This window comes from Proteus vulgaris (genome assembly GCF_033708015.1).
Lineage (GTDB): Bacteria > Pseudomonadota > Gammaproteobacteria > Enterobacterales > Enterobacteriaceae > Proteus.
In genome coordinates, this window is sequence record NZ_CP137921.1 from 57,672 (window position 1) to 113,735 (window position 56,064).

The window sequence follows — 56,064 nt, forward strand, 5'->3', positions numbered from 1 at the left end:
TGGTTGTCGAGCCTTTGGTACAAGGGGACCGAAATGAGTAAGCGATATGCGGTAGTGCCGCATCCGAAACTGAAACGAGAGTACAAAGGTCGGCTGGTCAGAACTACTCGGGTACTAAAAAACGGCTGGGGGTTGATCCCTCTAGGGGCTGTGGCAACGGTCACGCATCAGTCTCCCAAGGGATCAGAACTGACCTTTGAACCATGCGACTGCTGCGGCCTGAAAGCCATTATCAGTCATGTAAGCATGGACTCCATTGAATTTATCGAACCGATTACTGAGGAAGAAGATGGACGAGAACAAGCTCAACATTGAAACGGTCGATGGGCACAACGAGCTGGTAGTCAGCTTTTTGTCCAGAATGGTAAGCCTGAGTGACGAGGAAAAGCAGACAGTATTGTCCTGCCTTCCGGACACCGGCAAACAAACAATCACCCAGCTCTATGAGGCGCTGCGTTCTCAAGGGCACCAGGATCTTGCAGAGAAAGTCGAACCATACCTCCAGCAGGGGGTGTTTGGGCCGATCTTCGATAACGCCAAGTCCAAGGTGTTCGTTCGGGACGAAGCGCCTTTTTTCCTCATGGATGAAAATCCTTTGAACTGGGATGACGCTAAAGCATTCAATCGCCTACGTATGAGTACGACCTGTGTTCTTGGCCGTGGCGGCTGGACTATCGGTGAGCGCTTTGATGACCGCTTTGATACCGAGGTGGGCGGAACACAGCTTATCGTCACTCAGTCACTCAACGAAAAAGGTGAGATTGAAGGAGGACTTCCTACCTCGATGTCGCTGAATGACTTTGCTGAGTTCCCTAAACAGCCAAGGCCTCCTCAAATAGTCGATTACCAGGAAGACAAGCGATACACGCTTGAGGAAGCGGAAGCTATCCCTGAGCTCGCACCAGTGGTTCAGCGTCTGAAAGAGCGCATCGAAGAGTATGAGGAGAGAAGAGCCCATGATTGACCTGACATGCCGCCTTTGTGCTGGTTCCGGTGTTTATGACTTTTCCCCTTCCAAAGAAACCTGCGGTATGTGCCAAGGGCATGGGAAATTTGTTGACGCCAAAGCAATGCTGGTGGCTGCCATCGAGCTGGCAAAGAAGCAACGCGAGCCTGTCATTGAAGTGGTAATGGGGTTGGTGCTCCAGGGTGTGGATGTTAGAGGGAAGGAGCCTGGAGAGCGGTTCAAGGCTGCTCAGGCCTTTAACGCCCCAGGGCACAACCTATTACGATACGGGTGGGATGCTTGGGAGCTCTATGCCCTCCATGAGGGTGTAAGTCCAGAACTTGCATCGCTTGGCCGAAGTGTGATGCGCGAGTGGCATAGCCATTCATGGGGCCGGTTCAGTGGAGAGGTAGGCTTTAACGCCGCCGAGATCATGATCAAACAGGCCAAAGACAACCCAGAAAAAGCAGAAGAGCGCTGGGCGTTCCTGCTTAGTGAAGAATGGATGGTGGAGTAATTGTCGTGACAGAACAAACCAATAAGAAATTGATGCTGGATGAGTCTCCAGATATGCCCCTGCAATTCAAGTGGAGAAAGTTTGGTGGTGCGATTTTTACTGCCACGCAAACAATGGAGCACGTCAAGGAAGGACGTAAGCTCGGGCCGACTCCAGCAGGGATGCTACCTCAAGAAGTGTGGCTGAACCGCCTGATCGCTATGGAAGAAACCCTGCCACGAGGGAAGTTTTTTGACAGATTCCGCCGCCGCGACAAAAACGAGCAGTATGACTTGGCCGCCGATCATCTCCGTCTTGTCGGACAGAAAAAGCGATAGGGGGATAGATGAAAGCCCAGGCATACCCACCATCAGTCATTCGTAAAGGCGCTGTGTTGTACGCAGCCCTTTATTACATCTCTGATGATGATAAAGCAAAGGTCGAGGTTACAGAGTGGATAGTTCGCTCTATTCAGAAACGACGCAACTCAACCAGCGATCAACGCTATGTCAATCTTGCCCAAAAGTTAGATGGGATTACGTGGGGGAAAAGGTCACGGAAGAATGGGGACTTTGGTTGGTTGCCATCTATACCGAGCTGGTGCTTGAAGCAGTTCCGGGAAGGTGGCGAATTGCCTTTTGGCGTTTATACGACGCGACTGGCCGCTCTCAAGTTTGCGAAAGTCAGCTTGCAGGAAGAGGTCCAATATTGCGAGGCCGAGCTGAAAAAGGCTCAGACAGAAGAGGATACTCAGGAACTCCAAGAGGAGCTGGCGGAGAACCAGAGACTTCTGAAAGCTGCTGGAGCAATGGTGAAGCGCGAGCAAAACAAGAAGAAAAGAGGTTGACCAATGTTACCGATCGTCTCCCCCTCCGTAGTAACCAAACAACTTGCGTTCAATCGAGTAGGCGATAAACGCAAGGTTAGGGTTTCGTCCAACTTTTTGGATGTTATGGGGTTCAAGCCAGGTATGGGCATCGCCGTTGAGCCAGGGGAGGGGATGGGCGGTTTTTCGGTGATCCCAGCGACCGATGAACTACAGACACACCAGGTTTATCAGCGCCGGTATCAACCAAAGAGTCGCTCCAACAACCCGCTGGAAACCGTTATTGAGTTTTCTGGACAAGGGCTCATAGATAAGTGCTTCCCTCGCTATACAGAGCGTTTCCACGTCGAAATGCGAAAAGGTCGAGTAGTCTTCACTCCCGTCGCAAACAGAGCCTTTGCCATTGCTGATCGGTTCAGAAAAACCAGCCCTTTCCGTGCCTTTGTGGCATTGACTGGCGGGGTAGACATTCATGTTATGGAATCGCTTGGCTGGAAGGCTGAGATTGTTTTGGAACATCGTCCAGTTGAAGCCAGAGACAGAGCATCCGGGCGGAACCTGAGTGAAGTACATGCGCTCAATACGCTGGTGAACAGCTCCCCGCGTATCCTGCTGAATGAAGACATTCATCACCTGGAGCTGGATCGCCTTGGAGCCTTGCTGGCGGAGTGCCCACCAATTGGTTTGGCCCATTACTCGTTGGGGTGTGATGACCACTCAAACGCCAAAAGTCCAAGGGACAAAGAGCGTTCTCTTGAAGATCTCTCCACCATGCTCGACATGGTTTACCCGGCACTAAAACAGATCGAGGTCGTGAACCCTGCCGTCGTGCTGGTGGAAAACGTCCCGAACTTCAAAGCATCCGGAGCCGGGGCGATGATGGGAACGACACTGCGGCGGATGGGGTACTTCCTCACTGAGATGGTCTTGAACGGTCTGGATTTCGGCGCGTACCAGGGGCGAGAACGCTATTACATGGTGGCGTCGGTCTTCCCTGGGTTCGTTCCACCGAAACCTGAGCAGAGAGCTGGTGGACGATTGTGGCCGGTGATCGAGAAGCACCTCGGGGATTGTGCAGACGTCACAGCGTTGAAGTCAATTCAGGCCAGAGAGTCAACTTCTCGCAGGATGCCTGCGTTCTTGACGAGAGAAAGCACCAGTTGCCCGACCATCCTCAAGTCTCAGGATCGTGGGGTAAAGGATGCAGTGTACATCCAAGACGGTGGCCGCATTTACAAGCCATCGGTCGATCTGGTTCAGGAGTTGATGTCGATACCTGATAGCTTTGATATTTCGTGGATGGCAAAAGAACAAGCGACAGAAACACTTGGGCAGAGTGTGGATTACAGATTGCATTCAGCGGTCATGGCCGCAGTTCGGGATCACCTGAATGTGAATTGCGGTCGCCATACCGTGGTGCAGCACGGTATCAGAAGTAAGGAAGGTAAATAATGGCAGTCATTTACTACGGCGAGGGAACCCATGACGCCGGTTTCGTCGGGTTCCGTGTCGCACGAACAGTTGGGGTGGCGGATGATTACCGGCAGGAATACTTCTCCTTGAGAGAGTATTCCTACGCAACAGCTCACCGGCTGGCCTACAGCTTGGACCGAAAGTGGGAAGCTGAGGCAGAAGAGGTGAAGCGTCAGAATAAGACTTGTAAGCGGCGACGCAACTCCGGGCCAAATATCATTGCTGAGGGGCTGAGGGCTTATATCAGTATCGAGAACCGGAGCCGGATGGGGGTGAAGAGAACCTACTTCGCACCTTGTTTTCTCGTCACAAAGCCAGGCTACGGCAATGGGGATATTGTTTTCAGGATTTCCACTCATGGCTACGCAGAAGCCTACGAAAAGGCGGTGGAAAAATATTGTGAGATCCATGATTTGACGGATGAGCAGTATGTTGAGTTGCTTGACCGTATGCCGAGTACAGAGGTGTTCACTGGATACCTGCTGAATGCTCTTTTAATACGCGGTCATCGCGCCACAAAAGCTGAAATACTGAGTAAGCTGGGGGCTGCGAAGAATGAAGATGACATCACCAATAGCAAAGGGAAAAGCGGCCACAACAGAGTGCGTTGCCCAGAGTATCGGTGGGCGCAATAACAGCGCCAGATGTTCAAACCATGTTTTATAGCAACACCTCTTTGGGGGCGGAATTATGTTTTTTGATAACAAAGTAGAATCTCACTCGCTCGTAATGGGAGCCAGCGGGAAGGGCAAATCGGTCTTGTCCGAACAAGTGCGGAAAAACGCGAGGCTGCGCGGTGATCTGCTGGTGGATACTGAGATGTACCGTGAAGGTCGAGGGTTGAAACCATACGAGCATGAGTACGCTCGTCGCTTAGTTCTGGGGCTAAGTGGACCGTTGCCGCGTGAACTGCGTGGGAAGCCGGTGACGGTTATCTCTGATGTGTCCAGACCAAAAAAGGTAAAGCGTCAGCCAAAGCAATTTGTTAAGACCGTAAATGGCGTCACCCTTGAACGCCAATTGGTGGCAGATGCAAGAGACCAGTTGGAAATGCAAACAGGCGTCTGGCTCAAACAACCTCAGCTCATCGAGCTGATGGAAGAGTCGGGCATAGACGAAACTCTAGCCGATTTTGGTGAGGCTGAAACACAGATCCGAGAAATGCTGGCGGATGCGTTGGCGATGAAACTGGTAGGGCGCTCATGGCCCAAGTGTGGAGCCCTCTATAACGCGGCAGAAAAGTCCGACGTTAACTTTTCCTCCGAGCTTGATGCTGCGGCAAAAGAAGCTGGATACATGGTTCGCTGAATGGGATTTGGTGTGGACAAGATAGATCGGCAAAGTTGGCTCGTTAAATTCAGGCGAGCGAAGTGTCAGGACACTTTAGACACGATGCGGGATGCGGCCATTCGCAACTATGAAGGGAATATTCGTGTTATCGCGGATATTGTATTGGCCCATGAGGCGAGAGAGACAGAAATTGAAAAAGGGATGTTTTGTCTAATAGTTAGATAGTCTGATGAGCTATCAGGTGGTGATTATGAAAAAGAGAATACTTCATCTGCCCGTAAAAAAGATTTACTTCGATCAGATCAAATCTGGAGAAAAACCAGATGAATATCGCCTCGTCACAGACTACTGGATAAAAAGACTAGAGGGGCGCGAGTATGATGAAGTCCATGTTAAGTGTGGCTACCCAAAGGCTGGAGATATGTCCAGGATAGAGATTCGTCCTTGGCGTGGCTTCTCAAGGAACGTCATAACGCACCCGCACTTTGGAGATTATCCGGTTGAAGTATTCGCCATCCATGTGAATTGATTTTGGTATTCTGATTTAAAACTATTGTAGCTCAGGTATCAAAAGAACTTGGGTAATTAAAGATAAGGGGCCGACGGCCCCTTAATTGTTTTAGTTTGTGAATATTGAACAATCGAGGTGGGATAGCGCTTGTTCGTAGCTACCTTTGTTGTTCGTCTTACGCAGTGCCACCAGCTCAACAATCAATTGGCTTAAAGCCAGTGATTGAGGCTCCCAGACGCGCTTGCATTTGTCAGCCATGTTGGCATTTACGTCTGTAATGACGTAGAGGAAATCAGGGACGTCTTTCAAGGTCCCCAGGCCTTTTGCCATATCAACAGCCTCAGGGTTTTGATAGCTTCGAGTGGCGCTCAGGTCATCGTGGGAAATATAGCTGGCAGATGTCTCAGCGAAACCTAACACCATGCCTTTTCCTGCGCTTTTTGCAATGGCCGAGCCGATAGCTAGAGTTGGCATGATGGCCTGACCTATTTGGCGGGTAGATGCAGTTGCCAAGCCTGAGGCGATGTTCTTCCCGGCATCTTCGGCAGTGGCAGAGCTGGTTGTGAGCATCGCAGTTAAAATGATTTTTCCAAACATACTTAATTCCTCTATCAATCCATAAAGTCCGACTTTTTGAAGGGCATAGTGCCTTTGCAATCGGGATACGCTGTGCAGCCCCAGAACTTAGAGGCTCGTTTCTTGCCAGGGGCTTTTCCTTTCCTGAGACGCATCGGGCTACCGCAATCTGGGCAGTCTGGACAATCCTCCGCCGCGATACGTTTCTCGGGTTTCCCTCGGTTGTCTGGGAACGTCTTCTTGCAAGCCTCGTTCTGGCAGCCCCAGAAAAAACCGTTCTTCCCTTTGATCCGGTGCATCTCTCCACCGCAGTTGAAGCATTCGTGTGAAGGAGGCTTCGCGCCCTCGAAGGCTTTAGCCATCGCGCCACCTTCTTTGGTCAGAACCGGTGCGGCCACTTTGAGCTGCTCAACCATTTGGCAGATCCAGGTGGAAATCTGCTTCATGAAGACAGACATGTTCCCGGAGCCGGAGGCAACTTTCTCAAGCTCCTGCTCCCAAGCCGCAGTCATGCCGGGTGATTTGATGGCTGGTGGAAGCACTGCTATAAGCGCATGAGCCTTATCAGTTGCAAGCAGTACCTTTTTCTGACGCTTGAAGTAGCCTTTATCAACAGCGCCCTGGATGATGCTTGCGCGTGTTGCTGGAGTGCCTAAACCGGCTGTGTCTTTGAGGATTTGTTTGAACTTCTCCTCAGTCACGAACCGGGCAATGTTCTCCATCGCGGCAAGCAATGTGGCTTCGGTGAAGTGCGGTGCTGGCCGCGTCATTTTGTTTGCCAGCTCGGCCCCATTCAGCAAGGCAGGTTCGCCCTGGCTAACCCTGGGGAGCTTCTCTTGTTCAACCGGCGCGTCGGTGTCTTCCCCCTCGTCCTTGGGACTGCTTTCACTATCAGAAGCAAACAAAACCTTCCAGCCTTGTTTGGTAGGTGTCTTACCAGCGGACGCAAAGAGGTGACGCCCACACTGCACCTCGATGGAGGTTTTGGTGAACTCGAACTCGCTGTAGAACTGCGCGATGTAGAAACGACGGATGGCGTCGTAAAGATTGAACTCGATCTCAGACATGGCACTGATGTCTGTTCTGGCCGGTGTTGGAATGATCGCGTGGTGCGCGGTCACTTTGGCGTCATTGAATACCCTGGCCTTGCGATGAGGATCTGCGCCAGCCACCAGCCCAGAGACGTTCTGATCGGACAAAATGAGCGCCTGGAGAATGTCCGGAATGTCTTCCTTTTGGCTCTCGGGTAGATAACGACTGTCAGTACGAGGGTAGGTGGTCGCTTTGTGCGTCTCGTACAGAGCTTGAGCTGCATCCAGTACCTGCTGAGCTGTGTATCCCCATCGTTTGCTCGCGTATTGTTGCAGCGACGTTAGATCGAAGGGGAGGGGGGCTGACTCTTTACCTGGTTTGGTTTCTGCTTTGCTGATAACAGCATTGGCACCATTGACCTGGGAGGCTACCTGCTCGGCATAGGCCTTATTGACGCACCGGCCTTGCTCGTCACTGCACTCTTCTGGTGGTATCCATTGGGCGGCAAACTGTCCATTCTGTACGGACACGTTCACACCCAGAGTCCAGTATGGTGAGGGGGTGAAACCGGCGATCTCTCGGTCCCGTTGACAAACAAGAGCGACGGTTGGGGTGATAACCCTGCCAACGTGAAGAGTGTGGTTGAAGCCGACATCTCGGGCCAGCACTGTGTAGAGGCGGCTCACGTTCATGCCTACCAACCAGTCAGCGCGTTGCCGTGCCAATGCGGCGTAGTAGAGTGAGACCGTATCCTTGCCATCCTTTACGTTGTTCAGCGCTTTCTTGATGCTTGACTCATCGAGAGCCGTCAAACAAACTCGGCGAATAGGGCCAGAGTAGCGGAATCGATCCAGAAGCGAACGGGCGATAGCCTCACCTTCTCGGTCGTAGTCCGTTGAGATGTAGATGGTGCTCGCCTTTTTGACCAGTCCCTCAACAATTTTGTACTGTTTGAACGCACTCTTGCGAACGTTGTACCGCCATGACTCTGGTGCAATAGGGAGGGTCTCCAGTGACCATGACTTGTAGCGTTCGTCATAATCGTCTGGCATATACAATTCCAGCAGGTGGCCGAACGCCCACGTAATAACGCGGTTTCCTCCATCATGGAGAAATCCATCACCTCGTTGGGAGGCCTTCATTACGCCAGCCAAATCTTTTGCCTGAGAAGGCTTCTCGCAGATATAAAGGTCCATTAAGCAGCTCCTCTCATCTTTGATTCCAGATTCGCCAGCTCAGTCCAGCTTTGAGCCAGACCTTTGACTTCGGGGTAGTCTCTGGAGAGGTTTTCGAGGACTCCAGAAATGACATAGGCCGCTTCGCTGGAATTACCCCTCGAACCGGCCTCCTGGAGCATGATTAATAAAGCGTCGAAGAGCTCAGCCTTACGGCCTAGCTCTGTCTGGTTTCTTATTTCAGAGCTTTGCATGGGTTCACCACTGAATAGGGACGCACGGACTCGCGCACAATGCGGCGATCTGCGTCAGTTACAGCCTGACTGGTGCAAAAGTGCGTCCAGGCATTCAGATAATCTTTATAGGTGTGGGTAGGTGGTATGCAGCCGGTTACAACGTCCTTGGGGATGTTTGTGGTTCCCTCGGCTTCCACAAAGCGCCAATCGTGCTCGTCCATACCTTTGCCACCATCGCAATAGCGTTCCCAGCGTGACAACTCGTACAGCGAGTAGCCTTTGCCTTTATTCATGGACTTGAAGGTATTGATGGCTTCGTTGACATCCCCGTGCTGTTTGATCCCTGCTGGAGTTTTATCTGAACCAGCGGAGTCATCTTTGACCTTGTTCATCGTTGCGCTGACATTACCGTCGCCCAGCACATGGATATAACCAGGTTGACGTAATGCAGCACCACCGCGCCCCATGTTGTCCCATGCCATCGACAGTTCCCGGCTAACTCGGGCAGGTTTGTCATTTTCGGCAGGGGCAGTCTGGGGCTGAGGCTTTTGCTCGGGGGCGTTAGAGGCACACCCGGCCAGAATTGCCACTCCCAGAATTGCTATCAGTTGTCTCATCGTGTCGTTCCTCATAAAAAATTGTCGATGAGCCCATTCTAAAAGGGGGGGGATGGAAAGCTGGTTTCTCAAACTGCCCAAATTGGACAGATAGGCGTGTGTGCGATCTAAAGGTGTTTTGAGAGCATGTAGCGACGAGAAATACGATAGGAATATGGTCAACCTACATGCTGAAAGCCCTTAACAAGTTATTTGGTGGGCGAAGTGGAGTGATCGAGACCGCGCCGAGCGTCAGAGTGTTGCCGCTTAAAGACGTGGAAGATGAAGAAATCCCTCGATACCCACCTTTTGCCAAGGGCCTGCCAGTGGCCCCACTAGACAAGATACTGGCAACCCAAGCTGAACTGATTGAGAAAGTGCGGAACTCTCTCGGTTTCACTGTGGACGACTTCAACCGGCTTGTTTTGCCGGTGATCCAGCGGTATGCCGCGTTTGTTCACCTGTTGCCAGCTTCCGAATCACACCACCACCGTGGCGCTGGTGGTCTGTTCCGACATGGGCTTGAAGTGGCCTTCTGGGCAGCTCAGGCATCTGAGTCAGTTATCTTTTCCATCGAGGGGACGCCTCGTGAACGCCGTGACAATGAGCCGCGTTGGAGACTGGCGAGCTGTTTCTCCGGGCTGCTGCATGATGTGGGTAAACCGCTCTCGGATGTGTCCATTACGGACAAAGACGGGTCAATCACATGGAACCCGTATTCGGAGTCACTTCATGACTGGGCACACCGTCACGAAATCGACCGTTACTTTATCCGGTGGCGCGACAAGCGACACAAAAGACATGAGCAATTCTCGCTGCTGGCGGTGGATCGAATTATTCCGGCTGAGACTCGGGAGTTTCTGTCCAAGTCTGGCCCGTCCATCATGGAAGCGATGCTGGAAGCTATCTCAGGAACCAGCGTCAATCAGCCTGTGACCAAGCTGATGCTTCGCGCTGACCAAGAGAGCGTCTCACGGGACCTTCGCCAGAGTCGTCTCGATGTGGACGAGTTCTCCTATGGTGTGCCTGTCGAGCGGTACGTGTTCGATGCCATCCGCCGCCTGGTTAAAACCGGAAAATGGAAGGTCAATGAGCCAGGCGCGAAAGTCTGGCACCTCAACCAAGGTGTATTCATTGCCTGGAAACAGCTTGGGGACCTTTATGACTTGATCAGCCACGACAAGATCCCCGGTATTCCACGAGACCCTGACACACTGGCCGACATTCTCATCGAACGTGGTTTTGCTGTACCAAACACGGTGCAGGAGAAGGGTGAACGTGCGTACTACCGCTACTGGGAAGTTTTGCCTGAGATGCTCCAGGAGGCGGCGGGATCGGTGAAGATCTTGATGCTCCGACTCGAATCAAACGACCTGGTGTTTACGACTGAGCCTCCTGCGGCTGTTGCTGCGGAAGTTGTTGGTGATGTTGAGGACGCTGAGATTGAGTTCGTTGATCCTGAGGAAGTCGATGACGACCAAGAGGAAGATGTGTCAGCTCTGAACGATGACATGTTGGCCGCAGAGCAGGAAGCAGAGAAAGCTCTAGCTGGTCTTGGCTTTGGTGATGCGATGGAGATGCTGAAAAGCACCTCAGATGCTGTCGAGGAGAAACCAGAGCAAAAAGATGCTGGATCAACGGAATCATCTAAGCCTGACGCTGGCAAGAAGGGTAAGCCGCAGAGCAAACCGGGCAAAGCAAAACCGAAGAGTGATACAGAGAAACAACCCCACAAACCAGAGGCAAAAGAGGATTTGTCCCCTCAGGACATTGCCAAAAACGCACCACCTTTGGCAAACGACAATCCGTTACAAGCACTCAAGGATGTTGGGGGTGGACTGGGGGACATCGACTTTCCGTTTGACGCATTCAGCGCATCGGCAGAGACAGCCAGCACTGACGCAACAAACTCAGAAATCCCAGATGTGGCAATGCCCGGAAAGCAAGAGAAGCAGCCAAAACAGGACTTCGTTCCACAAGAACAAAACTCCCTGCAGGGCGATGACTTTCCAATGTTCGGTAGTTCTGATGAACCGCCATCATGGGCGATTGAGCCGCTCCCTATGCTGACTGACGCACCAGAACAAACAACACCAGCGCCAGCAATGCCACCTACGGACAAACCTAATCTGCATGAGAAAGACGCAAAGACCTTACTCGTTGAGATGTTAGCCGGGTACGGAGAAGCATCGGCGTTGCTTGAACAAGCGATCATGCCTGTTTTGGAAGGTAAAACGACGCTGGGCGAAGTCCTATGCCTGATGAAGGGTCAAGCCGTCATTTTGTACCCGGATGGCGCTCGGTCGCTGGGTGCGCCGTCAGAGGTTCTCTCGAAGCTGTCCCACGCCAACGCGATTGTTCCAGACCCGATTATGCCAGGTCGCAAAGTTCGTGATTTCAGCGGAGTGAAGGCAATTGTACTGGCGGAGCAGCTTTCAGATGCAGTCGTAGCGGCCATTAAGGATGCCGAGGCGTCAATGGGGGGATACCAGGATGCCTTTGAGCTCGTCTCTCCCCCTGGCTTGGATGCAAGCAAGAATAAGTCTGCACCGAAACAACAAAGCCGAAAAAAGGCGCAGCAGCAGAAGCCTGAGGTTAACGCCGGTAAACCCTCGCCTGAACAAAAGGCGAAAGGTAAGGACTCCCAGCCACAGCAGAAGGAGAAGAAGGTCGATGTTACTTCTCCGGTTGAAGAGCCGCAGCGCCAGCCGGTCCAAGAAAAACAGAACGTGGCTCGCCTTCCTAAGCGGGAGGTTCAACCAGTGGCTCCTGAGCCCAAAGTTGAGCGTGAGAAGGAATTGGGACACGTCGAGGTGCGAGAAAGGGAAGAGCCAGAGGTTAGGGAGTTTGAGCCGCCTAAGGCGAAAACAAACCCGAAAGACATCAACGCGGAAGATTTCTTGCCGTCTGGTGTTACGCCTCAGAAAGCACTCCAGATGCTCAAGGACATGATCCAAAAACGCTCGGGCAGATGGCTCGTGACACCTGTCCTGGAAGAGGATGGCTGCTTAGTAACCAGTGACAAAGCCTTCGACATGATTGCCGGTGAAAACATCGGCATCAGCAAACACATCCTCTGCGGGATGCTGAGCCGGGCACAGAGACGGCCTTTGCTCAAGAAACGTCAGGGAAAACTGTATTTAGAGGTAAATGAAACATGACAATGAGTTATGACCCGCTCGCCTACGAGATGCCGTGGCGGCCCAACTATGAAAAAAATGCTGTAGCAGGCTGGCTTGCCGCCTCCGGCGCGGCTTTGGCCGTAGAGCAAGTCAGCACGATGCCTCCGGAGCCCTTCTATTGGATGACGGGGATCTGTGGCGTGATGGCGATGGCTCGTTTGCCAAAGGCTATCAAACTTCACCTGCTCCAAAAGCATTTGAAGGGGCGTGATCTGGAGTTTATTTCTATTGCGGAGCTCCAAAAGTACATCAAGGACACGCCGGACGATATGTGGCTTGGTAGTGGGTTCCTGTGGGAAAACCGCCATGCCCAGCGCGTGTTTGAGATCCTGAAACGCGACTGGACTTCCATCGTAGGGAGAGAGTCCACGGTCAAAAAGGTTGTCCGGAAGATACAGGGTAAGAAAAAGGAGCTGCCAATCGGCCAGCCCTGGATTCACGGGGTAGAACCCAAAGAAGAGAAGCTGATGCAGCCACTCAAGCACACTGAGGGGCATTCGCTGATCGTTGGGACCACCGGCTCGGGCAAGACCCGTATGTTCGACATCCTGATTTCACAGGCCATTCTGCGTGGGGAAGCCGTGATCATCATAGACCCGAAAGGGGATAAGGAGATGCGGGACAATGCACGACGTGCCTGTGAAGCTATGGGGCAGCCGGAAAGATTCGTCTCATTTCATCCAGCATTCCCGGAAGAGTCGGTGCGTATCGACCCTCTGCGTAACTTCACCCGCGTGACTGAAATTGCAAGTCGTTTGGCAGCGTTGATCCCGTCCGAAGCAGGGGCCGACCCGTTCAAATCATTTGGATGGCAGGCACTGAACAACATCGCTCAGGGCTTGGTCATCACTCATGATCGTCCCAACCTGACAAAGCTCCGCCGATTCCTTGAAGGTGGCGCTGCTGGCTTGGTCATCAAGGCCGTTCAGGCTTACTCAGAGCGAGTTATGCCCGACTGGGAGGCAGAAGCAGCGGCTTATTTGGAGAAAGTCAAAAACGGTTCGCGTGAGAAGATCGCTTTCGCGTTGATGAAGTTCTACTACGACATCATCCAACCTGAGCACCCAAACTCTGATCTGGAAGGCTTGCTGTCGATGTTCCAGCACGACCAAACCCACTTCTCCAAGATGGTGGCGAACCTCCTGCCGATCATGAATATGCTGACGTCCGGGGAGCTAGGCCCTCTGCTGTCTCCAGACTCATCTGATCTGAGCGACGAACGCCAGATCACTGATTCCGCAAAAATCATCAACAACGCTCAAGTTGCTTATCTGGGGCTCGACTCCCTGACCGACAACATGGTTGGTAGTGCTATGGGGTCCATCTTCCTGTCAGACCTGACAGCGGTTGCCGGTGACAGATACAACTACGGCGTCAACAACAGACCCGTAAATATCTTTGTTGATGAGGCTGCTGAGGTGATCAACGACCCGTTCATCCAGCTCCTGAACAAAGGTCGCGGTGCGAAACTTCGTCTTTTCGTTGCAACTCAGACTTTTGCTGACTTCGCAGCTCGACTGGGTAGCAAAGACAAAGCGCTCCAAGTGTTGGGGAACATCAACAACACGTTTGCTCTGCGTATCGTCGATGGTGAAACACAGGAGTATATCGCAGATAACTTGCCGAAGACCCGGCTCAAGTACGTCATGCGGACTCAAGGCCAGAACTCGGATGGCAAGGAGCCCATTATGCACGGAGGCAACCAAGGCGAGCGTTTGATGGAGGAGGAAGCTGATCTGTTCCCAGCCCAGTTATTGGGAATGCTTCCGAACCTGGAATACATAGCCAAAATTTCAGGCGGAACAATCGTAAAAGGCCGTCTGCCCATATTGACCCAGTAAGAGCAGAGCTATGTGTGACAAGAAGTATAGAAATTACGAGGTAGCCATCATGGTCGATGTGAACCCTTTCGACAGGGTTATGAATGAATTGAAAAGTCGTGGCCGCAAGAACGCTCACATCCTGAGCATCCTCCAATTCGACTGGCCTGCATCGGAGGCCATCATCGAGAAGCTGAGCTGCTACATCACAGACGGGATTAAGGCTAATCAGGAGCCTGTGATTTACCCGATCATTGAAGAAGCTCTGCATCGCTACAGCCAGCTCGTGTTTCATGAGCAGAGAGAGAAATATGAAGACCCGGCCAGAATTGGGGCATTTCTGGAAACCCTGATCACCGAAACCTGCCGGGCGTTGGAAGTGCAAATTGTCGATAGTGGCGGTGATTCATGGTCTGTCGATTCAGGAGAGTCGTTCTCACTGTGGCTTTCTTCCCATCCAGGAGAACTATCCATTAACCCGCAGCCCCATGAGGATGAGACCTCTTTGCGTGGCTTGCTGTATGAGCTCATCACCTGTGAGAGCGTGAAAACTGTTTTAAGGAGAACCGACTATGAAGAAGCCGTGGTTGCTGGTCGCATGGCTGCTGGTTATTGAGTTGCTGGCAATATTGCTGCTGATCCCTGGCGACTGGACAGACAGAGCCATCAAAAGGGAATCCGAGCTGGTGGAACAGAGTCTTGGTGTCGAAGCAAGAGACTGGATACAGAACAAAGCATCTACCTGGTTCAGGTCGAGCGTTATTGATTCAGGATTCTATGAGGGGATGTACCAAACGCTGATCCCATCAGAAGAGGAGCGCCAGAAGTCCAAGGGGATGCAGGACATGGGCAAGGGCTGGTTTGTGTGGGTCAAAGGCCGCATGGAAGCCTTTGTCAACGTCATTTACCAGTTCTACACAAGGTTGGCACTGTTAGCCGCGTGGGCTCCCTATATGCTGATCCTGTTCGTACCTGCGGTATATGACGGGATGATGACATGGCGAATTAAGCGGACCAACTTCGATTATGCGAGTCCGGTTCTCCATCGTTACAGCGTTCGCGGAACGATGTACCTGATGGCCGGATTGTTCATCGCGTTCTTCATCCCCATAGCGCTCGATCCGGTTGTCATCCCGATGACAATGATGACGTGCTGTGTCCTGGTTGGCCTGACGTTCGGCAACCTCCAGAAACGGGTATAGGGAGGGAGGATGAGCTACTCCGTTATAAATCAAGATGGGGTGCATCTGTGCGACATCCCATTGAACGTCTACCAGGTGATACGTCGCCAATCCTTGTCTGCGTTGTGGCTTTACTGGGCGCAGAGCTTGAATTTGGTGAAGGTGCTCATTGCTTGCGTCGGAAAGATGATCTTTGTGATGCCGGTAATGTGGTTCTGGGTGCTGGTGGTGTGCCGCTTGGTTGAACCAGAACGTATCTCAGACGTGTCAGGACTTATCTCTCCGGACGTGATCGGGTGGGCCGCTGGTGCGGCCATCACCCTCATTATCTTTTCCGTATTTACACGCCCAGCGTTGTACGGATACCACAACTTTTTCAAGCAGCATATTTGCTCAAGAGTAAAGCAAGTAACGCCGGAACTCAGAACAGTCACTGGGCCACTGTTCTTTTACCGAAACGAAATTGGAACGATATAGAGAGGAACCATGAAAGTAACTAATAGACTCCAACTGCTGGCACTGGGGCTGTGTATAGCCGGTACTGCCATCGCGGCTCCTGATGTGCTCAATGACGACGCAAAGCTCAAGAACCTTGAGAAGGTGTGTCCCGACTGTCAGATGGTGGCAAAAGATGTACTCAATCTGCGGGTTGAAAACTGCCAGCTCAAAGACACTTCCAGTGCAATGATGATTGGCACCATGCAAAATGACCCTATGTTTTCGTTTATGCTGGCTGTACACACAGCGGCAGGCTCGGAGGCATACAAAACGGTAGTTGGTGCCGCTGGCAACCATGTTGACTGTGAAAACCCGTTGAACTGGATCAAGCTGACCCAGCAAGCGATTAAAGGTGGCAAAGTCTAATGCGTAAGAGAGATTTCTTTTTTGGAGAGGTGTATGAGGGGAGTGGAGGAGCCACTCTACGACTGAGTGATATGGAACCATTGGCAAGAAAAGTGTCGGCAGAGTTCTTCACTGCACAACTGAACCGTATACTGAAAGAGCATGACGGTCAGTTGACGCTCAGCGATGGAACGTCGTACCCCAGCTTTTGGAGCTTCATCGACAAGGTTGATCCAGAGCAGGTTGGTTTCGTGGAGATCTACGCTCGGCAGGATGTTAACGATAATGTTGAAGCGACACTGGCGTGTGACATCGTTTTGGTAAATGGTGTGATCACCGTTAAACCTCACTGGTGTGCTTACAAAGACATCAGGGCTGACGAAGTGATTTCCACCTTACTGGTGCCTTTGCATTTGAAGGCTCTCCAGGGTAAGGCTTACATTCGCTGGGATGATGGTGAAACCGAACCTCTGTTACAAAACGACGACTATCAGGCTGAACTTGAAAATGTGTTTAGTGTTTCCAAGTACCCATCAGCCATGAGCTGGGGCGATACAGCAGACCAGAAGGTTAAGCAGTACAAGATGGACCTTGAGTGCGCCACAGATGTTGGTCGTCGAGGTGTCTCATCAGAGCAAGCATGGGATGCTTATCGAGAACTCCGTTACAATAGAACAGTGTGAAACAAGCGGCCATCGGCCGCTTTGAACTTTCACATGTGAAAGTTTTTCGCCTCCCGCTCTTATCATCTCCTCGAATAAACCTCCATAAAGTGCCCAAAATGGGCCGTAACAGCACTGTTCCTAGATTGATCAATTAAGAGACGATTACTCCGTGATGACGACAAGTTATTTGGAGGGTCTATGTCCGCACAAGCTCACGTCAGAGAAAGCGAAAGCTCATCTGGTTCATTCATCTCCTGGCAGTTCCTTGTCTGGCAGGTGATGTTCGTTATAGGTGTTGTTGCAGGGATGAACCTGGAACACGCATTCAATTTTCTAGGTTAATGGGAGGAAGTGTGAACCTTAATAAACAATTTTTCTGGTTTTTGATGAACGCGGTGCTGATGTGCATCTTCATCGTTCCAGTGGCCGTCGCGTTTTGGCTGTCTGCTTTTGCGGCAGGTTTTGACTGGAGTCAGTGGGTTAAGTTGGCTGCTGATACGGCCAACAGAGCTGCAAGTGACCCGGCCAAGGCTCTGGGCACGGTTCAGACCTACTGGGGCATTCTCAGCTTCTTCCTGCTGGCGGCGTACAGTCTGATGTTCAAGTTTAAAGCCAATGCTAACAAGGAAGTGAAAACTCTGGAGGTGGCCCGACCAGCCAATGAAGTTAGCGTTGCGGCTTCGGAAAAACATTCGGAAGCGGTTCCTCAAAATCAATAACCGATCCAGTAAACGCAAAAAAGGCGGCTTAGGCCGCCTTTTTTTATTTGTCGCTGGAAGTGCCCGAAAAGGGCGCGAAGCCGTGGCAGAAAATCAGTGACCCTGAATGAGAATACAGGCCACTAGGAAAAGAAGAGGGTTGCTATGAAGCCTGTAAAGATACCGCGCCGGGTCGATGAGCCCCCGCATCTGCTGTTGTGGAGCGCAGATGAGTTGGCCCCGATGCTTTTGGGGCTAACGATAGGGGTCATCATCGGTAAGGCTCTGATCTGCTTTCTGGGGGGGTTACTTGTAACCAACCTTTATCGCCGATTCAGGGATAACCATCCGGATGGATACCTGCTCCACATGATCTACTGGGCCGGGTTCATCATGACCAAGGCCAAATCTCTCAAGAACCCGTTTGTCCGGAGGTATTTGCCTTGAACCTGAAAAAGTATCTCAAGACCTGGGAAGGGACCCAAACAGAAAATAAGTGGGGGCGAATCTTCCAGGGTGGTCTTATTGCTATCGTTTTCCTGCTGGTGGTCCAAGTATTCAGCAAGGAAACCATCGTCACTATCCAGCCTTTCACGCTCACGGAAGAAGCCTGGGTGACGAAAAGTAACGCCTCTCAGTCCTATAAAGAGGCTTGGGGTTTCGCTTTTGCTCAGCTCCTTGGCAATGTGACGCCAGGAACCGTTGACTTTGTGAAAGAACGGATCACCCCGCTTCTCTCCCCGAGCATCTATCAGGACGTGATTGATGCCATCGAAATTCAAGCTCAACAGATCAAGAACGACCGCGTAACCATGCGGTTTGAGCCGCGTTTTGTTGAGTACGAGCCCAAGAGCGACAAGGTGTTTGTCTACGGATATTCCTACGTCAAAGGGGCTTCTTCTAACGAAGAGCGTAGCGAACGCTCCTACGAGTTCGCCATCAAGATTTCAAACTACGCGCCCGTGCTGGACTACATCGACACCTATGTAGGAAAGCCACGCACCAAAACTGTTTTGGAGCAACTCCAGCGCAAAGAAGAAAACCGGAGAAAGCATGAAGAACAACGCTAAACTTTCGCTCCTGGCGCTGTCCTTGGCGCTTGGAACTTCAATGGCCTATGCCTCGGATGACATTCCTGTTGTCCCGGCCAGTGTTATGAAAAAGGATGTTCCTGCCCCTGTGACGTCAGGACAAAGCTCCCATGAGGTTGTGGGCAGCATGAATGAAAACCCCTTACTGACGATGAAGCCGGGGGTTAACCAGATCATCCCGATAGCCGTTGGTCATCCGAACCGAATCGTCACGCCTTTCAGCAATCCTGAGATCGTTTCAACATCTCTGACCGGGGCGACGGATAACGGCCAGTGTGGTGAGGTCTGCATCAAAGAGAATGTGGTCTATGTCGCCACGGATAAGCAGTATCCGGTGACTATGTTCATTACTGAAAAAGGCTCGGAAGCCCAAGCTCTCAGCCTGACGATGGTTCCCCGTCGTATTCCGCCCAGAGAAGTCTTTCTCAAGCTCGATGGTGGTGTAGGTATCACTGGTGCTTTTGCCAATACCAAGGCTGAGACCTGGGAACAGAGCCAGCCTTATGTCGAAACCATCCGGTCGGTATTCCGCAAGATTGCTCTTGGTGAAGTCCCTCAAGGTTACACGTTGAACCGCATCCCTGCTGGTGCTGCGGTGCCGAGCTGCGCTCATCCTGGGGTAAAGGTGGATTTCAGCAAGGGGCAATACATGATGGGCCACCACCTTAACGTGTTCATCGGTGTCGCCCTGAACGTCTCTGATCAGCCTATTGAGTTCAAAGAGGCGTTGTGTGGGAGCTGGGATGTGGCTGCGGTGACTACGTGGCCGCTTAACGTGCTTGAGCCCGGCCAGAAGACGGAGATCTATGTGGCGAAGAAGCAGAAGCGTGGTCTCGCACCAACGTCTAAGCGTCCATCGCTGCTGGGAGGTGCCCAATGATTAAGCGATTTTGGACACAGTTAGACCCCAACAAGAAGCGTTGGGTGTCTATCGCTGGCGGCGTCTTCGTTCTTTTTGCGGTCGTGACAATGTTCTCTGGTGAACCCAAGAAAGAAGAGAAGCGCGGTCGCCAAGAAACCATCAAGCACGTTCTCACAGACAAAAACACCCGTGAGATCGGGATAGATTCGTTGTCTGCCGATGTGAAGATGGTGTCTCGTGAAAACTCCGACCTGAAAAAGGAGCTGGAACGAGTCAAGAAAGAGCTGGAGGAAACCAAAACCACTGCCGGGAAATCCAGTGATGTTGGCCGTGAGATGACCCGCCTTCGTCAAGATTTGGACCGCCTGACCCAGAAGAACATGGAATTGGCTAAGAAAGTCGAAACCGGCGCTGCTGGTGGAAAAACATCCTCTTCATCAGAGGATGCCAGAGCCGATGTTAATGGTGCATCTGGTGGTGATGGTCAGTTCATGGAGAAAAAGCTCGACTACAAAGATCCTGCATCCTTTTTTCGGGACGCACCGCTTCCTGACTCGAAGGGTGGGGCTCCTGCAACTGGCAAGGGAGACGGTCGTGATGCAACTAAACCAGGCATCCAAATAGTGAGCTACTCGCAGAAAGCGCCAGAAGTTGAAGAGAAGGACAACAAGGATGATGAGTCTATCTACCTACCTTCTGGCTCCATCCTGACAGGGGTGCTCATCAACGGTATGGACGCACCAACATCTCAAGGTGCTCGTCGAGATCCGTTCCCTTCGACCCTCAGGATTCAGAAAGAGGCTATTTTGCCTAACCGCTTCCGTGCGGATGTTCGTGAGTGCTTCCTGATTGTTTCAGGCTATGGAGATCTCAGTTCAGAGCGAGCGTACCTGCGTGGCGAGACCTTCTCGTGCGTTCGGGATGATGGGGGTGTCATAGAAGCGAAGCTGGATTCCTATGCAGTGGGTGAAGACGGTAAGGCCGGTGTCCGTGGTCGCGTCGTATCGAAGCAGGGGCAAATCATCGCCAAGAGCTTGATGGCAGGCTTCCTTGGTGGCGTTTCCGAAGCCTTTGACGTCAATCCTGTGCCGGTCGTTAGCACTAACCCTGGCTCAAATACCCAGTACCAGTCTGTGTTCTCCGACCAGATGTTGCAGGGAGCAGCAGTGAAGGGGGCCAGTAAGGCGCTAGATCGCATCGCTCAGTTCTATATCGACATGGCCGAAGGCATCTTCCCTGTTATCGAGGTCGATGCTGGCCGTCAGGTAGACATCATCGTGACCAAAGGAACCAAGCTACAAATTCGTTCCACCGGGGGAACCAAGAAATGAAAAATTTGAACATTTTGACCAGAAAGGGCAGTTCCAGAGGCGAGGCTCAAAAGGAACAGGCAGTAAGATCCGCAAAGATGTTGGGGGTGGGTGCAGCGCTACTTATTTTGTCGGGCTGTTCGACGTTCAACATCGGCAAGGATGAGTATAGCTGTCCGGGAATGCCGAATGGTGTTCAGTGTATGTCAGCGCGAGACGTTTACGCCGCAACCAATGACGGAAATGTCCCGCGTCCAATGAAACCAGAGGAAGTCGAGGCCAAAGCGGAAGCGGATGGCGAAGGTTCCTCAAACGTTTCAGCGAACTCATCTAGCTCCGGAGACCCGGTGATTGACAACTATGTCGCACCGCGTCTTCCGGATCGCCCGATTCCAATTCGTACACCAGCACAGGTTATGCGGATTTGGGTAGCTCCCTGGGAGGACACCAATGGTGATCTCATCGTGACAGGGTATGTCTATACCGAAATCGAACCGCGCAGGTGGGTGATTGGGGATGGCACACCGCAAAGTGAGCCAGTTTTGAGACCGCTGCAAACGGTACAACACGAACCGAAGTCTGAAACAACCAAATAGGAGATGTTCTTGATGAACGCAAATCAGTTGGCGAATGCCTCAAGTAAAAACAACGCACTCTTCCTCTTCCTGGGGTTGATGGTGGTAGCCTTCCTGCTCGTGCCGGATCAGGCCCACGCTGGTACTGGTGGTACAGCGTTTGACGACGTATGGGTAACTCTCAAGGATTGGACCCAAGGTACTTTGGGTCGAATCGTTGCGGGTGCGATGATCCTGGTCGGTGTTGTTGGTGGTATCGCTCGCCAGAGCCTCATGGCTTTCGCTATGGGTATCGGTGGCGGTATGGGCCTGTACAACTCCCCGACCGTAGTGGAATCCATCATGTCTGCTACTCTGGAACATGCAGAGAAGGTCATCCCGGCTGTTGTGCAACTCAGCAATGGCCTGGGGGTGTAAAAGACACCTTGCCGTTAATCAACGGGTGATAGGGGCAGCCTAAAAGCTGCCCTTATTTTTTGGCAAAAAGTCCAGTCATAACAAATTCCAACTATTTCCTTATTTGCTCAAAAAGGGCACTTCCACAGCCCATGTTTATGCACTCCCTCCCGTAACCTCCAGCATTGGGTTCTTGTAACTCAAAACGAATGGAGAATGCGATGATCAATTTCAAGCCTAAAATTCCGGCGATGCTTGGGGCTCTGGCGGTTCTTACCGCTGGTGCTGCTCATGCAGAGCTGCTGGAATACACCTTTAAGGCTCCAGATGGTACGCAACGGTCTCTGACTCCGAATGCCAACTATGCCAACCCAACGGGCAATATCTCGTTTGCCTTGAGTGCCGGTATCGACCGAAAGGTAAAGATTTCGGTGCTTCGGTCGGATGGAACAGTGGTTTCGACAGCGACCAGCCACCTTCTTGGGGCTACTGATCGCATCACAGTGGGTGGAAAATCCTACTATGGTGCGGAACTTCAACTACCAGCTCCAGTTGGTGGGGCATACACTATCAGGGCGGAAATTCTTGCCTCTGATGGTTCTACAGTACAGACGGATGAATACCCTCTTACTGTCGATGTGACGCCGCCAACCTACTCTTCGCTTGCCCCGGTTTATAGTAACTATGGGCAGGTTACTAGCGGTGATGTTTGGAAACTGGGTCTAGGTGGCTCTGAGGATAATGCCTTTTTGCTGTCAGGAATCTCTGATGAGTCACCCATCAAAGGCGTCAAAGCAAAGCTGTATCGTCAAGACGGTTCACTCTACAAAGATGTATCCGTGAACTACGATGACGCTAACGGACAAGCTAGACAGTCTTTCCAATCTGGCTTTTTCCCAGCCTCTGACTTGGATGAAGTGTTTACACTTCAGTTTGAGATAAGCGATAGCGCTGGAAATAGCTATCTTTCACCTCGTCAAAAAGTGATGTTTGATAGCATAACCAATGCTCCGTCTGCACCTTTTGGTGTTTATGACCCTTCAAGTACAAACAACTTAGGCCCTGGATTAACCGGATTTGTTGCTTACACTGAGGGCATGACAGTTAAAACTAACCCAATCAAGTTAGCTTGGCGTGTTCCGCGTGATAACTGGCATGAGTATAGAGAAGGTGGGATAAATATGACCAATGCCTTGGGAGAGATGTCCAAGGTAGGAGAAGATGCCAGCTATGTTTATCTCGTCACAACCGCACCTTATGGCAATACCGACGGCAATTATTGGCGTTGGGTGAACTTCGGCCAGTGGGGGGGAGGCGGTATTGCTTATAACCTCACACTCTCTCCATCAGCGCCTAAAAGTCCCAGACTTTTGGGTGTGGACTACAATTACAGTGATATAGGATGGTCTAGTTTTTACCGCTACTGGGTGAACAATTCTGTTCTTCCTGTCACTGTTAGTAGTATCCGTGTCAAAGTTGAACCAAGGCCTTACGTTCAAACTGCCGTTCACAGGGGAAGCTGTGAAATTCCTGTTGGTCAAGATAGCTGCGTGATTGCAAATAGCTTCACAATGGCTAAAGGCACAACAGGGTACGTCCACGATAATGCGACAGTTTTCAATCCGGATAAATCTCTTCGCTCGAATCCTCTTTGGGCAGAGGTTAACTGGAACGATCAGCACTACCCTCAGCTAAGTCAGCAGTTCGATCAAAATAGCAAGGTATTTACCTTATTCGTTAACCAGCCAGGACGAGGCGCTTACTTTGATAGGCTGCGTCTGCGAAGTGCATGGATTGAAGATAGCAAAGGCAACAAGCTGTCTCCAACTGGTGGGTTAATAGCCAACAACTGGGAGAACTACACTTACCAGTGGGATCTTAAAACTCTCCCTGAGGGGCAATACAGTCTTGTTGCCGCAGCAGAGGAGATGCACGGGCCTTTAACGCGACAACCAATGTTCCAGATAACGTCTGATAGAACGCCACCAACCATGACACTCAGTGTGGCAGATGGAGCAGCTATCCAGACTCTAGATGATGTTGTTATTACCTTGGCTGATGCTATCGACCCTTCACCTAAATTGACCTCTATTGCCCTTGTAGGGGGGCCTGCCAATGACAAGGTGCAGTTGTCTTGGCGTGAGGAGTCGAAAGGTCGATTCCGCCTTGAGTACCCGGTAATGTTCCCTTCTTTGAAGGAAGGGGAATCTTACACGCTGACTGTTTCCGGTGAGGATGCACAAGGCAATGCGGTTCAAAAGGCTGTTGGCTTCGAGTACAAACCTCGTCAGGTAATGCTGGCGGATGGGATGGATGGCAAGGTCATGGTCCCCGCTGTCACTCATGAATTTGTTCATGCAGATGGCAAACGGATCATCGAAACCAAGCCGCTGACGCTCAGTGATGGTGCTGTCGTGACAGGTTCATACGACGTGTTTGCGACCCTACGTTCTGATGCGAAAGTACCGCTGGTGGTTAATGGGGTGCGTATCGAGCCAGGCCAGACAATGGGGATCATGAGCCAACATGATTTCGGTGCGTCAGGTGGTCGTTTGAGCATTCCGGTTAAACCTGCTGTTCCTGATGTGGTCGGCTCTTCCAGCCTTCTTGTCATGACCTCCGCGCCGAACTCACCCATCTTGGTTGTGGACATCAATACCTGGAAAGGGACGGCTAAGCTCTCTGCTGAATCATGGACAATTCGCCAGGTCATTGACCCAGTGAAAATCTATGCCCTGCCAGAGTCGGGTGTGCCTTGCCGGTTCACCACGAAAGAGGATGTGGCTATGGCCGCAGACCCAATTCGTGACCCGGTGTGTTTGCTCCAGTGGGACAGAACTCCAGATGAGGCTGAACAAACTACGCAGGACAACAACGGGATGAAAGTTGCTGGGCTGGTGGGGCAGGCTGTGAGCATTGGTGAACAACCTGTCGAATACAGCCTGTACCTGTTCAGTGGTGACGGTTCCAAGGTAAAAGTTGGGTCTGGCTCTCAGAACCTGACGGTAACTACTGCCTATGGCTCTGTTGGCTACACCCCGATTGATGACATTGCTCAGGTGAATCGCGTCATTGAAGATTTTGATGTGAACTTCAAGCAGAGCAAGGGGCCAGACTGTTCTATAACCCTCAGCGCAGACCGTGCGAAAAAAGAGGCCGCGAACAAGGCTGTTGGTAGTGCAAGCCGTGCCTGTCTGTTCGAGTGGCAGCAGATCCCCGATGGATTGGTCCAAGACCCGTTATCGGAATCACCTTCGCTCTCTGGTTCATTGGCCTCCAACGGCGTTCATCCACTGGGGTGGCGGGTAAGTATTTTCACCCGTAACGGCACTAGGGTGACGTTGAACGACGAGACTTTCAATGTCGAAGCGGTTGACCCACCAGCTCCGACCGTTGAACTAGCCTCCGACTACAACTTCAAAGACAACATCTACTTGGTGCCGATGACAGGTAACTACCTGGGTGATGCCATTATCAACTCTGAACGAGCTGATCTGGATATTGCCATATCGCGCAACTCGGATGTTCTTGAGTCTGAGACCTTCACTCCGGGATGGGGTGCCACCAATAAGGTGTATCGCCGCATCAATACCGATGAGCGAGCGTTGTGGGAGGAGACCACCTACAAGGTGAACGCGGCCTACAACAAGGTGCCTGATGTGAAGACTGAGGTTGTCTACCGGGCTATCTCTGCACCTTCTGACAGTATCCGTCCTATCGTTGAAGTTAAAGGTGATACCGCGATTGACACCCAGGCATTGCCGGTTAGGGTTCTCATCCGTGATCAGTACAAACCTGATGGTGACTATGACGCTAACACGATGGGGGTGTGGAAAGTACGCCTGATCCAGCAAAAGGCCTACAACGAGACGGTTGCGCTCACTGATTATGCGGAAGCATCGAACGGTGAAGCTCAGTTCTCAGTAGACCTGTCTGGTGTGGATACTTCCTCCGTCCGTATCGCTGCTGAGGCTGTTCTGGAAAGCCCTGTTGAGGGTTACAACCGCACAGAGTTGTCTATCAGACCTGCCTTCTTGACAGTGCTTCGCGGTGGTGCCATCGGTGCTGGCGTGGAGGCTCGCAAGTTGTCTGGTGAAGCTCCGTTCACTGCTGTGTTCAAGCTATCTTTGGACGACCGTCAGGATCTCCGGGCTACCGGCCAGGTTGTGTGGGAAACCAGTAAGGACGACGGTAAAACCTGGGAGCAGTTCATCCCAGAAGATCGATACAAGTATCAGCTTGTGAAGACCTTCGACAAGGGGGAGTACCAGGTTCGGGCCAAGGTGGTGAACGTCAACTCAGGTGCGGAAAAGTACACCGAAGCGGTCAGTGTTGTCGCTTACGACAAACCTGATATTGCTGTTATCGGCCCGACCACGTTGTTTGTCGGAAGTGAAGGCAAGTACACAGCGAACCTGACGTTGAACGATGAGCCAATCTCCGGTGGCAATGCCATTGTTGAGTGGTCTACTGACGGTGGCAAAACCTACGCGCAGACAGGGGATAGCATCACGCTTTCGAGCGATGAAGAAACCCGATACCGCCTGTGGGCTCGTGTGCGCTCTGCCACGGCACCGGCTGATGACGGCTATGCCTATGAAGTTGCGAAAACGGCGGTTGACTTCCGAGCAGTGAAGGCACCTCGTCCTTACGTGACAGGGCCGCGAGTTATTGAGACCGGTAAGAAGTATGTGTTCAAAGCCGAAACCAGCCTGCCTTACCGTGGGATGGACGTGAAGCTGAACGGGTTCTTCACGCTGCCTGATGGCTCGATTGTGCAGGGTGATACTGCTGAGTACGAACCCTCTGACACTGACCTCAATCAGGCTACTGTAGAAACGAAGTACACCACCTGGATCGAAGGATACCGAGATCAGGGTGCAGAGGCTTCGCATAGCCTACGCTCCCGCGTTTGGCAGTATGTATGGCCGAGCTTCGGAATGCAGGTTAGGAAGAACGCAGACGTGGCTCCTGCGACGATCACCGCGTCAGTGCGGCCAATTGCCTTCAACGGCAAGCTGGAAGAGCCGACCTACGAGTGGGAGTTGCCGGAAGGCGCTGTGATTCAGGATCAGCGGCAGGATATTGTCCGGTCCTTTGTGATCAATGAGCCGGGTGATTACAACATCAAGGTCACTGTCCGTGATGCTCGCGGCCATGAGACCGTGATCGAGCAACCGCTCAAGATCGGCCAGGCAGCGCCCTATGCCATTGACCTGCAATACTCTGGCTCGAACAAATACGAGCGTGAGCCTCTGGATGTGCTGTTGCGACCGTACATTTCTGGCGGCCACCCACGCGACCGTATTTCGACTCGTGTTTATTCGGTAGATGGTACACCGTTGGAAAGCAGTGGTTACTACGGCAGAGCAACTCTGGGCGCTGGTGAGCACAGCATCAAGCTGAAAATAACCTCAGAAATGGGGCATGAAGCTGAGGGCGAGGTGAACATCAATGTTGCAGAGAACAAGTTGCCTGCATGTAGCCTGAGCTCACGAGAGACCGTTGGGTCGTGGATCGTCTATGCGAACTGCGAAGATACCGATGGCCGCATGAAGTCCTACGAATGGACCATTGCCGGTGAGTTGCAGAGCATCAGCTCTGATCGAGTGACTATCAGCAAGGGCACCTATGAAACGATGCCGACCATCTCTCTGGTTGGGGTCGATGACTCTGGGGGCAAATCCGAAGCTGTTACCATGAACTAAGGTTCATTCCTCTCAAAGCCCGGTTCAGACCGGGCTTTTTTTTGTATCGCGCTGGAATTGTCCAAATTGGGCTATTACAGAGGCGAGTCTATTTCCATCCCCCGGATACACTGCCCAGCATCCAGTAATCCAATCTTAGGGGATAGACATGCGGACAAAATTACTTGGGGCGCTGATGGTGTTCGGGATTATTACCGGCACGGCTCATGCGTCATCGAAATTGGAAATCACCGATCCCAGAGCGGCGAAGATAGAGGACATTGTAGAGCTACCCATCAAAGGGGTTCGAGCCGTCCAAAGTGATGGGCAGATCATGTTCCTCTCTGAAAACGGACGATTTGTTATTTCAGGACAAATCTACGACCTGTGGAGCAAGAAGCCCCTCAACACGATGTCCCAAATGAGGGATGTAGCGGAGCGTATCCACTTCAAGAGCATGGGCATGGATGTGGACACGCTGAACACTGTGTCGATGGGGCGTGGTGACAAAGAGGTGGTGGTCTTTGTTGATCCTAGGTGCGCGGTTTGCCATCAGCTCATGGGTGATGCCAAATCGCTGGTGGATGATTACACCTTTAAATTTATCGTGATTCCAGCTCTGGGTGCTGAGTCCAACCGCCTGGCAAAAAACTTGTACTGCGCGAAAGACAAAACCCACGCGCTTGATGCGCTGATGAACAACACCCTGGGTTCCCTTCCTTCAAAAGAAACCTGCGACCCCGGCCAATACGACCAAACGCTGCTGACAGCTCATTTCATTGGGATTGAGGGCGTTCCGTTCGTTGTTGCTCCGGATGGTCGTGTCAGCAAAGGACGTCCGAAGAACCTGAAATCATGGTTGGAGAGTGCTGAATGATCGTAACCATCAAAAAGAAACTCGAAGAAACGTTGATCCCGGAGCACTTGCGAGCTGCCGGGATTATTCCTGTCCTGGCCTATGACGAAGACGATCATGTCTTCCTTATGGATGATCACAGTGCAGGCTTTGGTTTCATGTGTGAGCCCCTGTGTGGTGCCGATGAAAAAGTTCAGGAGCGAATGAACGGTTTCCTGAATCAGGAGTTCCCGTCGAAGACTACGCTCCAGTTTGTCCTGTTCCGCTCCCCGGACATCAATCAGGAGATGTACCGGATGATGGGTTTGCGTGATGGCTTCCGTCACGAGCTGCTGACATCTGTTATCAAGGAACGGATTAACTTCCTCCAGCACCACACGACAGATCGCATATTTGCCAAGACCAACAAAGGTATCTACGACAATGGCTTGATCCAAGACCTCAAGCTGTTCGTTACGTGCAAAGTCCCCATCAAGAACAATAACCCGACTGAAAGCGAACTCCAGCAGCTCGCACAGCTTCGCACGAAGGTCGAATCATCGCTTCAAACCGTTGGTCTGCGTCCTCGCACAATGACGGCGGTGAACTACATCCGGATCATGAGCACCATCCTGAATTGGGGGCCAGATGCTTCATGGCGACATGACTCTGTGGATTGGGAGATGGATAAGCCCATCTGCGAGCAAATCTTCGATTACGGCACCGACGTGGAAGTCAGCAAGAATGGCATCAGGCTGGGTGACTACCACGCGAAAGTCATGTCAGCGAAAAAGCTGCCTGACGTTTTCTACTTTGGTGATGCGTTGACCTATGCCGGGGATCTCAGCGGCGGCAATTCCAGCATCAAAGAAAACTACATGGTCGTGACCAATGTTTTTTTCCCTGAGGCAGAAAGCACGAAAAACACTCTGGAGCGCAAACGCCAGTTCACTGTAAACCAAGCCTACGGGCCGATGCTCAAATTCGTGCCGGTGCTGGCGGACAAGAAGGAGAGCTTCGACACTCTCTATGAGTCCATGAAAGAGGGGGCTAAGCCAGTCAAGATCACCTACTCGGTGGTTTTATTTGCTCCAACCAAAGAACGTGTTGAAGCGGCGGCGATGGCCGCACGAAACATCTGGCGTGAATCTCGGTTCGAGCTGATGGAGGACAAGTTCGTTGCTCTGCCGATGTTCCTCAACTGCCTGCCATTCTGTACCGACCGGGATGCAGTGCGAGACCTATTCCGCTACAAGACCATGACAACCGAGCAGGCTGCTGTGGTCCTGCCGGTGTTTGGGGAATGGAAGGGGACCGGGACCTATCATGCAGCGCTGATTTCCCGCAACGGCCAGCTCATGAGTCTGTCTCTTCACGACAGTAATACCAACAAGAACCTGGTGATCGCAGCCGAATCCGGCTCGGGTAAATCGTTCCTTACCAACGAACTGATTTTTTCCTACTTGTCCGAGGGGGCTCAGGTCTGGGTTATTGATGCCGGTAAGTCCTACCAGAAGTTGTCGGAAATGCTCAATGGCGACTTCGTTCACTTTGAAGAAGGAACGCACGTCTGCCTCAACCCGTTTGAGCTCATACAGAACTACGAGGACGAAGAAGACGCGATAGTCAGCCTCGTTTGTGCGATGGCTTCGGCTAAGGGCTTGCTGGATGAATGGCAAATCTCTGCGTTGAAACAGGTCCTTTCTCGCCTGTGGGAAGAGAAAGGTAAAGAGATGAAGGTTGACGACATCGCTGAGCGCTGCCTGGAAGAAGAAAATGACCAGCGCCTCAAGGATATTGGTCAGCAGCTCTACGCCTTTACGTCGCAGGGCAGCTACGGGAAATACTTCTCTCGCAAGAACAACGTCAGCTTCCAGAACCAGTTCACTGTACTGGAGCTCGATGAACTGCAAGGGCGTAAGCACTTGCGTCAGGTTGTACTACTCCAGCTTATTTACCAGATCCAGCAAGAAGTATTCCTGGGTGAACGTAACCGCAAGAAAGTCGTCATCGTGGATGAGGCCTGGGACCTGCTCAAAGAGGGCGAGGTCTCGGTCTTCATGGAACATGCCTACCGCAAATTCCGTAAGTACGGTGGCTCCGTTGTCATTGCAACGCAGTCCATCAACGACCTCTATGAGAACGCAGTGGGCCGCGCCATCGCGGAGAACTCGGCCAGCATGTACTTGCTCGGCCAAACCGAAGAAACCGTGGAATCTGTTAAACGTAGCGGTCGTCTGACCCTTTCAGAGGGCGGGTTCCACACCCTCAAAACGGTACACACCATCCAAGGCGTGTACTCAGAAATCTTTATCAAATCGAAGAGCGGTATGGGCGTCGGTCGCTTGATAGTGGGCGACTTCCAGAAGCTACTTTATTCGACCGATCCGGTGGACGTTAACGCCATCGACCAGTTTGTGAAACAAGGCATGAGCATACCTGAGGCAATCAAGGCCGTAATGCGAAGCCGTCGGCAGGCTGCATAACCAGGGAGACAGTAATGGACATTAAATCAATCGCAATCGCCGCCATTCTCGGTGCCGCTGGTGGCTTCGGCGGTAGCTACTACGTGATGAGCGAACAAACGGCAAGCATCCATCAGCGTTTGAATCAAACCCCGCCAGTGGTCGTGGTTGACTTCGCTAAAGTGGCGTCGGCGTATCCCGCTGGTGCCTCTCAGGAGGAAGTTGAAAGGCTGATGGTCAAGACCAATGACGCAATTTTGAAGTTGAAAGACGCAGGTTATTTGGTCCTTGACGCAAGTGCTGTCGTCGGGGCTCCAAGTGACGTGTACCTCCCTGATGAGGTGCTGAAATGAATTTTCCACTCAAGAAGTATTTCGTCAAAAAGGAATCCTGGAAGCGCTTCGGGGTTAAGGCAGGTGTGACACTAGTGGTTCTTTGGGCTGCTGGTGCGGCCTTTGCCAGCCGCTACCGTATTGGCATTGATCCACAACAGGAGAAGTGCCTGCCGGGTTACACCTTCTTCCTCATTGATCTGAACGACCAAACTCTGGAGAGGGGAGCGGTTTACGCCTTCCAAGCCAAGAACATGCAGCCTTTCTACAAGGACGGGACTCGCATGGTCAAAATCCTCACCGGTATGCCGGGGGATAAAGTCGAGATCAACGATAAGTGGAAGATCACCGTCAATGGTGATGTCGTCGGAGAGGGGCTCCAGCTCGCAGGGAAACTACATCTGCCAGAGAGCCACTTTTACGGCAAGACCACGCTGAAAGAGAACAACTACTGGTTTATGGGCAAAAGCCCATTCAGCTTCGACTCACGTTACTGGGGGACTGTGAAAAATGATCAGATCATTGGCCGCGCATATCCCCTGTTCTAAGAGCGTTCTGGTGGCGTTGATGTTCTCTGTGGCTGGCGGGGCATACGCTCAAGAGTCTCCGCTCACAGAGCAGGATAAGGCGCTTATTGAGCAAGGAAAGCAAATTGCCCAAAAGGCCCAGAAGATGGAAATGCCATCTCTGTTGCAAAACCAACACATGGACGAGGCTCAGGCCGAAGCCAAGGCATTTTTCAAGCAGCTCCAAACTACTAACCCAACGCTCAAGGAGATGCACCGGAAACAGGCTGAAAAGGGTATCTACTCTGACCATCGGATACTGGTTTTCGCCTCGTTGTCTCTTGGCGAACAGGGGTTAGATGACGTCCTAACGGCGGTGTCAGGCCAGCCTGATTCTGTAATTGTGTTCCGTGGCATCCCGGAAGGAATGAACTTGGGGCAGGGAGTTAAAGCTATTCAGGCGCTCGCGGCCAAAAAAGACCCAGTGCCGAACATCATCATCAACCCTACGTTGTTCAAAACGTACAACATCACAGCCGTTCCCACGATTGTGATGCTGGAGGATGAGCCGCTGCCTGGCGAACAACCAAACGTCGTCGCCCAGGTCTCCGGGTTGTCCGACCCGGTATGGTTGGCTCGGGAAGTGGATAACGGAGAAAAAGGCGATCTCGGCGTTAAGGGGCCGGTGGAGAAAATCAGTGAGCCAGACCTTATTGATGTTGCCAAGAAACGCCTTGCCAATATCGACTGGGAAGAGAAGAAGAAACAGGCTATAGAGCGCTTCTGGACCAAGCAGAATTTCAATGAGCTGCCAAGAGCGCCAAAATCTCGAACACGAGAAATTGACCCTAGCGTCATGATCACCAGTGACATCAGCACTCCGGATGGCACTGTGTTCGCTCACGCGGGTGACGTGATCAACCCATTGTGCGATCCGAAGGAAGTTTGCAAGCCTGGAACGCGGCCATTTACCCAAGCGGTCGTAGTTTTCGACCCGCTGGACAAAAAGCAAATGGAACTACTCGCCAAGAAGCTGCCTGAAATCAAGCTGGAGCCTGGCGTACAACGGATCACCTATATCGCCACAGAGTTCGACAAAGACAAAGGCTGGGATTCCTACAAGAGTGTCACCGACAACTTTGACGCGCCGGTATATCTGCTGACGCCAGATCTGATTACCCGGTTCGAGCTGGAGCACACACCGAGCGTCATTACTGCCAGAGGCAAGAAGTTTGTTGTCCGCGAACTTGCTGAGGAGGGCGGTGAATGATTTTTGCCCCGGCTTTCCAACCAATTAAAGACGTCGGCACAGGTTCGTTTGTCGCTGCTGAGGTACTGGCTCGTTGGTACGACGAAGGCCGGGTTCTTACACCATCCTCTCTGTCATCTCCTCCTTATTGGGGACTGGTGGATATGGAGATGGCACGGTTCATTCAGGACAACCTTCATTATTGCTTGGATCTGTACCCGGCTCTCTTTCTGAATGTCTCCGAACAAACTTTGCAATCAGACGTCATCTTCAAGGCGTGGTGTAGGGTTGTCCGCGACATTGCTAAAAATCACTCATCACGGCTTGTCATCGAGATTACAGAGGGCATTCAGGACGCCTCTCTCGCATCGAGATGGGAGGCTCTGACCGAAATAGGGGTTGAGCTGGCGCTGGATGACTATGGAGACAAAAACTCTTCTCTGGATCGCCTGAGCCGTTATGACTGGCACTATTGCAAGTTTGACGCGAGAAGACTGCGGTCGCTTGAAGACTACCCGGCCATCCTCCACTGCCGCCGAAAAGGCATACAGCTCATTGCTGAGCAGGTGGAGAGCTTCCCATTGGGGGAGAGCGCCAAATTACTTGGACTGTCATGGCAACAAGGTTTCTATCACGGGAAGCCTGCTGTCATGGAGAAAAATTTGAATTACGTAAAGGCCTTACCATGATGCAAAAAATTCTACGGATCATGGCCGTTAGCGCGGTCTTTTGGGTTGGTTCGGTATCGGCTGACCCTGGGTGCCAGAATGCGGAAGTGATCGGCGGAAAACTGATTACTGACATCTGCTGGAGCTGTATTTTCCCTATCAAAGTAGCAGGGGTTCCTATAAGTGGTGGAGGCGGATCATTCCCGAGTGAAGCCGTAAGCAACCCTCTGTGTATGTGCGAGGATAATCTAGGGGTCCCTCGGCCTGGAGTCACCACTTCTATGTGGGAGCCAGCACGGCTCGTTGAATTTCAGAGAGTGCCTGGCTGCTCATCAGTCTTGAATGGTGTCAGGTTCCCGTTTGATAGGACTAACCAAGGGCATCATGGCATGGGAGACATGGATGGTGGTGATGGTTCTTTTATGCACTATCACTACTATGCGTTTCCTCTGTTGGTGATGCTCGATTTATTTATTAAGCAGACCTGTAATGCTGATGGGTATATGGATCTCGACATCATGTACATGTCGGAGCTCGACCCGACCTGGAACAATGATGAGCTCGCTTTTTTTACCAATCCAGAGGCGGCGGCAGTAGCAAACCCAATTGCGGCGGCTGCGTGTACTGCTGATGCTGTCTCATCAACCGCTGGAAAACCTTTAAAACAGCTTTTCTGGTGTGCTGGTTCATGGGGCACCCTGTATCCATTTAGTGGCAACCAGAATGGTGGAAAAGGTGTTATCCGCGATAGCAGTCTTCTTAGCACAAGGGTTCTGGCTGCTTTGCATCGCCGGGGGTTAGCGTGGAAGACAATGGGTTCTGAGGCTATGTGTAGAGGCGTTATTAGCCCAACACTACCCAAAACGCAGTACAAATTCACGCTATTGCATCCGGTTCCAGAGACAAACTCATCTCACGTAATTGGCGAATCCACTCTTACGTGGGGTCTGGCGCGAACTATACCGGCAATTGGGCAAGACCCTATTTACACCATCTGGCGATGGAATGATTGCTGTAACAATTGAGCAGACCCTAACGAATTTGCACGGGCATTTTAGATTATGCCCCAAAAGGGCCACTACACGTACAGGTGGCCCTTGTCTTCTCAGATAGCATGGGAAGGTTGAAATGGAGAACACAATGCGAAGTCATAATTACTTTATGAAAGCTGTGGCCTCGCTGTTGACAGTAACCATGTCTGCGCTGCCGATACATTCCTACGCTAACGGTAGCCAAGACCAGGACATCACAGCGGTGGGTAAAGAGGCCCAGGCTTTCGGACAAAACCTCTCAAACTCATTCAAGTCGAGCTCGGGGACTGTGCAAGATGGCACAATCTCTATGCCGACGTTGAAAGACGGTCAATTCCAAATGAACGGGGGGAGTCAGATTAATGTCAATGATCTATTCCCCGGAACGAGCGGGACCAACAATAAACCTGATAGTTATTACTTCCCTGATGCCAATAAACCTGATGTGGGCGGTCTGCAAGGCATTTACGACTCTGGCGATGACATGGACAGCGTGGGGAATAATGCAAAAGGGTCGCTGTGGAGTGATGCCAATAGTGCTAATCCATCAATCTCTGGTGCGGCATACAAGGTTCTTCTCGATGCCTCTAATCGATCACGCCCTGATTTCAGTAATGACCCGGTACTAAATCTAAGCAAAAAGACCTATGAGGATATGGACCTCATCGCAGGTGGCTTTGGGGATTGTTCTGCCGAAACAACCATCAATCAGAATACTATCAACGCCCACATTCCAGAGTATGAACGGTGTCAGCGTGTTGTAGATCAAAGCGCGGACTGTGAGGTTGTCCATGACTACGACGCCTCTGTGGTGAAGCACTATGATGGTCCATATAACCTCAAATCTTGTGGAGAAGGCTGTACTGAGTTGTGGATTGGTCGAGTGGGGGACAACTACTGGAGTGGTAACTGCAAGATTTATGAGGAGTACACGCGGGTCCAAGTCAGCAATCCAGATGCCATAGTGTCTGCAACGCTTGAATACGCCAAGTGGGATGACTACATGCAAGTGTGGGTCGGTAAGTCCGGCCAAGAGACTAAAGTGTGGTCTGGCCCAGATGGCAACTTCCCTCCAGAAACAGCCGGTAGATGTGAGCTCTCCACGAGTTGGGAGCGAAACCCTAATGTTGATGTCACTCCCTATTTTAAGAACGTGAAAGATGGTGATGTTGTTACGTTTAAGATCCGCGTTTCAGTAAGTGGCGAAGGTGAGGGTTTTGGCCGCATAAAACTCCGCTATGACCCATCGAAAGCCATTACCAAGGATGAGTGGGCTCCACAGAGCTGCATGGATTCAGCCAAAGGGGTGGTAGATGGTTTTGCGGAAGGCGAGATCACATGTATAGATGACCCGACTGATGCTACTGGCTGCACAGTCATCAATGGGATCAAAGTTTGCGAATCTCAACTCAAGCCGTCACCTTTGCCTGGTATTCCAAAACTATGCAAAAAGGTTCGAGTTAAAGCTGACTATGACTTCTATAAGGGGCAAATGGACTGCTGGACAGACCCTCAAGGTGAAACGCACTGTCCGGTAAACACGGGCGGGAATCTCGATAGCTGTCAGAAATATGAAGAAAACCCTCAGTGCGGCTTCATCAGTTCCAAATGTGTTGATGGTGCTCAGGGAAGTTCTGGTACGTGCTACGTCCACGAGGATACTTATGACTGTGGTACAGATGTTTCTGTTCCGACCTTGGAAAAGGAAACTGAGTACCAGTGCGGTGGGCCTATACGCTGCATGGGAGATGACTGCCTTGATTTGACCAAAACACAAAGCACTGATTTTGCTCGCGCTACTGCGTTGCTCAATGCAGCCCAATTCATGACGCAGGATATGAGCTGCACAGGCCAAGATGGGGATGACAATCCTACCGGGGATGAAAACGTTATTTGCTCTGCTTTTGCAGGGGAAGCTGGCGAATGCAAGATAGCTGTTGGGGGAGTTTCTGATTGCTGTGAAAAGCCAACCAATATATCTCTTGCCGATTATCTGAACCTAATAATGGCCGTTCCAAAGCTCGATGGCGCAGTGATGGGGCTGACTGATGGTAATGCGCTTAAAGGTGCTTATCAGGTACTTAGGGAACCTGCCCTTCAAGGGTGGACAGAAGTCACAAAACCGTTCACAAGTTATATAGAGAACGTTTCAGGTGCTGTTGATTCGTTCTTCCAGCCTGTAGAGCAGTTTGTTGATCAACTCATTGACCAGCTCAAAGAGCAAGTCAAAGAAGTGATGATGGATGTCATGAAATCAGCAGGCCAAGATGCAGCAACAGAGCAGGCGGCTGCCGCAGCATCTGAACAAGCTGCCGAAGCAATGATGGAGACTGCGACAACATGGCTTAGCACTGCCATGACGATATATACCGTCTATGTCGTTGCGATGGTGATGATCCAGATGATTTATAAGTGCGAGGAAGAAGAGTTCACTATGAACGCAAAAAGAGCGCTCAAGAATTGCACCTATGTAGGCTCTTATTGTAAATCTAAGGTGTTGGGCGCTTGTATTGAAAAAAGAGAAGCGTATTGCTGCTTCAATTCTCCGCTCTCTCGTATTATACAAGAACAGGTTCGCCCTCAATTGGGGCAGAACTTTGGAGACCCCAAAAATCCTCAGTGTGAAGGGATTCCACTAGATAAAATTGCCGAAATTGATTGGAGCAAAATTAATTTGGATGAGTGGCTTGGGATATTACAGCAGAACGGTAAATTCCCTGATCCGGCCTCAATAAATCTCGACTCGCTGACTGGAGCAGGGAATGACTTCAATATTGACGGGACGCGGAAGAATGCTCAGGAAAGGGCGTTGGAGCGGTTGGAAGGGATTGATATTGACGCGAAGCGAAAAGAGGCGACAAACAGCATAGACCCTCAAACAGGCGCGCCAACTGGTGGTGGATAAAAAAAGGGGCCTTTCGGCCCCTTTCTCATGTAGATTGATTACGCTTCTGGGTAAACAAATAACTCTGCTTTTCCCTGATCAAGAAGGTAAGGGAAAGCAACTTTTTCGCCATTATCCAGCTCAACCGATTTTGGAGCAAGGTAGAGGTAGGCCCAAGCTGGTAGCTGTTTGCTAATAGCTGCGTAGATCGCTTGCTGAGGAGCATGGCTTGCTGCCCCATTACCGACATTCACAAAGTTGTATGCGGTCTCATGGCCTGATGTGAAGGCATACGCTGTACCTTGAACGCCAGAGACAAAATTAGGAGCTGACCCTAGGCGAGGCTCCACGATTTTCACCTTAACGGAACACATGTCAGCTACCTTACTTTGTCCGTTCACCCACGTCGGGCAACCCCATTCATTCTTGTAGAACTGATAGGTTAGGCGACCGTCTTTGTCATACAGAAGCGTGAAATTGGCACCCAAATCAGTCAGCGCTGACTCAATGGAAACTTTCACATGTGAAAGAAATTTGGCCTGAGCGTCTGCCGGTGAAACTGCTTCGTTAGCAGGCATCCAAGCGATCAAGCTATTGCGAGCGCCATGCTGTTTGGGGCCGATAGCCCAGTTCGCAAGGTTGACCAAGCCACCTTGCCAGTCGGTCATTCCGAGCTGAGGGGACATGTAGCCAGACAGCACGTAGGCTGCCCCAAACGTTTTGGTGTCGGTCAGACGCTCCAGCTTGTCACGCGGAACAGAAGCGTCTTGGATGCCTGTTACCAGGCCACCGGCCTCCGCGATGTTGTAAGCGCGACTGTGATTGGTTTTGTACGCTGTGGGTTCGTAACTGCTGGTGGATGCACAGCCAGATAGAGCTGCTACAGCCAGAGCCACGGTGGTGATTAAAGCCTTTTTCATGTTGTTCTCCGTTCTTACCTGAGTTGAATCTGATTTACTTCGATAATATCACAGCATCAAAAAATGCAACCATAAAAGACAAAAAAAAGCCCCTCGGGCGAGGGGCAAAGGTTTGGGCTGGGTTATGCTGCTTTTGTTTTCTCGGCTTCGTCTGCGATTTCCTTGTCGCCGGTTGCAGATTCCGGAGCGGCTTCGGCCACTTCACCTTCTTTGCCTTTGCTGTGGGCGGAAATGCGAGCCCGTTTCTCGATGCCGATGATTCGACCGGCCAGCTTGATGAGGCGTTGCTGCCATTGGTAAGTGGCGTCGGTGCGCTGCTTGCTGGTCAGTACGGTGTTCAGCCAGAGAGTGTCAACGATCCCCATCAGGGTATCCAGTTTGCGGATCAGGTGTGCAAACTGAGCAACCTGAGGAGAGTTGATCTCGATGGTGTATTCATTCGGGTTGGTGTAGCCGGGCATCATGTCGATGCCGTTGTCTTCCATCAGCTTGTTGAGCTGGGCGGTAGCTTTGTCCAGGTCTTCGGAGACCTTGGAAATGTGTTCCAGGATGACGGTTTCAACCTGGTCGATTTCGTCCTGCTCACCGATGATGCGAAGGATCACGTCGATGGAGAACAGGGAGTTGGAAACTCGCTCAAAGCTGCGTTCCATGACGCGCTGAGCTTGGAGGCTGTTTACTTTCAGAACTTGCTTGAAAACAGGGCGAGAGTAGTGGTTGCTGCGGTCGTTGTTTGTGTCCAGTGCTACTTGTGCTTCTGCCATTAGAGATACTCCTAAATTTGAGGTACAGATAAACGCACTGGAAAGGATAAATGCGGTCAATCTGTAACCTGACCTCTCGAAGTGCCCAAAATGGACAGTTACAGCGTTTTCTGTTTAGCAAAGGTGAGCTATATTTGAATCATCTTAGTCGCTCTGCGGCTATAGGTGAGATAGCTGGTCTCCGAAAACAAACAGCATCTAGTCTTATGCCGTATGGCATTACTTAACCCCAAGCCGGGGGCTTCTCCCGGTTTTCGGGTGTTGCCCCTGTTTTTTTTACATAGGAGCAACACCATGCACATCATCACTTTCATTGTAGTTCTGCTTGCATCTCTGGGCGCACTGTACGTAGGCGCGAAGGCATTTGCTTTTTCCTTCATCGTTCTCGCTAAAGTGTTCCAGCGTATCGGTTTGTTCCTTTGGAACAAATTCGCAGTTCCTGCAATGCGGTCTGTACAGGCCGTCATCAAAGAACGTGCTGCCAAGGCTGAACAAGCCAAAGCAGTCGTTGAACCTGAGGTAACTCAAGTTCAAGAAGTCGCTAAACAAGAACCTGACTGGGATTATCTCGAAATCCCGACTTACCTTCGTAAGGGCAAGGAACTTGTTTGGTAATAACTGTCGCTGAGTAATCTTCGACACTTTCAAACCCATCGGGGCAACCATACCCCGACGGGGATGTTGCCCCTTTTTGCTTAGGAGCAACATCATGGAAATCGCTATCATCGCTTTGTGTATCCCTGCTGGTTGGGCAATCTCTCGTCCTTTCGTGAGAATCGCTGAATCGTTCGGTTACTGCTGATAGTCAACGCAAAGGGAGGGGGCAACCCCTCTCTTTCTGGTCAAGCCTCTGTGGCTTGTCCTCAAAGTCTTCTGGTGTCAGTTGGCTTTGACGACAAGCTACAGGGGGAATGTCGAATGCAACAGAATCTTCATGTTTACGACGATCACGCAGGCATCATCTATCTGGCTGATGGACGCGAGGTGAAATTTGATCCGAAACTGTATTCCAGCTCCTACCAGGCGCACAGTGAAGCAGTGAAGTGGGCCAAAGAAACCGGGGTCATTGGTCAAAACGACGATGTGGTGATGTTCGTCCATTGAGGGAGTAGCCTCCAGGAGAGGCTACTCTCCTCGCTCCTTAAAAGTCTTCTTACTCATGGTGAATACCATCAGTAAGCAGATTTTGTTCTCTTCGGAGAGCGAAAAGTGCGATAGCTGGTCGCCAAAAACAAACAGCAAATTAACGTTAATTTACTAGCCCAACCGGGCGCATCCGCCCGGTTCGGGACGTGGTGCGCCTGTCACAATAGGAGCGCACCTATGTCTCAATACTCTCAATTCTCAGTAAGCAAGGTTTTCGGTATGCCCAGCATTCCGGAGAAGGTAACGGCCATCGGCTACGCTGACGGTTCAAACCCTTTCATCCCTGCCACTGATACCAACTACGTTTTCCGCAAAGAGTTTCTGCGAGAGGTCTTGGCCTATCTCAAAGAGCCTGGCGGTGACGCATTGTTCGTAACCGGCCCTACCGGGTCTGGCAAAACCTCAGGTATCACCGAGATCGCTGGTCGTCTCAACTGGCCTGTTCAGCAAATCACTGCCCACGGGCGGATGGAGCTGACAGATCTGATTGGACATCACGCTCTGGTCGCGGAAAAGCCTGGTCAACCACCTGTCATGAAGTTCATGTATGGACCTCTGGCAGTCGCTATGCGTGAAGGTCATCTGCTCCTCATCAACGAGGTGGATTTGGCCGACCCTGCCGAGCTGGCTGGTCTCAACGATGTCCTTGAAGGGCGTCCCCTTGTGATCGCTCAGAATGGCGGGGAAATCATCAAGCCGCACCCGATGTTTCGTGTGGTCGTTACTGGTAACTCTACGGGGTCCGGTGATGCTTCTGGTTTGTACCAGGGGGTGATGATGCAGAACCTCGCAGCTATGGATCGCTATCGTTTCACCAAAGTAGGGTATGCGGATGAGGAAGCTGAACTCAGCATTCTTGGCCGTGCTACTCCGAAACTTCCGGAAAATGTGCGGAAGGGAATGGTTCGGATTGCTAATCAGGTCCGCAAACTGTTTCTTGGCGAAAACGGTGAAGATGGTCAGATCAGCGTCACCATGTCCACTCGGACGTTGGTGCGTTGGGCGAAACTGTCTCTAGCGTTCCGTGGTGCCCCAAATGCTCTTGAATACGCCTTGGATCAAGCTCTGCTTATCCGTGCGGCCAAAGAGGAGCGTGAAGCCATCCTGCGTGTTGCGAAGGATGTGTTCGGGGACCAATGGCGCTAAGAGGTGACGCATGAAGAAAAATGACTGTTTGTGCCGTCGTTACACTGCTAAAGAGTGGGGCAATGACGAAACCACAATAGAAGTCTTCATTGGCTACAAGTTGCTCCGGGAGCCCAGCTCCTCGGAGCCAGGCCAATTCACGATGGTCGAGCTACGCCGAACCGTCACTGATGGGAAAGCTGAAAATTGGTCTGAGACAAAGCTCGAAGGACCTTTTGAAGCTAACGGCCCAGACACGATCCCAATGTCCTACAAGGACAAAGAAAGCCAGTATGTGTCACAGTTTCTCAGCCAGGGGTACACCTTTCTGGATGAGGTGCTGGTAAACGCAGAGACACAGACGGTGCTGGAAGGGGGGAATGTTTCAGCCGGACAAACAGCCAGCTTGGGATCTCTCAACTGGCTGTTATCTCCGCCCTCTGAGTTACCTCCAGGTGACATAAACCTCTTCAAAGGTTTTGTTGCTGGGGTTTTTGCCAAAGGAGCCGGTTTAATCGGCTTTGAGGTTGCTCGGAGCGAAGGCTCAAATGACTTGCTACCCAGTGTGCTGATGCGTACTGACAGCGGTTATGAGCTTGGGGTTAGCACTGGACTAGGCGAAAACACTATCCATCCAGCTACGCTGGAAGGCGCTGGTGAACTCCGCCCGGAACATGGTCACAAACCCCTGCTGATGTTGGTTTACCTGCAACAGCGTTTCGCGGATGACTTTTCAAACGTAGAGAAGCCGCTGGTGGCATTCTGTGATGAACAGGGTGATACCTTCGACTACGAGCGTTTTGATTCACTAAAACCCCTCATTGAACGGTTTGGTTTCAGCTACGACGAAGTAAGAGCAGATGCAGAAAGGCTTGGCCTTGTATCTGAGCTGATTCGCCTGGCAGAGATCGACGCCGAACAAGAGGATCACTTTTTTTAACCCTTACGGGGGCTTGCTCCCCGAAAGGGGCGTTGGCCCTCTCCAAATAACTTGGAGGTCATGATGTCTAAAGGCGTCAACAAAGTAATTCTGGTCGGTAATCTCGGTTCTGACCCGGAAATTCGCTACATGCCAAGCGGCACTGCCGTTGCCAACTTCAACGTTGCAACAACGGATACGTGGCGCGATAAGCAGTCTGGCGAGCAAAGAGAGCATACTGAGTGGCACCGTATTGTGCTTAAAGGTCGTTTGGCGGAAGTCGCTGGTGAGTACCTGAAAAAGGGCTCCCAAGTCTATCTCGAAGGGAGCAACCGCACCCGGAAGTGGACTGACAGCCAACAAATCGAGCGCTACACCACCGAAGTACACTGCGTTGAAATGCAGATGCTTGGTGGTCGTGGAAATGCACCTCAGGACAACTCTCAACGTGCAGCGCCCCAAAAAGGGCAACGTACAGGAGCCGGTACGCAATCTGCTCCTGTGCAGCAATCAGCACCGCAAGGTGGTATGGGCGGAGGCTATGGTCCCGCTCCTGATGGCTGGGATGATGACATCCCGTTCATGCGGCTGCACCACTTGGCTGGCGGGTAACACCGCCAACTCTTACTAAACCCCACGGGGGCACTCATGCCCCGAGGGGGTCATGGTGTCCTCAAACCGTTCATTCGTGAATTGGAGAAACACCATGTCTGATAACAAATCTCTTGTAACCCGTATCGCAAGCCGGTTTGGCGTGGACACCCGAAAGTTCTATGAAACTTTGAAGGCGACCGCATTCAAGCAGCGAGATGGAAGTGCCCCGACCGATGAGCAGATGATGACGCTCCTGATCGTGGCTGAACAGTACGGTTTGAACCCTTTCACTCGGGAAATCTATGCGTTTCCTGACAAGCAAAATGGGATCATTCCGGTAGTAGGTGTTGATGGTTGGAGCCGCATCATCAACGAGCATCCCCAGTATGATGGCGTCGAGTTCGTGTATTCGGACAAGATGGTCAGAATGCAGGGGGCGAAAGTTGACTGCCCTGAGTGGATTGAATGCGTGATTTACCGTAAGGACAGATCTCGCCCTATCCGCATCAAGGAGTTCATTGATGAGGTGTACCGTGAACCGTTTCAGGGTCAAGGTCGCAATGGTGCTTACACTGTTGATGGCCCCTGGCAAACGCACACCAAGCGTCAACTCCGGCACAAGTCGCTGATCCAGTGTTCTCGTGTCGCATTTGGTTTCTCTGGTATTTATGACCAGGATGAAGCTGAACGCATCCGTGAAATGGAGCAGGCATCGGCCATTAACCCGGCTATTGCCAATCTCCCTTCACCATCTCAAGTTCAAAGCCAAGAGCCTTTGGCTATTGAGCACAAAGAGCTTGACCCGATCCTAACCAAACTCGCAAATCGCGCCATTGCTGAAAACGCATGGTCTGCGGCGCATGAGTATGTGAAGGGACGGTATGAAGGTTCGGAACTGCAATATGCGACTCAATTCCTTCGTGACAAGGAGATGGATCAAATGGAGCCTCCGAAACCTGACTACCAGGAAGCGCACGAGCAAGAGTCCGCCGCTGGTGGTTCTGCAAATGCTGAACCTGGTGCCGAAGAAATGCCGCCTTTGAGTGACGAGGACATGATCCCTGTTACAGAAGAGGAGGGCGCGGAAGGCAGTTACTACTAACCCCAACGGGGGGGACTCCCCCGCTGGGGGAGATCTCCCTCCTAACCATTGGAGAGAGGTCCATGAAAATAGTCAACCTATCGCAACGCGAGGAAGATTGGCTTGATTGGCGGCGTCAAGGTGTAACAGCCACTGACGCCGCTATCCTGCTCAATCGGTCTCCGTACAAAACACGATGGAGACTGTGGGCCGAGAAGACTGGGTATGCGCGTGAAGTCGATCTGAGTCTTAATCCGCTGGTTCGCCGGGGGATAGAAAACGAAGATGCTGCAAGACGCGCTTTCGAGGAGAAGTATGATGACATGCTGCTCCCCGCCTGTGTCGAATCGGTTCAATACCCGCTCATGAGGGCCTCCCTGGATGGCCTGAGAGATAACGGGGAGCCCGTCGAGCTGAAAAGCCCGAGTGCGACTGTCTGGGAAGATGTTTGTGCTGAGAAAGCAAACAGCAAGGCATACCAGCTTTATTACCCGCAGGTGCAACACCAGCTCCTGGTAACGGGGGCCAAGCAAGGCTGGTTAGTCTTCTACTTTGAAGGTCAGATTCAGGAGTTTCCAATACTCCGAGACGAAGCCATGATTCAAGAAATCTTGGCCGAGGCTAAAAAGTTCTGGCAACAGGTAGTAGACAAGAAGGAGCCCGACAAAGATCCAGAGAGAGACCTGTACATACCGCAAGGTGAAGAGGTCAACCGTTGGATTGCTGCTGCTGAGGAATACCGCCTCTATGATGCAGAGATTCAGGAGCTGAAACAGCGACTGTCTGAGCTTCAAGAAAGGCAAAAGCCTCATCTCGACACCATGAAGTCCCTCATGGGGGAATACTTCCATGCCGACTACTGCGGTGTGATGGTAACGAGATACAAAGCGGCTGGCCGGGTAGACTACAAAAAGCTGTTGGCTGATAAGGCGTCAGGCGTGAAGCCTGAGGATGTTGACCAGTACAGAGAGAAGTCATCAGAGCGGTGCCGTGTAACGGTTACTGGCTCTGTGAAGCCACGGTACATTGTTGATGAGGACGTGCTTGCTCCTCTTGATGATTTGCCGGAAGAAGTAGAGACGTTCTACTGGTGAGTGGGGGATTTTCCCCCGCTTTCCCTTGGGGATTCTGGGAGTCTCCAACGGAAAGCAAGATTTTGTTCTCTTCGGAGAGCGAAAAGTGCGATAGCTGGTCGCCAAAAACAAACAGCAAATTAACGTTAATTTACTAGCCCAACCGGGCGCATCCGCCCGGTTCGGGACGTGGTGCGCCCCCAACTTTTTGGAGTGCATCATGACTAAAGTGAACCATCTACAAAGCCTCTGTGTTATCCACGTAGACTTTGACATCTGGAGTGGACAAACCCGTTTGTCTGCATCTGATCTCAAGCTGGGCGAGGGTGGTGAAATTCCACCTGAGAAAGTAGCTCAACTGGGAAGTAAGAAGATCTGTGATCCGGCTAAGCTGAAAGGCTTTCATCGCCTGAAAACAGAAACTCGTCGCCTCCTGCTGAAATTCGGTATGCCGTTCATGAACGGATTTGCCGTACCCGTCAGCAAGACCGATGAAATCTGTAACAAGCTGAATGACATCAACTTTCAGTTTAACCAACTGAAACAGGATTTCATCAAAGGTTACAACAAAGCCGTGGATGAATGGTGTCAGGAGAACCCTGAGTATGAACGAGCTATCCGTGCCGGAGCCCTTCCAAAGGAAACGGTCGAGGAGCGGATTGGCTTTGAGTACCAGGTGTTCATGATCCAGCCTGTGAACGAAGATGAGGCCAACGCCAAACGCCTTAACCGCAAGGTTGAGCGCCTGGGTGACGATCTCATCTCCGAAGTGGTTCAGGAAGCGAATAAGTTCTATATGGAACGTTTGGCCGGTCGAGACCAATGTGCGGTCACTACTCGGCAGACACTCCGTAACATCCGCGACAAGGTGGATGGGCTTAGCTTCCTGAACAGCGCTTTTAACCCTCTGGTCAAGCTGCTCGACCAAACCCTCCGGGGATACGAGCAACATGCCGATGGCCGAAACATCGTTGCGCCTTTCTTTTATCAGGTCGTGGCCGCAGTGCTGATCATGAGCGAGAGGGACCGCATCGAGCAGTATGCCAATGGCTCGATTACTGTAGAGGGCATGGCTAATGACATTGGCGGTTCGGGAGCCCAGATGGGGGACCGTTCTAAAGATGAAAAGGCCGAACAGAAAAGCGATAAAGCCGGTGAGCTTATCCCTGCAACAGAGGGTGGCGAAACCAAGCAGCAACAGGTAGGTGGTACTGAATCTGTTCAATCAGAACAGACTAACAGCGGTGGTAACTCTGTTGACCTGGATGAAGACATCGACAACTTCTTCAAGAGTTTTGCAGAACGAGGCGAGGGTGAATCGGAAGATGAATCCAATGCCGGTGATGTGGTTCGAGAAGAGCGTGTTGATGTTGAGGATGAGCTGGTTTTGCCTGAGGAAACTCCGGTAGAGCAAGAGCCTGTCCAAGAGGAGACGACAGAGGAGCCTCTCAACCAGGAGCTGCCTAAAACTGACGACGATGGCGACTATTTCTTCTAATAGTCACTTCAACTAAACCGACCCGGAGGGGATAGCCATTCCCTCCAGGGGTGGACTATCTCCTTCCCTACCAGGAGAAAAGATATGTCCAAAAAACGCACCATTTACAGCGCTCTACCAATCGTGGCCGCAGCCTATGGTGAAAAACTCGGTGTCAAAGTCGCCATCGGTAACGATGACGCATACACCGATGGTAAGACCATCGTGGTTCCGAATATCCCCGACGACTATCCTCACATGGATGCTGTCTGGGGGTATTTGGCCCATGAAGCAGCCCATGTCCGGTTTACGGACTTTGGTGTTGAGCGCCGCAGAGGTCTTCATGCTGAGTTGTCCAACGTTTTGGAGGACTGCCGCATAGAACGGGCCATGATGGAACTCTTCCCCGGTACGTCGCAGACCCTGAATGAGGTTGCTCGCTATATGGCTCAAGCTGGTCATTACGAGCACGTCACAGACAAAGAGGCCCCTGCCTCCATTCTGACAGGGTTTTGTTTGTACTGGTTGCAAACCAAGGCTGTAGGGCAATCCGTCCTTCAACCCTATCTCGATTCGGCTACCCCCGTATTCGAGCGCGTGTTCCCTCAGGGTGTTGTTGTTCGGCTGAACGCTTTACTGCGTAAGGCTGTGAACACTAAGTCAACCGCAGAGGTGACATCCTTGGCCGACCAAATCATCAAGATGATCGAGGAGGAAAAGGAGAAAGAAGAGCAAAAGCCCCAGAATGGTCAGGATGGTAACAACCAGCAGAATGCTGGTGGCAACCAACCTCAGAACAGTCAGGGCGGAAGTGGTAACGATCAAAACCAAGGGCCTGATGCCAATGGTGGTGATCAGCAAGGTAAAGACCAGAAGCAAGACGATGCTAACGGGAAATCTGATCCGAAAGGACAGGGCGACCAAGGCAAGTCGGATACTGATGGTGGCAGCAAGGCAGGACAAAGCCAGGCTGGTGGCAATTCTGACGCGGCGAAACAAGACGCGGCCAAAATGCTCCAGCAGGTTCTGAATGCCGGTGCCGGTGATTTGCGTGGTGACGCGCATGATGCACTTAAAGCCGAGCTCAACCGGGTGGCTCAAGATAAGGGGGACAGTAGCTATATGACTGTTCGCTCTGCTGTGAACACCCAGGACAACCCTGCTGTTGGCAAAAGCCTGGTAGGGGATGTGAAGAGCACCACTTCAAAGATAAGAACGCAGCTCTACGGATTGGTCCAGGCCAGCCAGCGAGTTGCTCACCGTAACCAACGATCAGGGAAGCGTGTGGATGCTCGGAAACTACATCGTGTAGTGACGGGTGATACCCGCGTATTCCTCAAGCCAGAAGCCAAGAAACGCCCTAATACGGCGGTTCACATCCTGGTTGATATGAGCTCCTCGATGGCCTACAAGGCCGCCAATGGAAAGGAGCGTCAAGACATTGCGCGGGAAGCGTCCTTGGCTATTTCGATGGCTCTGGAAGCAATACCCGGCGTAAACCCGGCAGTCACCTTTTTTGGTGGCAACCGGAACCAGCCAGTGTTCAGTGTCGTGAAGCATGGAGATACGGTTCAGAATCGGGCCGGTCGGTTTGGGTTCAAAGCAACTGGCGGTACGCCTATGGCGGAAGCTATGTGGTATGCAGCTTTTGAACTCACCAAGACCCGTGAAGAGCGAAAAATGTTGATCGTAGTGACTGACGGGCAGCCTCAAAGCGCCCCGGCATGTCGCTCAGTGATTGACCTCTGTGAACGAAGCGATGTTGAGGTGATCGGCATAGGGGTAGAGACTACCGCAGTGTCAGGACTGTTCCAAAAGAACATTGTCATTGATGATGCGGCAGCTCTGCAACGCACACTGTTTAAGTTGATGGAGCGGTCATTGACTGCTTTTGCAGCTTAACAGGAAGTGAAACGACAAACGGCTATCCCTTCGGGGGTGGCCGTTTTTATTTGGAGAGTCTATGAACCAATTCCATTCATCTTTGGATTTGTATCATCGGAACAAAGGTAGAAGGGCTACAGTGCCGGAGACGCCTTTTTTACTGCTTGCTAAGCGCATTCCTCCGATGTACTGGAGACTGTTCCAGGGTGTTACTTTGGATAGTCGTATGGGATACACAGGCAGGCGGCAGTTCCACCGTCTTGGGCAAGCAATCGACTGGGCAAAGTCATCAGTTGGCGATTCCTGGTCAAATAAGCGCTTTCACAAGCCGGTAGGCCTCGATGTATTGCTGGCCTGTACTGCGAGTAAGGTGCCTGAACATCTGGTCGAAGAACTGAAAAGACGGGGCAGTTGATGCGTCTTTGAGCTTTGCACCCGAAAAGGGCAGTTTGAGCGTTCCTGTTCACACAGCTCTCGTGGAACAATCAAAGTGAGGAGGGAATACCCTCCCACTTTCTCAGAGGCCTTCATTGAGGGTTGCTGAGAAAGTGAATTTTGTCCTCTCTGAGGGCGAAACGTGCGATAGCTGGTCGCCAAAAACAAACAGCATTCAACCTCAGCCTAAGGGCGCACTGCGCCTGACAGGCTCTGTGTGCCCAAGTTACTTTAAGGAGCACACATGTCTCATCTGAACAATCTCAAATCCGTAATGATCTCTCTCGCCGCCGAACATAAGCTGCCTGAAATCTACCAGGATGACATCACTACCGATGTGGAGTCTCTGGATCGATTCGATGGTTTACGTCTGGTCTGGCTGTTGCGGTCTTGCGGCAGCGTATTGGTGCCAGCGGAAGTTGGCGTTAATCCGATCTATATCACCCATTGGTTGTGGTCTAACCACGGTCAACAGGTGGTTCCATTCTCTGTGGATACCCGCACGGGGTTGATTGAAAAAATCGACTTCGAGCAAGCTGAAAAGCTGATCATGCAGATGCCTTGCAACCTCTCTTCATTGCAGAACAAGGAATACTTGGTTGACCAGGTAAACCGAGTATTGCAACGAGGTTGTGAAATGCGTATCTGGGGTATCTTCGAGTCTCCAAGCTCGGTGGAATCCGTTGGTGGTTGGAAAGAGTGGCAGAGCTATTTCAGCTCTACTGGGAATCGACTGATGGCCGATTTCGTTGGTAAAGCCATTCGATTCACCAACCCTCGATAAATCGCCGTTCAACCATTAACCCTAATTAACCCTATGGGGCTCCGATAGCCCTGAGGGGACGGGGCTCCGCAATCGCAATAAGGAGTCCCTATGAAAAACCTATCAGCTTTGGAAGCAGTTCTTGACTACGACAAACCTTCTCGACGTTTTCTTGATGAGCTCAACGAAAACCAGATGAAGGATTTGTCCGGGGAAATCTTCGCCAAGCTCTACTGGAGCAAGCGTAATCCCCAGTGGTACGAGAAAGACACCAATCGGCTGTTTGCACGACTTCGTTGGGTTCAGCGCATCATCAAGAAGCGCTTGAAAACCGGCAAGGTTAAACCTGAACTGACAGAAAATGGTTCAGTGATGGAGCGCTTCAACTTCCCTTATGGTGACACTCTCGATTTCTTCCATCGGTACTTGCGACATCCCAAATGGGAGGTTGTGTATCAAGAATCGGGGTGCAGTGCCTTTTGGAAAAATGAAGCAACGCTTGAGCTATGCACCTACTGCGAAGGTGATGTGGTCATGATGAAGGCTCCTGATGAAGCAACCTTCTTTCGTGATTGCAATCGCCTTAGCTGGTGGTATGCAGATAACGCTTGATCTTAATCCCTAACCAGGGGCGAACCGGCCCCTGATGGGAGCATGGTGCGCCCCATCTATGATGGAGGACGCCATGTTCAAATCATCAGTATGCTCCTACGAAAACAGGGGGCCTTACGGAAACAACAAGTACCGAGGCAACTGCTCGGGCTTTATCGTTAAAGACTTCATTGAGTCTTACATGAGAAAGCCGAACGGGCTGGTGGCAGACCCAAGTGTTGGGGGTGGCTCTAGCATCGACGTTGCCAATGAACTTGGTGTCCGTTTCAAAGGGACAGACTTGCATCAGGGGTTCAACCTGTTGCGGGATGACTTCCTTTCGTTCCTCGGAGAGCCTGCACACCTGATCTGGTGGCACCCTCCTTACTGGGACATGATCCAGTATTCAGGTAAGCAGTGGGGCGAGCCCAACAAATGGGATATGAGCCGCATGAATTTGCCTGAGTTCGTTGAAGCCCTTGAGCTGGCCGTTATGAATATTCATGACGCCTGTGAGCGAGGAGGGCATTACGGAATCCTCATGGGAAACCTGAGGCGCGATGGGGATTATTTCAACCTGTCCAGCCTTGTGGAACGTATCGCACCTGGGAAGCTGGTGGATGAGATCATCAAAACACAGCACAACTGTGTGAGTGACCGAACTCAGTATTCCGGGAAGCTGGTGCGTATCGCCCATGAAAAGCTGTTGGTGTTTCGTCGTAACGACGTTGCCTCATCGCTCTGTCTTCTTGCTGCCGTACACCGTCGAGCAACCAATATGGTTTCGACTACGTGGAAAGCTGCAATACGCCGAACCCTACAGGGGAAAACGTTGAAGCTGGAGCAGATTTACAAAGAGATTGAACCCTACGCAAAGCATCGAGAGAACAACCACTGGCAAGCAAAGGTCAGGCAAGTTCTTCAAGATGCCAGGTTCTTTATTCGCATCGAGGTAGGTGTCTATGCACTTGCTGAGTAGCCCAACCGGGGCGTGACATCCCGGAGGGGATTGGTCGCGCTCATCAACAACAAAGGAGCGTGACCATGAACGTACAACTTCAAGCCAGCAACAATGTGCTGTTGGCGCAAATCGAAAGCAAAGGCCTCACTGTTGAAACGCATTGTCGCAGTGGCTTTTGTGGCATGTGCCGGGTTCGTCTACTCGAAGGTCAAGTGGCTTATGACGAGACGCCCATCGCATTTGTCAAAGAAGGGGAAGTGTTGGTTTGCTGCGCTAAAGCAAAAACCGATGTGACCTTGGAAATTTAACCCATCCGGAGGAGCCTTTCCTGCGGGTGGGGCTCCTCTATCCATTACGAGGAGAAACACTATGTCTATCAATACCAAAGTTGAACAAATCGCATACGGTCATGCTACCGCTCTAGTGCTCAGTGAACTGGGCCAACAAGAGAATTGGTGCAAGGCTTATGAGTATTTGTCTGAGTGTGTAGAACGGGGAGACGAACCTGAGGATCTGGTCGTTTGGCAACCGTTTGAGCACTGGGAATGGAAAGACATTCTGGAGCAGATCGAGAGCGAAGCCGAGTCTCTGCTTTCGACTATTAAGTCGGTTTTAGGCTTGGCCCACAAAGGCATCATTCAGTCAGCAATTGACTGCTCTCTGGATTCGGACATGACCCAGCTTGACCTGATTGGAATGGTCGAGCTCGGAAGTGAAATCGAAGATGGGGAGTGTGCTGGAGGTGGCTATGCAGCTTAACCGATACACGGCCAGGGAGTCTGACAAAAGTCGGATACTTCGGACCATAGGCTGGTGCAAGCGCAACCACCTTACACTTGCCGGTCTTCCATACGAGGACAATCTTGCAGGAAGTGATGGGATCAGCATAGAGATCATCACTCCTCCTGGTATGTCGCGGGAAATGTTGGAGCAAGCCGTCAGAGAGGGGTATTCAGAGCGAGATGTCGTAAGGCATCGCATTCTGGAGTGCCCTGTCGGTTGGTTCATGGAAGCTGATGGCAAGGCATTTGATCATGAAGTGTTCCACGATTACGTGGTGGCTCATGGTTATGGCGAACCTTCCAGCGAAGCCTATGAGCTGGCGGAGCGGTGGTTCTGGCAGGGCAACGATTATGCGTTGATAGCTGCGGAAATAGTTGCTCGTGATCTTTGTGTTCGTGATGACGAAGATGAGGACTGATCCTATGGATGCTGTAGCGCATATAGCAGCAGATAACCTTGTACCGGCATGTGGAGGTGCAGAGAAGCCGTTTACCGTTAGTGGTAGACAGTGGCTTTACTGCTATCACCCAGCCAGTGGGAGGCACTGCTACTTAGACCTCGATAATGACCGTCCAGTCTGGCATCGAGGATTTCATCCTGCTTTTCATCCTGAGCTTGAGTTCGCTGATGAAGCTGAGTTGCTTCGACCAGTTGAGCGAAAGCCTGACCATGAAGAGCTGGAGGATTTTTACTTTTAACCCACGGGGCCGCTCTTCCTGATGGGAGACGGTCCTCCATTCTCAAAGGAGAAGACCATGAAAGATCACAGTCAAACGATTGTGTTCCCTGGGAACAATGTTGAATCACTTGCTGAGGCTAACGCCATGTTGAGCGCTGTGTCGGAAGATGCACGTAAAGCCAGCAATACGGAAGACAAACGTGACCTTGAATCGCTTCAAGGCTGGCTGGAAGAGAACATCAATTCTCAACTGGCAGGCGTGAAGTAACTATGACTGTAACCCCACTGGGGGCTTCATGCCCCTGTGGGGGCATGGTGCCCGTAAAAGGAGTCACCATGAATGCAGTGAAGATGATCCAGAAGGAAAACCAGCTTGAGCTGCCGCTTTTCTTCCTGGATGAAGAGCCGAAGACCGCAGAAGTCATTCCATTTGAGCCAAAGCCTGAATGGACTGATGATGAGGTAAGGCAGTTACGTGATGGGCTTTTATGGCATAGCCTTAGAGTCCTTGCTGATGGTCGAGCTGGAAGTGAAATCAAGCAGGAAACGATGGCTTGGGTGATGTCCGATGAGGTACATCCATTCTCATTTGTGGTCTGCTGCGATGAAGCAGGTTACGATCCATCTGGAGTAAGGGAAGGCGTGAAGTCTATCCTAAACCGCTTAGCGCGGGTTAAAGCGGGGGGTTAACCCCCTGCTTTCCCAGTGGCATCGACTTTCACATGTGAAAGTTTGTGCCCCTCGGAAAGCAAGATTTTGCTCTCTGTCGAGAGTGAATAGTGAGGTAGCTGGCCTCCCCAAACAAACAGCATTCTACATAACCCTTGGGGGATCACTGCCCCTCGGGCTGGTGGTTCCCTGACAAACATGGAGCCACAACTATGACTACTCTTGCCAGCTTTGCGAATCCGATTTCTGTTATTCAACGCTCACCAACCAGTGGGGTGTTTGGCACAAATCAGTTCGTAGGAGACAAAGAGGGATTTGTACAAAAGGTGCTCGGAAAGTGGTACTGCAATCCAGGGAATACCATTCCCGTTGAGAGCATGTCCCACCTTGAGCAGGCGGAGAAACTGTATGACTTCTATGTCAAGTATCTCCAAGTGAAAGAAAAGATCTCTGTGAACCTTGGCCGGGTGCTGCATAAGCTGTACAGCACTGGTTCTATCAAGGAAGCAGAGATCGTGCTTGAAGCAATAAAGGCTCAGGCTGGCGTAACAGCTTGAGCAATCTACTAACCCTAAACCGGGTGCATCCGCCCGGTTCGGGACGTGGTGCGCCCCCAAACTATTTGGAGTGCATCATGGAAAAACATAACCTCAAATCCGGATTCAGCATCTATTTCGCTGACGTCCATTTCGAGAAACAAGTCTACGCATTCGGCTCAGGACTTGGCTTCACCTCTGTGATTTACGCCTACTCGCTGGGCCGAGATCCGGAAGAAGCTGAGAAGCTGGCGCTTGAAAAGTACGACTCTGACGAAACGAAGGTGAAGAAGGTGCATGTCAATCTGGCTCGCAGCCAGGACATCAACCGCTACACCTTCCCTGAACAAATGGCTGGCTTTGCTAATGCCATTCAGTCTCACGGCATCGCTGTGAACTGAGAACCACTTTAAACCCATCGGGGCCATTACTTCCCGATTGGGACGGTAGTGGCCTCTCAACCGAAAGGAGAGAGCTCATGGCTACTATCGTAAACACCAAGTTAGGAGAACATCGAGGCAAGAAGCGCGTCTGGCTGGAAGGCCAAAAGCTACTGCGTGAAGGTTACTATCCTGGCATGAAGTATGATCTGGAGCTGAAAGATTCCCAGGTTGTGCTTCGCGTCAAAGAGGAGGGTAAGTTCACCATCAGTAAGCGTGAGCGCAATGGCCGGGTGTCTCCAATCATCGATCTGACCGTGCAGGAGCTTGCTACCGTTTTTGACGGTGTAGAGATGCTCCGCGTGTTCATCCGTAACGGCGCAATTGTGATCTCTGCTCACCATCAACAAGAGCGAGTGATCGAGCGCGTCAACCGGCTTATCAGTAAGCTGGAGAATGGAGAATCGCTTTCGGTATGCAGCCTCTTTCATGGGGGTGGTGTGCTTGATAAAGCGATTCACGCCGGTTTTCACAAGGCGGGAATTGCCAGTGCCATATCTGTGGCCGTGGAGATGGAAGGGAAATATCTCGATTCGTCTTTGGCAAATAACCCGGAGCTTTGGAACGAAGATTCTATTGTTATCGAATCGCCAATCCAGGCTGTGAATCTCAGCAAACGCCCACCACAGGTGGATGTTTTGATGGGGGGCATACCGTGTACCGGCGCGTCAAAGTCAGGTCGCAGTAAGAACAAGTTGGAGTTTGCCGAATCGCATGAGGCGGCAGGTGCCATGTTCTTCAACTTCCTGCAATTCGTAGAAGCGCTAAACCCAGCCGTTGTGCTGATTGAGAACGTGCCTGAGTACCAGAACACCGCTTCGATGGAAGTGATTCGTTCGGTGCTCTCTTCGTTGGGTTACTCCCTACAAGAGCGCATTCTCGACGGCAATGAGTTTGGGGTTATTGAGCGCCGCAAGCGTCTTTGTGTTGTTGCGCTTTCCCACGGGATCGACGGGTTTGAACTTGAGAAGGTTCAGCCTGTTCGCACCAAGGAAAGTCGCATACAGGACATCCTGGAGCCAGTTCCGCTCGATTCTGAACGTTGGAAGTCATTTGACTATCTGGCTGAGAAGGAGTTGAGAGACAAAGCTGCTGGCAAGGGGTTCTCTCGCCAGCTTCTGACTGGCGACGATGAGTTTTGCGGCACCATAGGTAAGGACTATGCAAAATGCAGAAGTACCGAACCTTTCATTGTTCATCCAGAACAGCCGGAGTTGTCTCGCATCTTTACACCGACAGAACATTGTCGAGTGAAAGGGATACCAGAGGAACTCATCCAAGGTCTGTCGGACACTATTGCCCACCAGATTCTCGGGCAATCGGTAGTCTTTCCCGCGTTCGAGGCTTTAGCCCTCGCATTAGGGAACAGCCTGTGGAGCTGGGTTGGAATGATGCCAATCATGGTCGAAGTCGTGGATGAATCACAGCCGGTGATCGGTGGTGAAGACTTCCATTGGGCAACGGCATTGGTTGACGCAAAGGGCACTCTCAAGCTGTCACCGGCAGCGAAAAAACAGGGGATGCCCTTCAACATTATGGATGGTCAATTGGCTGTCTATTCACCTAACGGAACTAAAAAGAGCTGCGGCCATGAGCCTTGCGAATATCTCCCGGTAATGATGTCCGGAGACGCAATCATGGTCACTTCATCTTTGGTTCATTAGTAACTCACCGGGGCAATGCCGAAAGGCCTTTGCTCCGGCCTATCCGAAAGGAGAGTAATCATGAAAATCGAAACTGTTGTGCCTTTACCTCCCGAGGATTCAGGCCTTCAACACTGCATTGCC

64 protein-coding genes (2 of these 64 running past the window's edge) are annotated in these 56,064 nt (G+C 51.6%); 57 read left to right on the plus strand and 7 right to left on the minus strand.

Going from position 1 to position 56,064, the window contains the following annotated elements:
- The 10 genes from SB028_RS19915 to SB028_RS19965 all read left to right on the plus strand — a co-directional run.
- A protein-coding gene (locus SB028_RS19915) for a hypothetical protein (protein WP_001125904.1) crosses the window boundary here: on the plus strand, positions 1-41 show its final stretch. Its footprint begins 337 nt before the window's first position; only the last 41 of its 378 coding nucleotides appear in the window; its start codon lies off the left edge, out of view; its stop codon occupies positions 39-41.
- Positions 34-315 carry a hypothetical protein gene (locus SB028_RS19920; RefSeq protein WP_000044823.1) on the plus strand — a complete coding sequence of 94 codons (282 nt, stop codon included), beginning with the start codon at positions 34-36 and terminating at the stop codon, positions 313-315. The genes SB028_RS19915 and SB028_RS19920 overlap by 8 nt, the downstream gene beginning before the upstream one ends.
- The gene (locus tag SB028_RS19925; RefSeq protein ID WP_000344149.1) at positions 290-964 is read left to right on the plus strand and encodes a hypothetical protein; all 675 of its coding nucleotides are present in this window, start codon (positions 290-292) and stop codon (positions 962-964) included. Before SB028_RS19920 ends, SB028_RS19925 begins: the two co-directional genes overlap by 26 nt.
- The gene (locus SB028_RS19930) at positions 957-1,463 is read left to right on the plus strand and encodes a hypothetical protein (RefSeq protein ID WP_000566443.1); all 507 of its coding nucleotides are present in this window, start codon (positions 957-959) and stop codon (positions 1,461-1,463) included. The genes SB028_RS19925 and SB028_RS19930 overlap by 8 nt, the downstream gene beginning before the upstream one ends.
- Before the next feature lie 5 nt (positions 1,464-1,468).
- A complete protein-coding gene (locus tag SB028_RS19935) occupies positions 1,469-1,780 on the plus strand; it encodes a hypothetical protein (RefSeq protein ID WP_002210541.1) in 312 nt (103 codons plus the stop codon).
- Positions 1,781-1,788: 8 nt separating this feature from the next.
- Positions 1,789-2,289: a hypothetical protein gene (locus tag SB028_RS19940; protein WP_000647188.1), complete on the plus strand. Its 501-nt coding sequence runs from the start codon at positions 1,789-1,791 to the stop codon at positions 2,287-2,289.
- A gap of 3 nt (positions 2,290-2,292) precedes the next feature.
- Positions 2,293-3,720, plus strand: coding sequence for a DNA cytosine methyltransferase (locus SB028_RS19945; protein WP_000936897.1), 1,428 nt, complete (start codon positions 2,293-2,295; stop codon positions 3,718-3,720).
- Complete coding sequence (locus SB028_RS19950) at positions 3,720-4,376, plus strand: hypothetical protein (RefSeq protein ID WP_000268552.1); 657 nt, start codon at positions 3,720-3,722, stop codon at positions 4,374-4,376. The genes SB028_RS19945 and SB028_RS19950 overlap by 1 nt, the downstream gene beginning before the upstream one ends.
- Positions 4,377-4,431: 55 nt before the next feature.
- The gene (locus SB028_RS19955) at positions 4,432-5,049 is read left to right on the plus strand and encodes a hypothetical protein (protein ID WP_000464630.1); all 618 of its coding nucleotides are present in this window, start codon (positions 4,432-4,434) and stop codon (positions 5,047-5,049) included.
- Positions 5,050-5,281: 232 nt separating this feature from the next.
- Complete coding sequence (locus tag SB028_RS19965) at positions 5,282-5,560, plus strand: hypothetical protein (protein ID WP_000746034.1); 279 nt, start codon at positions 5,282-5,284, stop codon at positions 5,558-5,560.
- Between the two features lie 90 nt (positions 5,561-5,650).
- Here SB028_RS19965 and SB028_RS19970 read toward each other — a convergent pair whose 3' ends face one another.
- From SB028_RS19970 to SB028_RS19985, 4 genes are read right to left on the minus strand one after another with little or no spacing between them, the layout of a single operon-like run.
- Positions 5,651-6,139: a hypothetical protein gene (locus SB028_RS19970; RefSeq protein WP_000467110.1), complete on the minus strand. Its 489-nt coding sequence runs from the start codon at positions 6,137-6,139 to the stop codon at positions 5,651-5,653.
- Positions 6,140-6,153: 14 nt separating this feature from the next.
- Positions 6,154-8,346, minus strand: a complete 2,193-nt coding sequence (locus SB028_RS19975; RefSeq protein WP_000366823.1) for a DNA topoisomerase 3 — start codon at positions 8,344-8,346, stop codon at positions 6,154-6,156.
- Positions 8,346-8,579, minus strand: a complete 234-nt coding sequence (locus tag SB028_RS19980) for a hypothetical protein (protein ID WP_001191890.1) — start codon at positions 8,577-8,579, stop codon at positions 8,346-8,348. The genes SB028_RS19975 and SB028_RS19980 overlap by 1 nt, the downstream gene beginning before the upstream one ends.
- A complete protein-coding gene (locus tag SB028_RS19985) occupies positions 8,561-9,178 on the minus strand; it encodes a hypothetical protein (protein WP_001249395.1) in 618 nt (205 codons plus the stop codon). The genes SB028_RS19980 and SB028_RS19985 overlap by 19 nt, the downstream gene beginning before the upstream one ends.
- A gap of 167 nt (positions 9,179-9,345) precedes the next feature.
- Here SB028_RS19985 and mobH point away from each other — a divergent pair, with 167 nt between their 5' ends.
- The 24 genes from mobH (at position 9,346) to traN (ending at position 37,458) form a co-directional block, all read left to right on the plus strand.
- Positions 9,346-12,318, plus strand: coding sequence for a MobH family relaxase (gene mobH, locus SB028_RS19990; protein ID WP_001326173.1), 2,973 nt, complete (start codon positions 9,346-9,348; stop codon positions 12,316-12,318).
- Entirely contained in the window at positions 12,315-14,180 is a 1,866-nt protein-coding gene (gene traD / locus SB028_RS19995; RefSeq protein WP_000178857.1) for a conjugative transfer system coupling protein TraD, read from the plus strand. Before mobH ends, traD begins: the two co-directional genes overlap by 4 nt.
- Before the next feature lie 49 nt (positions 14,181-14,229).
- On the plus strand, positions 14,230-14,775 hold the full coding sequence (locus tag SB028_RS20000) for a hypothetical protein (RefSeq protein WP_000228720.1): 546 nt from the start codon (positions 14,230-14,232) through the stop codon (positions 14,773-14,775).
- On the plus strand, positions 14,732-15,361 hold the full coding sequence (locus tag SB028_RS20005) for a DUF4400 domain-containing protein (protein WP_000743449.1): 630 nt from the start codon (positions 14,732-14,734) through the stop codon (positions 15,359-15,361). The genes SB028_RS20000 and SB028_RS20005 overlap by 44 nt, the downstream gene beginning before the upstream one ends.
- Before the next feature lie 47 nt (positions 15,362-15,408).
- Positions 15,409-15,585 carry a hypothetical protein gene (locus SB028_RS20010; protein ID WP_169342285.1) on the plus strand — a complete coding sequence of 59 codons (177 nt, stop codon included), beginning with the start codon at positions 15,409-15,411 and terminating at the stop codon, positions 15,583-15,585.
- Between the two features lie 241 nt (positions 15,586-15,826).
- Entirely contained in the window at positions 15,827-16,204 is a 378-nt protein-coding gene (locus tag SB028_RS20015) for a hypothetical protein (protein ID WP_000869297.1), read from the plus strand.
- A complete protein-coding gene (locus SB028_RS20020) occupies positions 16,204-16,866 on the plus strand; it encodes a hypothetical protein (protein WP_001231464.1) in 663 nt (220 codons plus the stop codon). The genes SB028_RS20015 and SB028_RS20020 overlap by 1 nt, the downstream gene beginning before the upstream one ends.
- A gap of 180 nt (positions 16,867-17,046) precedes the next feature.
- A complete protein-coding gene (locus tag SB028_RS20025; RefSeq protein WP_001275801.1) occupies positions 17,047-17,190 on the plus strand; it encodes a hypothetical protein in 144 nt (47 codons plus the stop codon).
- 11 nt (positions 17,191-17,201) lie between these two features.
- A complete protein-coding gene (locus SB028_RS20030) occupies positions 17,202-17,567 on the plus strand; it encodes a hypothetical protein (protein ID WP_001052530.1) in 366 nt (121 codons plus the stop codon).
- Positions 17,568-17,711: 144 nt separating this feature from the next.
- Positions 17,712-17,993, plus strand: coding sequence for a type IV conjugative transfer system protein TraL (traL, locus tag SB028_RS20035; protein ID WP_000805625.1), 282 nt, complete (start codon positions 17,712-17,714; stop codon positions 17,991-17,993).
- Positions 17,990-18,616, plus strand: coding sequence for a TraE/TraK family type IV conjugative transfer system protein (locus SB028_RS20040; protein WP_001049717.1), 627 nt, complete (start codon positions 17,990-17,992; stop codon positions 18,614-18,616). Before traL ends, SB028_RS20040 begins: the two co-directional genes overlap by 4 nt.
- Complete coding sequence (locus SB028_RS20045) at positions 18,600-19,517, plus strand: type-F conjugative transfer system secretin TraK (RefSeq protein ID WP_000794249.1); 918 nt, start codon at positions 18,600-18,602, stop codon at positions 19,515-19,517. The genes SB028_RS20040 and SB028_RS20045 overlap by 17 nt, the downstream gene beginning before the upstream one ends.
- Entirely contained in the window at positions 19,517-20,830 is a 1,314-nt protein-coding gene (locus SB028_RS20050; protein WP_024131605.1) for a TraB/VirB10 family protein, read from the plus strand. Before SB028_RS20045 ends, SB028_RS20050 begins: the two co-directional genes overlap by 1 nt.
- Positions 20,827-21,405 (plus strand): type IV conjugative transfer system lipoprotein TraV, encoded by a 579-nt coding sequence (traV, locus tag SB028_RS20055; RefSeq protein ID WP_000793435.1) that lies wholly within the window; start codon positions 20,827-20,829, stop codon positions 21,403-21,405. The genes SB028_RS20050 and traV overlap by 4 nt, the downstream gene beginning before the upstream one ends.
- Before the next feature lie 78 nt (positions 21,406-21,483).
- Positions 21,484-21,801, plus strand: coding sequence for a TraA family conjugative transfer protein (gene traA / locus SB028_RS20060; protein ID WP_064754699.1), 318 nt, complete (start codon positions 21,484-21,486; stop codon positions 21,799-21,801).
- A gap of 200 nt (positions 21,802-22,001) precedes the next feature.
- A complete protein-coding gene (locus tag SB028_RS20065) occupies positions 22,002-27,488 on the plus strand; it encodes an Ig-like domain-containing protein (RefSeq protein ID WP_000606835.1) in 5,487 nt (1,828 codons plus the stop codon).
- Positions 27,489-27,636: 148 nt separating this feature from the next.
- Positions 27,637-28,344, plus strand: a complete 708-nt coding sequence (locus tag SB028_RS20070; protein WP_001259346.1) for a DsbC family protein — start codon at positions 27,637-27,639, stop codon at positions 28,342-28,344.
- A complete protein-coding gene (traC, locus tag SB028_RS20075; protein ID WP_000637384.1) occupies positions 28,341-30,788 on the plus strand; it encodes a type IV secretion system protein TraC in 2,448 nt (815 codons plus the stop codon). The genes SB028_RS20070 and traC overlap by 4 nt, the downstream gene beginning before the upstream one ends.
- A gap of 14 nt (positions 30,789-30,802) precedes the next feature.
- Entirely contained in the window at positions 30,803-31,120 is a 318-nt protein-coding gene (locus SB028_RS20080) for a hypothetical protein (protein WP_000351984.1), read from the plus strand.
- Entirely contained in the window at positions 31,117-31,647 is a 531-nt protein-coding gene (locus SB028_RS20085) for a S26 family signal peptidase (RefSeq protein ID WP_001010740.1), read from the plus strand. Before SB028_RS20080 ends, SB028_RS20085 begins: the two co-directional genes overlap by 4 nt.
- The gene (locus SB028_RS20090; protein WP_001447719.1) at positions 31,610-32,875 is read left to right on the plus strand and encodes a TrbC family F-type conjugative pilus assembly protein; all 1,266 of its coding nucleotides are present in this window, start codon (positions 31,610-31,612) and stop codon (positions 32,873-32,875) included. The genes SB028_RS20085 and SB028_RS20090 overlap by 38 nt, the downstream gene beginning before the upstream one ends.
- Complete coding sequence (locus tag SB028_RS20095; protein WP_000575345.1) at positions 32,872-33,543, plus strand: EAL domain-containing protein; 672 nt, start codon at positions 32,872-32,874, stop codon at positions 33,541-33,543. The genes SB028_RS20090 and SB028_RS20095 overlap by 4 nt, the downstream gene beginning before the upstream one ends.
- Complete coding sequence (locus SB028_RS20100) at positions 33,540-34,547, plus strand: TraU family protein (RefSeq protein ID WP_000983282.1); 1,008 nt, start codon at positions 33,540-33,542, stop codon at positions 34,545-34,547. Before SB028_RS20095 ends, SB028_RS20100 begins: the two co-directional genes overlap by 4 nt.
- Positions 34,548-34,662: 115 nt before the next feature.
- The gene (traN, locus tag SB028_RS20105) at positions 34,663-37,458 is read left to right on the plus strand and encodes a conjugal transfer mating pair stabilization protein TraN (protein WP_001256484.1); all 2,796 of its coding nucleotides are present in this window, start codon (positions 34,663-34,665) and stop codon (positions 37,456-37,458) included.
- Positions 37,459-37,496: 38 nt separating this feature from the next.
- Here traN and SB028_RS20110 read toward each other — a convergent pair whose 3' ends face one another.
- Both SB028_RS20110 and SB028_RS20115 read right to left on the minus strand, forming a co-directional pair.
- Positions 37,497-38,357 (minus strand): hypothetical protein, encoded by an 861-nt coding sequence (locus SB028_RS20110; protein ID WP_000709517.1) that lies wholly within the window; start codon positions 38,355-38,357, stop codon positions 37,497-37,499.
- A gap of 122 nt (positions 38,358-38,479) precedes the next feature.
- Complete coding sequence (locus tag SB028_RS20115) at positions 38,480-39,121, minus strand: hypothetical protein (protein WP_000796664.1); 642 nt, start codon at positions 39,119-39,121, stop codon at positions 38,480-38,482.
- Positions 39,122-39,415: 294 nt separating this feature from the next.
- Here SB028_RS20115 and SB028_RS20120 point away from each other — a divergent pair, with 294 nt between their 5' ends.
- The 19 genes from SB028_RS20120 to SB028_RS20210 all read left to right on the plus strand — a co-directional run bounded on the left by SB028_RS20120 (position 39,416) and on the right by SB028_RS20210 (position 53,322).
- Complete coding sequence (locus SB028_RS20120; protein ID WP_000547566.1) at positions 39,416-39,736, plus strand: hypothetical protein; 321 nt, start codon at positions 39,416-39,418, stop codon at positions 39,734-39,736.
- Positions 39,737-40,039: 303 nt separating this feature from the next.
- Positions 40,040-40,225 (plus strand): hypothetical protein, encoded by a 186-nt coding sequence (locus SB028_RS20125; protein ID WP_001186917.1) that lies wholly within the window; start codon positions 40,040-40,042, stop codon positions 40,223-40,225.
- Between the two features lie 219 nt (positions 40,226-40,444).
- A complete protein-coding gene (locus SB028_RS20130; RefSeq protein WP_000085160.1) occupies positions 40,445-41,413 on the plus strand; it encodes an AAA family ATPase in 969 nt (322 codons plus the stop codon).
- 10 nt (positions 41,414-41,423) lie between these two features.
- Positions 41,424-42,332 carry a hypothetical protein gene (locus SB028_RS20135; protein WP_000739139.1) on the plus strand — a complete coding sequence of 303 codons (909 nt, stop codon included), beginning with the start codon at positions 41,424-41,426 and terminating at the stop codon, positions 42,330-42,332.
- Positions 42,333-42,392: 60 nt separating this feature from the next.
- On the plus strand, positions 42,393-42,923 hold the full coding sequence (ssb, locus tag SB028_RS20140; RefSeq protein WP_000987165.1) for a single-stranded DNA-binding protein: 531 nt from the start codon (positions 42,393-42,395) through the stop codon (positions 42,921-42,923).
- Between the two features lie 94 nt (positions 42,924-43,017).
- Positions 43,018-44,007, plus strand: a complete 990-nt coding sequence (gene bet, locus SB028_RS20145; RefSeq protein WP_001282585.1) for a phage recombination protein Bet — start codon at positions 43,018-43,020, stop codon at positions 44,005-44,007.
- A 62-nt stretch (positions 44,008-44,069) separates the two neighbouring features.
- Complete coding sequence (locus SB028_RS20150; protein ID WP_000706865.1) at positions 44,070-45,080, plus strand: YqaJ viral recombinase family protein; 1,011 nt, start codon at positions 44,070-44,072, stop codon at positions 45,078-45,080.
- Positions 45,081-45,279: 199 nt separating this feature from the next.
- Positions 45,280-46,557, plus strand: a complete 1,278-nt coding sequence (locus tag SB028_RS20155) for a DUF3150 domain-containing protein (protein ID WP_000170087.1) — start codon at positions 45,280-45,282, stop codon at positions 46,555-46,557.
- An 84-nt stretch (positions 46,558-46,641) separates the two neighbouring features.
- Positions 46,642-48,438 carry a VWA domain-containing protein gene (locus tag SB028_RS20160; RefSeq protein WP_000039319.1) on the plus strand — a complete coding sequence of 599 codons (1,797 nt, stop codon included), beginning with the start codon at positions 46,642-46,644 and terminating at the stop codon, positions 48,436-48,438.
- Positions 48,439-48,499: 61 nt separating this feature from the next.
- A complete protein-coding gene (locus SB028_RS20165) occupies positions 48,500-48,835 on the plus strand; it encodes a hypothetical protein (protein WP_001447572.1) in 336 nt (111 codons plus the stop codon).
- Positions 48,836-49,099: 264 nt separating this feature from the next.
- Positions 49,100-49,639: a hypothetical protein gene (locus SB028_RS20170; protein ID WP_000018872.1), complete on the plus strand. Its 540-nt coding sequence runs from the start codon at positions 49,100-49,102 to the stop codon at positions 49,637-49,639.
- 90 nt (positions 49,640-49,729) lie between these two features.
- Positions 49,730-50,230 (plus strand): hypothetical protein, encoded by a 501-nt coding sequence (locus tag SB028_RS20175; protein ID WP_000793769.1) that lies wholly within the window; start codon positions 49,730-49,732, stop codon positions 50,228-50,230.
- A gap of 73 nt (positions 50,231-50,303) precedes the next feature.
- Positions 50,304-51,188 carry a hypothetical protein gene (locus tag SB028_RS20180; protein WP_000477209.1) on the plus strand — a complete coding sequence of 295 codons (885 nt, stop codon included), beginning with the start codon at positions 50,304-50,306 and terminating at the stop codon, positions 51,186-51,188.
- A gap of 65 nt (positions 51,189-51,253) precedes the next feature.
- Positions 51,254-51,478 carry a class I ribonucleotide reductase maintenance protein YfaE gene (gene yfaE, locus SB028_RS20185; protein WP_001102700.1) on the plus strand — a complete coding sequence of 75 codons (225 nt, stop codon included), beginning with the start codon at positions 51,254-51,256 and terminating at the stop codon, positions 51,476-51,478.
- A gap of 61 nt (positions 51,479-51,539) precedes the next feature.
- Positions 51,540-51,929, plus strand: a complete 390-nt coding sequence (locus SB028_RS20190) for a hypothetical protein (RefSeq protein ID WP_000026577.1) — start codon at positions 51,540-51,542, stop codon at positions 51,927-51,929.
- Positions 51,919-52,371 carry a hypothetical protein gene (locus SB028_RS20195; RefSeq protein ID WP_001176699.1) on the plus strand — a complete coding sequence of 151 codons (453 nt, stop codon included), beginning with the start codon at positions 51,919-51,921 and terminating at the stop codon, positions 52,369-52,371. The genes SB028_RS20190 and SB028_RS20195 overlap by 11 nt, the downstream gene beginning before the upstream one ends.
- Positions 52,372-52,375: 4 nt before the next feature.
- Positions 52,376-52,651, plus strand: coding sequence for a hypothetical protein (locus SB028_RS20200; protein ID WP_000340223.1), 276 nt, complete (start codon positions 52,376-52,378; stop codon positions 52,649-52,651).
- A 57-nt stretch (positions 52,652-52,708) separates the two neighbouring features.
- Entirely contained in the window at positions 52,709-52,900 is a 192-nt protein-coding gene (locus tag SB028_RS20205; protein WP_000651508.1) for a hypothetical protein, read from the plus strand.
- Positions 52,901-52,968: 68 nt separating this feature from the next.
- Positions 52,969-53,322 (plus strand): hypothetical protein, encoded by a 354-nt coding sequence (locus SB028_RS20210; protein WP_000994741.1) that lies wholly within the window; start codon positions 52,969-52,971, stop codon positions 53,320-53,322.
- Here the strand turns inward: SB028_RS20210 and SB028_RS20215 are convergent.
- Positions 53,319-53,501: a hypothetical protein gene (locus SB028_RS20215; RefSeq protein ID WP_000498033.1), complete on the minus strand. Its 183-nt coding sequence runs from the start codon at positions 53,499-53,501 to the stop codon at positions 53,319-53,321. The two genes, SB028_RS20210 and SB028_RS20215, sit on opposite strands and share 4 nt — an antisense overlap.
- Positions 53,502-53,513: 12 nt before the next feature.
- Between SB028_RS20215 and SB028_RS20220 the strand changes: the two genes are divergently transcribed.
- The 4 genes from SB028_RS20220 to SB028_RS20235 form a co-directional block, all read left to right on the plus strand.
- On the plus strand, positions 53,514-53,858 hold the full coding sequence (locus tag SB028_RS20220) for a hypothetical protein (protein ID WP_000209093.1): 345 nt from the start codon (positions 53,514-53,516) through the stop codon (positions 53,856-53,858).
- Between the two features lie 77 nt (positions 53,859-53,935).
- The gene (locus SB028_RS20225) at positions 53,936-54,238 is read left to right on the plus strand and encodes a hypothetical protein (RefSeq protein WP_000410925.1); all 303 of its coding nucleotides are present in this window, start codon (positions 53,936-53,938) and stop codon (positions 54,236-54,238) included.
- Between the two features lie 77 nt (positions 54,239-54,315).
- Complete coding sequence (locus SB028_RS20230; protein ID WP_000201432.1) at positions 54,316-55,941, plus strand: DNA cytosine methyltransferase; 1,626 nt, start codon at positions 54,316-54,318, stop codon at positions 55,939-55,941.
- Positions 55,942-56,001: 60 nt separating this feature from the next.
- Positions 56,002-56,064, plus strand: the beginning of a protein-coding gene (locus SB028_RS20235; RefSeq protein ID WP_000687894.1) for a hypothetical protein. Its footprint extends 369 nt past the window's final position; only the first 63 of its 432 coding nucleotides appear in the window; its start codon is at positions 56,002-56,004; its stop codon lies off the right edge, out of view.

Bases quoted from the DNA above. Each gene is read 5' to 3' on its own strand.
- SB028_RS20155 (WP_000170087.1), top strand. From the start codon at position 45,280: ATGACTAAAGTGAACCATCTACAAAGCCTCTGTGTTATCCACGTAGAC.
- SB028_RS20150 (WP_000706865.1), top strand. From the start codon at position 44,070: ATGAAAATAGTCAACCTATCGCAACGCGAGGAAGATTGGCTTGATTGG.
- traN (WP_001256484.1), top strand. From the start codon at position 34,663: ATGCGAAGTCATAATTACTTTATGAAAGCTGTGGCCTCGCTGTTGACA.
- SB028_RS20110 (WP_000709517.1), bottom strand. From the start codon at position 38,357: ATGAAAAAGGCTTTAATCACCACCGTGGCTCTGGCTGTAGCAGCTCTA.
- SB028_RS20200 (WP_000340223.1), top strand. From the start codon at position 52,376: ATGGATGCTGTAGCGCATATAGCAGCAGATAACCTTGTACCGGCATGT.
- SB028_RS19980 (WP_001191890.1), bottom strand. From the start codon at position 8,579: ATGCAAAGCTCTGAAATAAGAAACCAGACAGAGCTAGGCCGTAAGGCT.
- SB028_RS20100 (WP_000983282.1), top strand. From the start codon at position 33,540: ATGATGCAAAAAATTCTACGGATCATGGCCGTTAGCGCGGTCTTTTGG.
- SB028_RS20115 (WP_000796664.1), bottom strand. From the start codon at position 39,121: ATGGCAGAAGCACAAGTAGCACTGGACACAAACAACGACCGCAGCAAC.
- SB028_RS20170 (WP_000018872.1), top strand. From the start codon at position 49,100: ATGTCTCATCTGAACAATCTCAAATCCGTAATGATCTCTCTCGCCGCC.
- SB028_RS20015 (WP_000869297.1), top strand. From the start codon at position 15,827: ATGAAAGTAACTAATAGACTCCAACTGCTGGCACTGGGGCTGTGTATA.
- SB028_RS20230 (WP_000201432.1), top strand. From the start codon at position 54,316: ATGGCTACTATCGTAAACACCAAGTTAGGAGAACATCGAGGCAAGAAG.
- yfaE (WP_001102700.1), top strand. From the start codon at position 51,254: ATGAACGTACAACTTCAAGCCAGCAACAATGTGCTGTTGGCGCAAATC.
- SB028_RS19945 (WP_000936897.1), top strand. From the start codon at position 2,293: ATGTTACCGATCGTCTCCCCCTCCGTAGTAACCAAACAACTTGCGTTC.
- SB028_RS20045 (WP_000794249.1), top strand. From the start codon at position 18,600: ATGAAGAACAACGCTAAACTTTCGCTCCTGGCGCTGTCCTTGGCGCTT.
- SB028_RS20160 (WP_000039319.1), top strand. From the start codon at position 46,642: ATGTCCAAAAAACGCACCATTTACAGCGCTCTACCAATCGTGGCCGCA.
- SB028_RS20070 (WP_001259346.1), top strand. From the start codon at position 27,637: ATGCGGACAAAATTACTTGGGGCGCTGATGGTGTTCGGGATTATTACC.
- SB028_RS20220 (WP_000209093.1), top strand. From the start codon at position 53,514: ATGACTACTCTTGCCAGCTTTGCGAATCCGATTTCTGTTATTCAACGC.
- SB028_RS20090 (WP_001447719.1), top strand. From the start codon at position 31,610: ATGATCAGATCATTGGCCGCGCATATCCCCTGTTCTAAGAGCGTTCTG.
- SB028_RS19965 (WP_000746034.1), top strand. From the start codon at position 5,282: ATGAAAAAGAGAATACTTCATCTGCCCGTAAAAAAGATTTACTTCGAT.
- ssb (WP_000987165.1), top strand. From the start codon at position 42,393: ATGATGTCTAAAGGCGTCAACAAAGTAATTCTGGTCGGTAATCTCGGT.
- SB028_RS19975 (WP_000366823.1), bottom strand. From the start codon at position 8,346: ATGGACCTTTATATCTGCGAGAAGCCTTCTCAGGCAAAAGATTTGGCT.
- SB028_RS19920 (WP_000044823.1), top strand. From the start codon at position 34: ATGAGTAAGCGATATGCGGTAGTGCCGCATCCGAAACTGAAACGAGAG.
- traD (WP_000178857.1), top strand. From the start codon at position 12,315: ATGACAATGAGTTATGACCCGCTCGCCTACGAGATGCCGTGGCGGCCC.
- SB028_RS20175 (WP_000793769.1), top strand. From the start codon at position 49,730: ATGAAAAACCTATCAGCTTTGGAAGCAGTTCTTGACTACGACAAACCT.
- SB028_RS20025 (WP_001275801.1), top strand. From the start codon at position 17,047: ATGTCCGCACAAGCTCACGTCAGAGAAAGCGAAAGCTCATCTGGTTCA.
- traL (WP_000805625.1), top strand. From the start codon at position 17,712: ATGAAGCCTGTAAAGATACCGCGCCGGGTCGATGAGCCCCCGCATCTG.
- SB028_RS20210 (WP_000994741.1), top strand. From the start codon at position 52,969: ATGAATGCAGTGAAGATGATCCAGAAGGAAAACCAGCTTGAGCTGCCG.
- SB028_RS20085 (WP_001010740.1), top strand. From the start codon at position 31,117: ATGAATTTTCCACTCAAGAAGTATTTCGTCAAAAAGGAATCCTGGAAG.
- SB028_RS20095 (WP_000575345.1), top strand. From the start codon at position 32,872: ATGATTTTTGCCCCGGCTTTCCAACCAATTAAAGACGTCGGCACAGGT.
- SB028_RS19930 (WP_000566443.1), top strand. From the start codon at position 957: ATGATTGACCTGACATGCCGCCTTTGTGCTGGTTCCGGTGTTTATGAC.
- SB028_RS20000 (WP_000228720.1), top strand. From the start codon at position 14,230: ATGGTCGATGTGAACCCTTTCGACAGGGTTATGAATGAATTGAAAAGT.
- SB028_RS20195 (WP_001176699.1), top strand. From the start codon at position 51,919: ATGCAGCTTAACCGATACACGGCCAGGGAGTCTGACAAAAGTCGGATA.
- SB028_RS20130 (WP_000085160.1), top strand. From the start codon at position 40,445: ATGTCTCAATACTCTCAATTCTCAGTAAGCAAGGTTTTCGGTATGCCC.
- bet (WP_001282585.1), top strand. From the start codon at position 43,018: ATGTCTGATAACAAATCTCTTGTAACCCGTATCGCAAGCCGGTTTGGC.
- SB028_RS19955 (WP_000464630.1), top strand. From the start codon at position 4,432: ATGTTTTTTGATAACAAAGTAGAATCTCACTCGCTCGTAATGGGAGCC.
- SB028_RS20020 (WP_001231464.1), top strand. From the start codon at position 16,204: ATGCGTAAGAGAGATTTCTTTTTTGGAGAGGTGTATGAGGGGAGTGGA.
- SB028_RS20120 (WP_000547566.1), top strand. From the start codon at position 39,416: ATGCACATCATCACTTTCATTGTAGTTCTGCTTGCATCTCTGGGCGCA.
- SB028_RS20080 (WP_000351984.1), top strand. From the start codon at position 30,803: ATGGACATTAAATCAATCGCAATCGCCGCCATTCTCGGTGCCGCTGGT.
- SB028_RS20065 (WP_000606835.1), top strand. From the start codon at position 22,002: ATGATCAATTTCAAGCCTAAAATTCCGGCGATGCTTGGGGCTCTGGCG.
- traV (WP_000793435.1), top strand. From the start codon at position 20,827: ATGAAAAATTTGAACATTTTGACCAGAAAGGGCAGTTCCAGAGGCGAG.
- SB028_RS20190 (WP_000026577.1), top strand. From the start codon at position 51,540: ATGTCTATCAATACCAAAGTTGAACAAATCGCATACGGTCATGCTACC.
- traA (WP_064754699.1), top strand. From the start codon at position 21,484: ATGGTGGTAGCCTTCCTGCTCGTGCCGGATCAGGCCCACGCTGGTACT.
- SB028_RS20215 (WP_000498033.1), bottom strand. From the start codon at position 53,501: ATGTTTGTCAGGGAACCACCAGCCCGAGGGGCAGTGATCCCCCAAGGG.
- SB028_RS20225 (WP_000410925.1), top strand. From the start codon at position 53,936: ATGGAAAAACATAACCTCAAATCCGGATTCAGCATCTATTTCGCTGAC.
- SB028_RS20135 (WP_000739139.1), top strand. From the start codon at position 41,424: ATGAAGAAAAATGACTGTTTGTGCCGTCGTTACACTGCTAAAGAGTGG.
- SB028_RS19925 (WP_000344149.1), top strand. From the start codon at position 290: ATGGACGAGAACAAGCTCAACATTGAAACGGTCGATGGGCACAACGAG.
- SB028_RS19940 (WP_000647188.1), top strand. From the start codon at position 1,789: ATGAAAGCCCAGGCATACCCACCATCAGTCATTCGTAAAGGCGCTGTG.
- traC (WP_000637384.1), top strand. From the start codon at position 28,341: ATGATCGTAACCATCAAAAAGAAACTCGAAGAAACGTTGATCCCGGAG.
- SB028_RS20005 (WP_000743449.1), top strand. From the start codon at position 14,732: ATGAAGAAGCCGTGGTTGCTGGTCGCATGGCTGCTGGTTATTGAGTTG.
- mobH (WP_001326173.1), top strand. From the start codon at position 9,346: ATGCTGAAAGCCCTTAACAAGTTATTTGGTGGGCGAAGTGGAGTGATC.
- SB028_RS19985 (WP_001249395.1), bottom strand. From the start codon at position 9,178: ATGAGACAACTGATAGCAATTCTGGGAGTGGCAATTCTGGCCGGGTGT.
- SB028_RS19970 (WP_000467110.1), bottom strand. From the start codon at position 6,139: ATGTTTGGAAAAATCATTTTAACTGCGATGCTCACAACCAGCTCTGCC.
- SB028_RS19950 (WP_000268552.1), top strand. From the start codon at position 3,720: ATGGCAGTCATTTACTACGGCGAGGGAACCCATGACGCCGGTTTCGTC.
- SB028_RS20205 (WP_000651508.1), top strand. From the start codon at position 52,709: ATGAAAGATCACAGTCAAACGATTGTGTTCCCTGGGAACAATGTTGAA.
- SB028_RS20180 (WP_000477209.1), top strand. From the start codon at position 50,304: ATGTTCAAATCATCAGTATGCTCCTACGAAAACAGGGGGCCTTACGGA.
- SB028_RS20165 (WP_001447572.1), top strand. From the start codon at position 48,500: ATGAACCAATTCCATTCATCTTTGGATTTGTATCATCGGAACAAAGGT.
- SB028_RS20125 (WP_001186917.1), top strand. From the start codon at position 40,040: ATGCAACAGAATCTTCATGTTTACGACGATCACGCAGGCATCATCTAT.